This window comes from Sphingobium subterraneum, assembly GCF_014199435.1.
Classification (GTDB): domain Bacteria; phylum Pseudomonadota; class Alphaproteobacteria; order Sphingomonadales; family Sphingomonadaceae; genus Sphingobium; species Sphingobium subterraneum.
On the sequence record NZ_JACIJP010000002.1, the window covers coordinates 285,826 to 340,510 of the forward strand.

56 protein-coding genes, 1 other RNA gene and 1 pseudogene (2 of these 58 running past the window's edge) are annotated in these 54,685 nt (G+C 65.1%); 31 read left to right on the forward strand and 27 right to left on the reverse strand.

The features are described from left to right. Nucleotides 1-872: the 3' portion of a dicarboxylate/amino acid:cation symporter gene (locus FHS92_RS08045; RefSeq protein ID WP_184079370.1), read on the forward strand. 460 nt of this gene lie to the left of the window's left edge; only the last 872 of its 1,332 coding nucleotides appear in the window; the start codon falls outside the window, past its left edge; its stop codon occupies nt 870-872. Between the two features lie 94 nt (nt 873-966). On the opposite strand, the gene FHS92_RS08050 is transcribed toward FHS92_RS08045, so the two are convergent. Together FHS92_RS08050 and ygfZ are read right to left on the reverse strand one after the other, a co-directional pair. Further along, entirely contained in the window at nt 967-1,716 is a 750-nt protein-coding gene (locus FHS92_RS08050) for a glutaminyl-peptide cyclotransferase (RefSeq protein WP_184079372.1), read from the reverse strand. Beyond that, complete coding sequence (ygfZ, locus tag FHS92_RS08055; protein WP_184080251.1) at nt 1,713-2,453, reverse strand: CAF17-like 4Fe-4S cluster assembly/insertion protein YgfZ; 741 nt, start codon at nt 2,451-2,453, stop codon at nt 1,713-1,715. The genes FHS92_RS08050 and ygfZ overlap by 4 nt, the downstream gene beginning before the upstream one ends. 49 nt (nt 2,454-2,502) lie before the next feature. Here ygfZ and FHS92_RS08060 point away from each other — a divergent pair, with 49 nt between their 5' ends. Continuing rightward, the gene (locus FHS92_RS08060; RefSeq protein WP_184079373.1) at nt 2,503-3,837 is read left to right on the forward strand and encodes a dihydroorotase; all 1,335 of its coding nucleotides are present in this window, start codon (nt 2,503-2,505) and stop codon (nt 3,835-3,837) included. On the opposite strand, the gene rarD is transcribed toward FHS92_RS08060, so the two are convergent. Beyond that, entirely contained in the window at nt 3,832-4,746 is a 915-nt protein-coding gene (rarD, locus tag FHS92_RS08065) for an EamA family transporter RarD (protein WP_184079375.1), read from the reverse strand. The genes FHS92_RS08060 and rarD overlap by 6 nt on opposite strands. Before the next feature lie 172 nt (nt 4,747-4,918). Between rarD and FHS92_RS08070 the strand changes: the two genes are divergently transcribed. The 7 genes from FHS92_RS08070 (at nt 4,919) to FHS92_RS08100 (ending at nt 9,719) form a co-directional block, all read left to right on the forward strand. Then, nucleotides 4,919-5,674, forward strand: coding sequence for a hypothetical protein (locus FHS92_RS08070; protein ID WP_184079377.1), 756 nt, complete (start codon nt 4,919-4,921; stop codon nt 5,672-5,674). A gap of 119 nt (nt 5,675-5,793) precedes the next feature. Next, the gene (crcB, locus tag FHS92_RS08075) at nt 5,794-6,171 is read left to right on the forward strand and encodes a fluoride efflux transporter CrcB (RefSeq protein ID WP_246351867.1); all 378 of its coding nucleotides are present in this window, start codon (nt 5,794-5,796) and stop codon (nt 6,169-6,171) included. Beyond that, nucleotides 6,168-7,484, forward strand: coding sequence for an RluA family pseudouridine synthase (locus FHS92_RS08080; protein ID WP_184079379.1), 1,317 nt, complete (start codon nt 6,168-6,170; stop codon nt 7,482-7,484). The genes crcB and FHS92_RS08080 overlap by 4 nt, the downstream gene beginning before the upstream one ends. 3 nt (nt 7,485-7,487) lie before the next feature. Further along, nucleotides 7,488-8,099, forward strand: coding sequence for an FMN-binding negative transcriptional regulator (locus FHS92_RS08085; protein ID WP_184079381.1), 612 nt, complete (start codon nt 7,488-7,490; stop codon nt 8,097-8,099). Beyond that, the gene (locus FHS92_RS08090; RefSeq protein ID WP_184080255.1) at nt 8,099-8,758 is read left to right on the forward strand and encodes an HAD-IA family hydrolase; all 660 of its coding nucleotides are present in this window, start codon (nt 8,099-8,101) and stop codon (nt 8,756-8,758) included. The genes FHS92_RS08085 and FHS92_RS08090 overlap by 1 nt, the downstream gene beginning before the upstream one ends. Next, nucleotides 8,755-9,027, forward strand: a complete 273-nt coding sequence (locus FHS92_RS08095; RefSeq protein ID WP_184079383.1) for a hypothetical protein — start codon at nt 8,755-8,757, stop codon at nt 9,025-9,027. The genes FHS92_RS08090 and FHS92_RS08095 overlap by 4 nt, the downstream gene beginning before the upstream one ends. Continuing rightward, nucleotides 9,024-9,719, forward strand: coding sequence for an ATP12 family protein (locus FHS92_RS08100; protein ID WP_184079385.1), 696 nt, complete (start codon nt 9,024-9,026; stop codon nt 9,717-9,719). Before FHS92_RS08095 ends, FHS92_RS08100 begins: the two co-directional genes overlap by 4 nt. A 120-nt stretch (nt 9,720-9,839) precedes the next feature. Here the strand turns inward: FHS92_RS08100 and gmk are convergent, their stop codons facing one another. Further along, nucleotides 9,840-10,502, reverse strand: a complete 663-nt coding sequence (gmk, locus tag FHS92_RS08105; protein WP_184079387.1) for a guanylate kinase — start codon at nt 10,500-10,502, stop codon at nt 9,840-9,842. A gap of 66 nt (nt 10,503-10,568) precedes the next feature. On the opposite strand from gmk, the gene FHS92_RS08110 reads away from it, so the two are divergent. Further along, nucleotides 10,569-11,174 carry a DUF2585 domain-containing protein gene (locus FHS92_RS08110; protein ID WP_184079389.1) on the forward strand — a complete coding sequence of 202 codons (606 nt, stop codon included), beginning with the start codon at nt 10,569-10,571 and terminating at the stop codon, nt 11,172-11,174. Nucleotides 11,175-11,582: 408 nt separating this feature from the next. Then, nucleotides 11,583-11,717, forward strand: a pseudogene (locus FHS92_RS08115) (DUF2585 family protein); the annotation flags it as partial. Between the two features lie 103 nt (nt 11,718-11,820). Here the strand turns inward: FHS92_RS08115 and FHS92_RS18730 are convergent. The 3 genes from FHS92_RS18730 to FHS92_RS08130 form a co-directional block, all read right to left on the reverse strand. Continuing rightward, nucleotides 11,821-12,240, reverse strand: coding sequence for a SecDF P1 head subdomain-containing protein (locus tag FHS92_RS18730; protein WP_425506233.1), 420 nt, complete (start codon nt 12,238-12,240; stop codon nt 11,821-11,823). An 83-nt stretch (nt 12,241-12,323) separates the two neighbouring features. Beyond that, nucleotides 12,324-12,650, reverse strand: a complete 327-nt coding sequence (locus FHS92_RS08125) for a hypothetical protein (protein WP_184079393.1) — start codon at nt 12,648-12,650, stop codon at nt 12,324-12,326. Between the two features lie 84 nt (nt 12,651-12,734). After that, complete coding sequence (locus tag FHS92_RS08130; RefSeq protein WP_184079395.1) at nt 12,735-13,235, reverse strand: SspB family protein; 501 nt, start codon at nt 13,233-13,235, stop codon at nt 12,735-12,737. A 293-nt stretch (nt 13,236-13,528) separates the two neighbouring features. Between FHS92_RS08130 and hisB the strand changes: the two genes are divergently transcribed. The 7 genes from hisB (at nt 13,529) to FHS92_RS08170 (ending at nt 18,846) form a co-directional block, all read left to right on the forward strand. Beyond that, entirely contained in the window at nt 13,529-14,122 is a 594-nt protein-coding gene (gene hisB, locus FHS92_RS08135; RefSeq protein WP_184079397.1) for an imidazoleglycerol-phosphate dehydratase HisB, read from the forward strand. Further along, complete coding sequence (gene hisH / locus FHS92_RS08140) at nt 14,119-14,733, forward strand: imidazole glycerol phosphate synthase subunit HisH (RefSeq protein ID WP_184079399.1); 615 nt, start codon at nt 14,119-14,121, stop codon at nt 14,731-14,733. Before hisB ends, hisH begins: the two co-directional genes overlap by 4 nt. After that, a complete protein-coding gene (gene hisA, locus FHS92_RS08145; protein ID WP_184079401.1) occupies nt 14,730-15,464 on the forward strand; it encodes a 1-(5-phosphoribosyl)-5-[(5-phosphoribosylamino)methylideneamino]imidazole-4-carboxamide isomerase in 735 nt (244 codons plus the stop codon). Before hisH ends, hisA begins: the two co-directional genes overlap by 4 nt. 202 nt (nt 15,465-15,666) lie before the next feature. Continuing rightward, nucleotides 15,667-16,440 carry an imidazole glycerol phosphate synthase subunit HisF gene (hisF, locus tag FHS92_RS08155; RefSeq protein ID WP_184079405.1) on the forward strand — a complete coding sequence of 258 codons (774 nt, stop codon included), beginning with the start codon at nt 15,667-15,669 and terminating at the stop codon, nt 16,438-16,440. Nucleotides 16,441-16,482: 42 nt separating this feature from the next. After that, nucleotides 16,483-16,803 carry a phosphoribosyl-ATP diphosphatase gene (locus tag FHS92_RS08160; protein WP_184079407.1) on the forward strand — a complete coding sequence of 107 codons (321 nt, stop codon included), beginning with the start codon at nt 16,483-16,485 and terminating at the stop codon, nt 16,801-16,803. Between the two features lie 16 nt (nt 16,804-16,819). Next, nucleotides 16,820-17,197 (forward strand): histidine triad nucleotide-binding protein, encoded by a 378-nt coding sequence (locus FHS92_RS08165; protein WP_184079409.1) that lies wholly within the window; start codon nt 16,820-16,822, stop codon nt 17,195-17,197. Between the two features lie 95 nt (nt 17,198-17,292). Beyond that, nucleotides 17,293-18,846, forward strand: a complete 1,554-nt coding sequence (locus tag FHS92_RS08170) for an amino acid permease (RefSeq protein ID WP_184079411.1) — start codon at nt 17,293-17,295, stop codon at nt 18,844-18,846. 75 nt (nt 18,847-18,921) lie between these two features. Here the strand turns inward: FHS92_RS08170 and FHS92_RS08175 are convergent, their stop codons facing one another. Further along, nucleotides 18,922-20,208 (reverse strand): multidrug effflux MFS transporter, encoded by a 1,287-nt coding sequence (locus FHS92_RS08175; RefSeq protein ID WP_246351869.1) that lies wholly within the window; start codon nt 20,206-20,208, stop codon nt 18,922-18,924. 156 nt (nt 20,209-20,364) lie between these two features. On the opposite strand from FHS92_RS08175, the gene FHS92_RS08180 reads away from it, so the two are divergent. From FHS92_RS08180 to ssb, 3 genes are all read left to right on the forward strand, one after another. Beyond that, entirely contained in the window at nt 20,365-20,661 is a 297-nt protein-coding gene (locus tag FHS92_RS08180; RefSeq protein WP_184080261.1) for a FeoA family protein, read from the forward strand. Beyond that, nucleotides 20,658-22,517, forward strand: a complete 1,860-nt coding sequence (gene feoB / locus FHS92_RS08185; RefSeq protein ID WP_184079413.1) for a ferrous iron transporter B — start codon at nt 20,658-20,660, stop codon at nt 22,515-22,517. The genes FHS92_RS08180 and feoB overlap by 4 nt, the downstream gene beginning before the upstream one ends. A gap of 152 nt (nt 22,518-22,669) precedes the next feature. After that, a complete protein-coding gene (gene ssb, locus FHS92_RS08190; RefSeq protein ID WP_184079415.1) occupies nt 22,670-23,233 on the forward strand; it encodes a single-stranded DNA-binding protein in 564 nt (187 codons plus the stop codon). A 564-nt stretch (nt 23,234-23,797) separates the two neighbouring features. Here ssb and FHS92_RS08195 read toward each other — a convergent pair. Both FHS92_RS08195 and FHS92_RS08200 read right to left on the reverse strand, forming a co-directional pair. Then, entirely contained in the window at nt 23,798-24,667 is an 870-nt protein-coding gene (locus tag FHS92_RS08195; protein WP_184079417.1) for a UTP--glucose-1-phosphate uridylyltransferase, read from the reverse strand. A gap of 81 nt (nt 24,668-24,748) precedes the next feature. Further along, nucleotides 24,749-24,910 (reverse strand): DUF1674 domain-containing protein, encoded by a 162-nt coding sequence (locus FHS92_RS08200; RefSeq protein ID WP_184079419.1) that lies wholly within the window; start codon nt 24,908-24,910, stop codon nt 24,749-24,751. Nucleotides 24,911-25,055: 145 nt separating this feature from the next. Here FHS92_RS08200 and FHS92_RS08205 point away from each other — a divergent pair, with 145 nt between their 5' ends. Beyond that, nucleotides 25,056-26,384 (forward strand): RsmB/NOP family class I SAM-dependent RNA methyltransferase, encoded by a 1,329-nt coding sequence (locus FHS92_RS08205; protein WP_184079420.1) that lies wholly within the window; start codon nt 25,056-25,058, stop codon nt 26,382-26,384. A gap of 79 nt (nt 26,385-26,463) precedes the next feature. Here FHS92_RS08205 and FHS92_RS08210 read toward each other — a convergent pair whose 3' ends face one another. Further along, nucleotides 26,464-29,220, reverse strand: a complete 2,757-nt coding sequence (locus tag FHS92_RS08210; RefSeq protein WP_184079422.1) for a [protein-PII] uridylyltransferase — start codon at nt 29,218-29,220, stop codon at nt 26,464-26,466. 10 nt (nt 29,221-29,230) lie between these two features. Further along, complete coding sequence (mutS, locus tag FHS92_RS08215; protein ID WP_246351870.1) at nt 29,231-31,879, reverse strand: DNA mismatch repair protein MutS; 2,649 nt, start codon at nt 31,877-31,879, stop codon at nt 29,231-29,233. Nucleotides 31,880-32,182: 303 nt separating this feature from the next. Here mutS and FHS92_RS08220 point away from each other — a divergent pair, with 303 nt between their 5' ends. Continuing rightward, the gene (locus FHS92_RS08220) at nt 32,183-34,444 is read left to right on the forward strand and encodes an NADP-dependent malic enzyme (protein WP_184079424.1); all 2,262 of its coding nucleotides are present in this window, start codon (nt 32,183-32,185) and stop codon (nt 34,442-34,444) included. Nucleotides 34,445-34,547: 103 nt separating this feature from the next. Here the strand turns inward: FHS92_RS08220 and FHS92_RS18650 are convergent, their stop codons facing one another. Continuing rightward, on the reverse strand, nt 34,548-36,599 hold the full coding sequence (locus FHS92_RS18650; RefSeq protein ID WP_343056698.1) for an acyltransferase family protein: 2,052 nt from the start codon (nt 36,597-36,599) through the stop codon (nt 34,548-34,550). 223 nt (nt 36,600-36,822) lie between these two features. Between FHS92_RS18650 and rnpB the strand changes: the two genes are divergently transcribed. After that, an RNA gene (gene rnpB, locus FHS92_RS08235) (RNase P RNA component class A) lies at nt 36,823-37,224 on the forward strand. Between the two features lie 63 nt (nt 37,225-37,287). Then, a complete protein-coding gene (locus FHS92_RS08240; RefSeq protein WP_184079426.1) occupies nt 37,288-37,821 on the forward strand; it encodes a J domain-containing protein in 534 nt (177 codons plus the stop codon). Nucleotides 37,822-37,922: 101 nt separating this feature from the next. On the opposite strand, the gene FHS92_RS08245 is transcribed toward FHS92_RS08240, so the two are convergent. From FHS92_RS08245 to gluQRS, 10 genes are all read right to left on the reverse strand, one after another. After that, nucleotides 37,923-38,210, reverse strand: coding sequence for a GIY-YIG nuclease family protein (locus FHS92_RS08245; protein ID WP_184080267.1), 288 nt, complete (start codon nt 38,208-38,210; stop codon nt 37,923-37,925). A gap of 400 nt (nt 38,211-38,610) precedes the next feature. Continuing rightward, nucleotides 38,611-39,507, reverse strand: a complete 897-nt coding sequence (folD, locus tag FHS92_RS08250) for a bifunctional methylenetetrahydrofolate dehydrogenase/methenyltetrahydrofolate cyclohydrolase FolD (protein WP_184079428.1) — start codon at nt 39,505-39,507, stop codon at nt 38,611-38,613. Next, entirely contained in the window at nt 39,504-39,785 is a 282-nt protein-coding gene (locus FHS92_RS08255) for a DUF167 family protein (RefSeq protein ID WP_343056699.1), read from the reverse strand. Before FHS92_RS08255 ends, folD begins: the two co-directional genes overlap by 4 nt. A gap of 41 nt (nt 39,786-39,826) precedes the next feature. After that, nucleotides 39,827-40,120: a YggT family protein gene (locus tag FHS92_RS08260; protein ID WP_184079430.1), complete on the reverse strand. Its 294-nt coding sequence runs from the start codon at nt 40,118-40,120 to the stop codon at nt 39,827-39,829. A gap of 91 nt (nt 40,121-40,211) precedes the next feature. After that, nucleotides 40,212-41,117: an acetylglutamate kinase gene (gene argB / locus FHS92_RS08265; protein ID WP_184079432.1), complete on the reverse strand. Its 906-nt coding sequence runs from the start codon at nt 41,115-41,117 to the stop codon at nt 40,212-40,214. Nucleotides 41,118-41,179: 62 nt separating this feature from the next. Continuing rightward, entirely contained in the window at nt 41,180-41,611 is a 432-nt protein-coding gene (locus FHS92_RS08270) for a DUF4870 family protein (protein WP_246351872.1), read from the reverse strand. Nucleotides 41,612-41,791: 180 nt separating this feature from the next. Further along, on the reverse strand, nt 41,792-42,661 hold the full coding sequence (locus FHS92_RS08275; protein WP_184079434.1) for a 3-hydroxyacyl-CoA dehydrogenase family protein: 870 nt from the start codon (nt 42,659-42,661) through the stop codon (nt 41,792-41,794). Nucleotides 42,662-42,742: 81 nt separating this feature from the next. Beyond that, nucleotides 42,743-43,309: a cob(I)yrinic acid a,c-diamide adenosyltransferase gene (locus FHS92_RS08280; protein ID WP_184079436.1), complete on the reverse strand. Its 567-nt coding sequence runs from the start codon at nt 43,307-43,309 to the stop codon at nt 42,743-42,745. Nucleotides 43,310-43,319: 10 nt separating this feature from the next. Beyond that, on the reverse strand, nt 43,320-43,559 hold the full coding sequence (locus FHS92_RS08285) for a twin transmembrane helix small protein (RefSeq protein WP_184079438.1): 240 nt from the start codon (nt 43,557-43,559) through the stop codon (nt 43,320-43,322). Nucleotides 43,560-43,568: 9 nt separating this feature from the next. Then, on the reverse strand, nt 43,569-44,462 hold the full coding sequence (gene gluQRS / locus FHS92_RS08290; RefSeq protein ID WP_246351873.1) for a tRNA glutamyl-Q(34) synthetase GluQRS: 894 nt from the start codon (nt 44,460-44,462) through the stop codon (nt 43,569-43,571). Between the two features lie 95 nt (nt 44,463-44,557). On the opposite strand from gluQRS, the gene FHS92_RS08295 reads away from it, so the two are divergent. Next, on the forward strand, nt 44,558-45,124 hold the full coding sequence (locus FHS92_RS08295) for an HNH endonuclease (RefSeq protein ID WP_184079440.1): 567 nt from the start codon (nt 44,558-44,560) through the stop codon (nt 45,122-45,124). A 151-nt stretch (nt 45,125-45,275) separates the two neighbouring features. Beyond that, complete coding sequence (gene mtgA, locus FHS92_RS08300; RefSeq protein WP_184079442.1) at nt 45,276-45,971, forward strand: monofunctional biosynthetic peptidoglycan transglycosylase; 696 nt, start codon at nt 45,276-45,278, stop codon at nt 45,969-45,971. Nucleotides 45,972-46,016: 45 nt separating this feature from the next. Here mtgA and FHS92_RS08305 read toward each other — a convergent pair whose 3' ends face one another. Further along, a complete protein-coding gene (locus FHS92_RS08305) occupies nt 46,017-47,180 on the reverse strand; it encodes an MBL fold metallo-hydrolase (protein WP_184079444.1) in 1,164 nt (387 codons plus the stop codon). Nucleotides 47,181-47,211: 31 nt separating this feature from the next. Between FHS92_RS08305 and FHS92_RS08310 the strand changes: the two genes are divergently transcribed. Continuing rightward, entirely contained in the window at nt 47,212-47,427 is a 216-nt protein-coding gene (locus FHS92_RS08310) for a hypothetical protein (RefSeq protein ID WP_184079446.1), read from the forward strand. 144 nt (nt 47,428-47,571) lie between these two features. Further along, the gene (locus FHS92_RS08315; protein ID WP_184079448.1) at nt 47,572-48,165 is read left to right on the forward strand and encodes a hypothetical protein; all 594 of its coding nucleotides are present in this window, start codon (nt 47,572-47,574) and stop codon (nt 48,163-48,165) included. Nucleotides 48,166-48,283: 118 nt separating this feature from the next. Here the strand turns inward: FHS92_RS08315 and FHS92_RS18735 are convergent, their stop codons facing one another. Continuing rightward, a complete protein-coding gene (locus FHS92_RS18735; protein WP_425506234.1) occupies nt 48,284-48,766 on the reverse strand; it encodes a tetratricopeptide repeat protein in 483 nt (160 codons plus the stop codon). 96 nt (nt 48,767-48,862) lie between these two features. Here FHS92_RS18735 and FHS92_RS08325 point away from each other — a divergent pair, with 96 nt between their 5' ends. Then, nucleotides 48,863-49,186, forward strand: coding sequence for a hypothetical protein (locus FHS92_RS08325; RefSeq protein WP_184079452.1), 324 nt, complete (start codon nt 48,863-48,865; stop codon nt 49,184-49,186). 151 nt (nt 49,187-49,337) lie between these two features. Here FHS92_RS08325 and FHS92_RS08330 read toward each other — a convergent pair whose 3' ends face one another. Continuing rightward, nucleotides 49,338-50,855 carry a fumarate hydratase gene (locus FHS92_RS08330; RefSeq protein ID WP_184080275.1) on the reverse strand — a complete coding sequence of 506 codons (1,518 nt, stop codon included), beginning with the start codon at nt 50,853-50,855 and terminating at the stop codon, nt 49,338-49,340. An 86-nt stretch (nt 50,856-50,941) separates the two neighbouring features. Continuing rightward, on the reverse strand, nt 50,942-52,570 hold the full coding sequence (locus FHS92_RS08335; RefSeq protein ID WP_184079454.1) for a glycosyltransferase family 39 protein: 1,629 nt from the start codon (nt 52,568-52,570) through the stop codon (nt 50,942-50,944). A gap of 507 nt (nt 52,571-53,077) precedes the next feature. On the opposite strand from FHS92_RS08335, the gene FHS92_RS08340 reads away from it, so the two are divergent. Then, nucleotides 53,078-54,685, forward strand: partial view of a ribonucleoside-diphosphate reductase subunit alpha gene (locus FHS92_RS08340; protein WP_184079456.1) — the 5' portion only. 351 nt of this gene lie beyond the right edge of the window; the window shows 1,608 of its 1,959 coding nt (coding positions 1-1,608); it begins with the start codon at nt 53,078-53,080; its stop codon lies beyond the right edge, outside the window.

Sequence of the window (54,685 nt, forward strand, 5' to 3'; positions counted from 1 at the left end):
CCATTCTGCAGATCGTGGTGTTTGCGGTGTTCGCCGGGGTGGCGTTGACCGCCATTGGCGAGCGCGGCAAGCCGCTGGTGACGGCGACCGAGGCGCTGGTCGAGCTGATGCTGCAGATCACCGCCTATGTGATGCGCTTTGCGCCGGTGGCGGTGTTCGGGGCAATCGCGGCGGTGATTACCAAGCAGGGGCTCGGCGTCCTCAAGACCTTTGGCGCGCTGGTGGGCGAATTCTACCTCGCGCTGTCGACGTTGTGGCTGCTGCTTGGGATCGCCGGATTTCTGGTTCTGGGGCGGCGCATCTTCCGCCTTGCGCGCTATATCCGCGAGCCGTTGCTGATCGCCTTTTCGACCGCGTCTTCGGAAAGCGCCTATCCCAAGATGCTCGAACAGCTCGACCGTTTCGGCGTGCCGCGCCGGATTTCGAGCTTCGTGCTGCCGCTGGGGTATAGTTTCAACCTCGACGGGTCGATGATGTCGGCGGCGTTCGCGACGATCTTCATTGCGCAGGCCTATGGCATCGACGTGCCGATCGGCACGCAGATCACCATCCTGCTTGTCCTGATGGTGACGAGCAAGGGCATTGCGGCGGTGCCGCGCGCGTCCCTGGTGGTGGTCGCGGCGACACTGGCGCAGTTCAATCTGCCGGTCGAAGGCGTGGCGCTGGTGCTGGCGGTCGATCATTTCATGGATATGGGCCGTACCGCGACCAATGTGCTGGGCAACGCGATCGCGACCAGTGTCATCACCAAATGGGAAGGCATGCTGGAAGTCGAGGAGCCGGACACTATCGAACCGCCCCGTGCGCCCGCCCATACGGCGGCCGGGGGCCTTGCCGGGCTGGAACTGGACGAGGATATGCTGCGGAAATAGGGTGAGGCTCTCCCGCGGCGCCGTTGGCCCCGAGTGGGAACTGAGCGAAGTCGAAATAGCTCCTCAGCACGAACGGAGCGTGGATAAGCGATCCTTATTTCCGCTTTAGCCGGATCTCGTACAGCTTCGGCCAGTATTTCCCGGTGACGAACAGCCGGTCGGCCGCCTTGTCATAGGCGATGCCGTTGAGCACGGCGTCGAAGTTGCTGAGTTTCAGCGTGCGGGTGAGCGGACCAAGGTCGATCCAGTCGATGACTTTGCCCGTCGCCGGGTCGATGCGCGCGATGCGGTCGGTCATCCAGACATTCGCCAGCACCTCGCCCTTCACATATTCCAGCTCGTTGAGCATCGGCACGGGCTTGCCGTTCCATGTGACCGTCACCGCGCCCGCCGGTGCGAAGGTGACCGGGTCGAAGAAGCGCAGCTGGGCGGTGCCGTCGCTCATGATGAGGCGTTTGCCGTCCTGCGTCAGGCCCCAGCCTTCGCCCTCGTAATGAAAGGTCGTGGTGGGGCGGAAGGTCGCGCGGTCCCAGCGGAAGCCGGTGCGGTGCCGCCAGGTGAGCGAGATCAGCTCGCCGTTCCAGTCGGTCAGTCCTTCCCCGAAATAACGCGCATCAATGGGCGCGCGGCGGAGCACCTGCCCGTCCTTTAGACGCACTTCGCGAATCTGCGACACGCCGAACTGGCCGACGCTTTCGTAGAGCGACCCGTCGAGGAAGATCAGCCCTTCGGTGAAGGCGTCGGTAGCGTGGGGAAAAGCACGCACGACTTTCCATGCCGTGTCGGCGAAAGCAGGCGGCGCGACGAGGCACAGAAGCGCGAGAAGCAGTCGAACGCGCTTCATGCCGAGGCATTCTCCGCGACGGCGTGCGCCAGCCAGGGGGCCAGCGGCAGATCGCCCAGATCCTCTACCCGCCGATGGTCGATCGCAAGGCCGAGATCCGGCAGGGCAAGGCGTTGCCGTGCGGGATCGGACGCCCCGAGCGGCACGACGATGAGCCGTCGGTTGACCTTCGCGCGGTAATGCATGCGGGCGGTGTTTTCCTGCCCGACATAGCAGCCCTTGGCGTAATCGACGCCGTTCAGTTCCCCGGCATTGGCTTCGAGCCAGAGCGTCTGGTCGCTGCCGAGTTCGGCGATACCCTCGGTCACGCCGAGCGAGAGGCGGTGGGCGCGAAAAGCCGGCGCTGCGTCACCGTCCCCGGCGGGCGCAAGCCAGCGGACGCCGAGTTCGGCAAGGCGCGGGTCGGGTGCCCTGCCCTCGCCGCTTTCGGGCGACCAGTGGACCGCAAGGCTGTCGTCGCGGGCGATGTCGACCTTGCGCCGCAGCCGGTAGAGCGTGAGGCGGCGGGCGAGCGCGTCGGCCTGCGCGGCTTCACAGTCGATCAGCACAGCGTCGCCATCGGCCCAGAGCAGGAAGTCGAACAGCGCCTTGCCCTGCGGCGTGAGCAGACCGCCCCAGCGCGGCGCGCCGTCGGCCAGCCCCAGGACATCCTGCGTGATCAGCCCCTGAAGGAAGGGGCGGGCTTCCTCGCCGGAAATTCGGATGAGCGCGCGGTCTTTGAGGGTGGTGCTGGCCATGCGCATTAGGTAGGACGAGTCCCATCCCCCGCCAAGGACCAATAGCGCCATGCCCCAGACTTTCGACATGATCCTCGCCCACGGCAATGTGCATACGCCGAGTGGCCCGGTGAGCGCCGACATCGGTGTGCGGGGCGGACGGATTGCGGCGATCGGCACCGGCGCGGCGGATGCGGGCGAGCGGATCGACTGCACCGGCCTCGACATCCTGCCCGGCGTCATCGACAGCCAGGTGCATTTCCGCGAGCCGGGGCTGGAGCACAAGGAGGACCTCGAATCGGGCAGCCGCGCGGCGGTGCTCGGCGGGGTGACGGCGGTGTTCGAAATGCCCAACACGTCGCCCAACACCGACAGCGCGGATCGCGTGACCGACAAGCTCGCCCGCGCGCATCACCGCATGTGGTGCGACCATGCGTTTTATGTCGGCGCGACGGCGGACAACGCCGAGCAACTGGGCGAGCTGGAACGGATGCCAGGGACGGCGGGCGTCAAGATCTTCATGGGCGCATCGACCGGAAGCCTGCTGGTGGATGATGACAATGCCCTCGCCCGCGTGCTGGCGCATGGCAACCGGCGCGTCGCGATCCATGCCGAGGACGAGACGCGGATGAACGCGCGCAAGGATTATCGGGTCGAGGGCGATCCCGCTTCGCACCCGGTCTGGCGCGACGATGAAAGCGCGATGATCGCCACCCGGCGGATTATCGGGCTGGCGCGGGCGGCCAAGCGGGGCATCCACATCCTCCACATCACCACGCCCGCCGAACTGGACGTCATCGGCCAGAACAAGGATATCGCGACCTGCGAGGTGACGCCGCAGCACCTGACCTTGGGCGGGGAAGACGCCTATGCGCGGCTGGGCACCTATGCGCAGATGAACCCGCCGATCCGCAGCGCCGCGCACCGCGACGGGCTGTGGCACTGGCTCAACCAGGGCGTGCCCGACGTGCTCGGGTCCGACCATGCGCCGCACACGATCGAGGAAAAGGCCAAGACCTATCCCGCAAGCCCAAGCGGTATGCCGGGGGTGCAGACGCTGGTGCCGTTGCTGCTCAACCATGTGGCGGAAGGGCGTTTGACGCTGCAACGCTTCATTGACCTGACGAGCGCCGGGCCGCAGCGGGTGTTCGGGCTGGTCGGCAAGGGACGGATCGCGGTCGGCTATGACGCGGATTTTACGGTCGTCGACCTCAAGAAGCAGTGGACGGTCGGCGCGGACTGGCTCGCCTCACGCTGCGGCTGGTCGCCGTTCGAGGGCGATCAACTCACCGGCAAGGCGATCGGCACGATCATCCGCGGCCACCGCGTGATGTGGGACGACACGCTCGCCAACGACGCGATCGGCGAACCGGTGCGGTTCGAGAGCACGACGTTCCGATCATAAGGGAGCGGGAATATCCTCTGCGCTTTTCTGCCGGGCGGCGCGCACCGTATCCAGCGTGTAGAGCGCCAGTGCGCTCCAGATGATGCCGAAACTTGCCAGTTGCTGCGCGCTGAGCGTCTCGTCGAACAGGGTGATGCCCAGGATGAACACCAGCGTGGGCGCGATGTACTGGATCAGCCCCAGCGTCGCGAGCGGGAGCGAACGCGCTGCGACCGAGAAGAGCAGCAGCGGAATCGTCGTCATGATACCAAGCGCGCATGTCGCAAGGCTTGGCACCAGTGCCTGCCCGAACTGTTCGGTGCCGTGGATGACGAGGCTGATCATAGAGACCACGGCCACCGGGGCCAGCAGCAGCGTTTCCAGCGTCAGGCCATCGAGCGGCCCGACCGGCGCGGTCTTGCGGATGAGACCGTAGAGCGCGAAGCTCGCCCCCAGCAGCAGGCTGATCCACAAGGTGGTGACTGCCGCGACCGCCATCACCGCCACGCCGACGCAGGCCAGACCGACCGCCGCCTTCTGCGCCGGGCGCAGGCGTTCGCCTAGCACAACTATGCCCAGCGCGACGTTCATCAGCGGGTTGAGGAAATAGCCGAGGCTGCCCGCGAGCACATGCCCGTTCAGCACCGCCCAGGTGTAAAGCAGCCAGTTCGACAGGATCAGGCCGCCGCTCATCATCAACGCGCGCAGGATGCGCTGGTCGCGCAACAGGAGCAGCGTACGCCCCCAGTCGCGTCGTATGCCCACGATGATGGCGAGCAGCGCCATCGACCAGAGGATCCGCAGCGTTATGATCTCCAGCGCGGAAAATCCGCGCGCGAACCAGAAGAACACCGGCATGGTGCCCCAGAGGCTATAGGCGCAGACGGCGGCGGTGACGGCGCGACGGGCGGGAAGCGGGGCGGAGGCCATCGCGCTCCCTTGCGCCATGCTGCGCTGCAGCGCAAGCGCGTAACGCCTAAACATGCGCCGAATGGAGACAGGGGGCGGTTAACAAATTCTTACTGTTTAACCGTCTTTCCTAACAGATTATTAACGATCATCCCGCTAGTGCGGGACCAACGCTCCACTGGGGAAAGCCGTCATGAACCGTGCCCGCCTGTCCTGCCTGACCGCGACCGCCATGCTGTCCCTGCTGCTGGCCGGATGCGGGAAGAAGAGCAACGAGAACAATCTCGCGACGCTCGACGCGCAGCTGACCAACAATACATCCGACCCGGCGCTGCGCGAGGCGCTGGAATCGCCGGTGACGGTGGACCCGGACCTGACCAGCCAGTCCAACCGGCACAGCGTCCGCCCGTCCGACACGCCGCTCGACGGCGCGGTGCCGGTCGAGCTGGGTGCGCGGCCGACGGTGGCGCAACTGGAGAAGGCTGCCGGAGGCAAGCTGATGTCGGCTCCCGCCGCCACCAAGGCAGACAGCGAGGAGCTGGTGCCGGTCACGCTTGGCGCGCTCGCCAAGCAGCAGCGGAGCGGCAGCCAGACCAAGCGCGACTGCCCTGCCTCGCGCCTCAGCTATGCAATGGAATGGGCGCAGCGGCTTCCCGCCGCCTTCCCGATCTATCCCGGCGGGCAGCTTCAGGAAGCGGCGGGCGCGGACAACGGCCCGTGCGGCATCCGCGCGGTGAGCTTCACGACGAAGGCGCCGGTGCAGGATGTCCTCGATTTCTATTATACCACCGCGACCCGCGCGCGTTTCAACGCCGAACGGCAGATCCGCGACGGTCAGGATGTGCTGGGCGGCACGCGAACAAGCGACGACGGCGCGTATCTGGTGATGGTCCAGCCGGTGCGCGGCGGGGGAGCTTCGGTCGATATCATTGTGAACGGCGGGTTGTAACGGCGGGATGACATTAAGAAGCCCCTCCCGCTGAACTCAGCTCAGCGGGAGGGGTGAGATAGGAGCTCCTGCAACAACACACGTTCCCTTTCGGCCCGAATCCCTCTAGGGCTTCCCCTATGAACAGCCTGCTCGTCATGCTGGGCGGCGCGGTGGGGGCGCTGGCCCGTTACCAGTTCGGTCGCCTGGCGCTGGCGGGCTTCGGACCCGGCTTCCCGTGGGGGACACTGGGCGTCAACCTGATCGGCGGGCTGGCGATGGGTTTGCTGGCCGGGTCGCTGGCGCGCTTTTCCACCGGAAGTGGGGAAAGCCTGCGCCTGCTCCTGGGCGTCGGGGTGCTCGGCGGGTTCACGACCTTTTCTGCCTTCAGCCTCGACACGATGCTGATGCTGGAGCGTGGCGAAATCGCGTCCGCTCTGTTCTATGTCGCCGTTTCGGTCGGGGGGTCGGTCCTCGCCCTGTTCTGCGGTCTCTTCCTGATAAGGACAATCGCATGAGCAAGCCCCCTTCCTCCAAGAACTCCGGCCCGCCCTCGCGGTCGCGCAATCCGGGCAAGTTTGAAGCGCCCAAGAAGCGCGGCGCGAAGCATGGCAAGGGCAGCAAGGTCGCGCCCAAGCCGCCCCGCCCGCCGGTGGCGAAGAAGCCGCCCAAGGCCGCCAGTGCGCCGGTCGAAGCCACGCCCAAGCCCGCCAAGGCGCTGAAACCGGCGAGCACGGCCGTGCTGACCTTTCCGGTGGCGGGGGATGATGATGGCATCCGCCTCGACCGCTGGTTCAAGCGGCATATGCCGGAGGTGAGCTTTGCGCTGGTGTCGCGCTGGGCGCGTACCGGGCAGTTGCGCGTCGATGGCGCGCGGGCGACGCCGGGTGACCGGCTGGCCGAGGGGCAAGTCATCCGCGTTCCCCCCGCCGACACGCGCGCGATGGCGGAAGCTGCGCCCAAGGCGAAGGCCAAGGCGCCCCGCCCCGTCCTCTCCGACGAGGAGACCGACTTCGCGCAGGACATGGTGATCCATCGCGACGAGCAGGCGATCGTGCTCAACAAGCCGCCCGGCCTTGCGACGCAGGGTGGGACCAAGACGATCGAGCATGTCGACGGGCTGCTCGATGCGCTGCGCTTCGAGCGGGACGACCGGCCCAAGCTGGTCCACCGGCTCGACAAGGATACGTCGGGCGCGCTGCTGGTGGCGCGGTCGGCACGATCGGCGGGTTTCTTCGCTAAGGCGTTTTCGAGCCGCACCGCACGCAAGGTCTATTGGGCGATCGTCGTCGGCGTTCCCTCCATCAACGACGGGTTCATCGACCTGCCGCTCGCCAAGCAGCCGGGGACGGGCGGCGAGAAGATGCATGTCGACGAGGCGGAGGGCCTGCCCGCGCGCACCCGCTACCGCGTGATCGAGCGGGCGGGCAACCGCGCGGCGTGGGTCGAGCTGCAACCCTATACCGGGCGTACCCACCAGTTGCGCGTGCACCTCGCCGCGATCGGCTTTCCGATTGTGGGCGACGGCAAATATGGCGGCAAGGACGCGTTCCTGACCGGCACGATCAGCCGCAAGATGCACCTGCACGCGCGGCGCATCCGCATTGATCATCCCGACGGCGGCAAGGTCGACGTGATGGCGGAACTGCCCCCGCATTTTGCCGAGAGCCTTGTCGATCTGGGCTTTGACCTCTCACTGGGCGACATGCCGCTCGACGAGGAAATCGACACCGGGCCGACGAAGGAAGACCAGAAGAAATTCGCGCGCCAGCACGCCAAGACGGTGCGCAAGGAGCGGCGGGGCGAACGGCGCGGGCGGGGCGCGCATTAGCCTATGCATCCGGATGCGGCCTTTCGCTGGGACGACTTGGCATCCCTGACGGATTTCGTCAGCGTCCATTCGTTCGGCATGCTGTTCGCATCGACGCCCGAGGGACCGAGGGTTGCGCACGTGCCCGTGACGTGGCTGGACGAGAGACGGGACGAAATGCGGCTCGGCTTTCACCTGTCCCGCAACAATGGTCTCGTCCGGCATCTGGAGGGATCAAGAGCGCTGTTCGTCGCCAATGGTCCCCATGGCTATGTGAGTCCCGACTGGTACAATGCCGCCGATCAGGTGCCGACATGGAACTATGTGTCGGTCGAGCTGGAGGGATCGGTTTCGACGCTGCCGCCGGATGATCTGCCGCTGCTGCTCGATCGCCTGTCCGGGGAGAACGAAGCCCGTCTGGCTCCCAAGCCGTCCTGGACGCGCGCCAGGATGGATACCGAAAAATTCACGCGGATGCTGGGCGGGATCGTCGGCTATGAACTGCGGGTGGACCAATGGAGGGGCACCCGAAAGCTTGGCCAGAACAAGCCCGTTGCCCTGCGGACATCCGTCGCCGACGCTCTGGAAGCCGTGGGCAACGATGCACTGGCGGCGCTGATGCGAGAGGGCCCATGATGAGCAACCGCCTCGCGTTGTTCGATTGCGACGGCACTCTGGTCGACAGCCAGCATGATATCGTCGAGGCGATGAACCGCGCGTTTGCCGCCGTGAAGCTGGCGCCACCGCCACGGCCGGAGATCCTCTCGGTCATCGGCCTGTCGCTGCCGCTCGCCATGGCGCGGCTGGTGCCCGATGCGGAGGAGCGGTTCCACGATCATCTGGCCGAGCAGTACAAGGCGGCGTTCCGCGCGATGCGGCACGCGGACGGCGTGTCGGAGCCGCTCTATCCCGGTATCGCCGAGCTGGTGGTGAAGCTTGCCGAAGACGGATGGATGCTGGGCGTGGCGACGGGCAAGTCCGACCGGGGCCTGCAGATCTGCCTCACCACCCATGGCATCATCGACCATTTCGTGACGTTGCAGACCGCCGACCGGCATCCGTCCAAGCCGCATCCGTCGATGGCGCATCTGGCGATGAGCGAGGCGGGCGCGCGGCCCGAAACGACGGTGATGATCGGCGATACGAGCTATGACATGGAGATGGCGGTCAACGCGGGCGTGCGCGGGATTGGCGTCAACTGGGGCTATCACAGCCCGCAGGAGCTGATGGCGGCGGGCGCGCACGCCGTGGCGGTGGACATGGACGATCTGGCGCGCCATATCGCCGACCTATGACCGATCCTGACTTTCCCCCGGCACCGGAACCGACCGCTGCCCAACGCGAAGCCGCCGCGAAGCAGCGTTTCATTGCGCTCAACCTCTTCCGCCTGTCGGGCGTAGCGATCGTGATGTTCGGCTTTCTCATCATGATGGAGCGTTTCGGCTTCGTGGCCGGGCAGAAAGCGAAGATCATGGGCGCGATCATCGCGACGGTTGGCCTGTTCCAGACGATCGTGGTGCCGCGCATCCTCGTGCGGGCGTGGCGTACGCCGAGGGAAGAGTGAAGCGGTTCTACAAGGAGGTTGCGCTCGCGCCCGGCGCGGATGGCTATGGCATCGCGCTGGACGGCCGTCCCGTGCGTACCCCGGCGCGGGCGTTGCTCGCTTTGCCGACGCAGGCGCTTGGCCATGCGGTGGCGGAGGAATGGCGCGCGCAGGTGGAGGAGATCGACCCGGCGTCGATGGTGATGACCGGCCTTGCCAACGCCGCGATCGACCAGATCGCGCCCAACCACGCATCCTTTGCCGCCGGTGTCGCCGCCTATGGCGAGACCGACCTGCTCTGTTATCGCGCGGAGGCCCCCGCCCCGCTGGTGGCGCGGCAGGCGGGCGAGTGGCAGCCGTTGCTCGACTGGGCCGGGCAGCGCTACGACGTGGCCTTTGCCGTCACGCAGGGGATCGTCCATGTCGCGCAGCCACAAGCGACGGTGAAGCGGCTCAGTCAGGCGGTGGCGGCGTGCGATGCGTTCACGCTCGCGGGCCTGTCGACGCTGGTGAGCATCAGCGGATCGCTGGTGATCGGGCTGGCGGCGATCGAGGATGCGTTCGCGCCCGATGCGCTGTGGCTGGCGTCCGAACTGGACGAGCGCTGGCAGGCGGAACTGTGGGGCGAGGATGCCGAGGCGCTCGGCCGGCGGGAGCGGCGCGGCGCGGAATTCACGCGCGCGGCGGCGTTTTGCGCGCTGGTGCGGGGGTAATCCTGTTCCGTTCGCCCTGAGTAGGGGCTGAGTGTATCGAAGTCCTGTATCGAAGGGTGCTTCGATACGTCGTTTCGACAGGCTCAACGACACTCAGCACGAACGGGTCTAGAGCCGTTCCTACGCCTCCGCCGCCCGTTCCAGCTTGCGGATAAAGCCGATGATGCCGGTCTGGCGGCTGCGCTTCAGGCGCTCGGCCTCTAGGATGGTCTGCACCTTGGCGAAGCAGGCGTCGGCATCGTCATTGACGAGCACATAGTCATAGCCGTCCCAGTGGGCGATTTCGTTGGCGGCACGGGCCATGCGGCCGGTGATGACGTCCTCGCTGTCCGTCCCGCGTCCGCGCAGGCGGCGTTCCAGCTCGTCCATCGAGGGCGGCAGGATGAAGACGCGCACGACATCGCCCCCGGCGATCTGGTGCAATTGCTGCGCGCCCTGCCAGTCGATATCGAACAGCACGTCACGCCCAGCGGCGAGCATCGCCTCCACCGGTGCGCGCGGCGTGCCGTAGCGGTTGCCGAAGACGTGCGCCCATTCGAGAAATTCGTGGTTCGCGACCATCGCCCGGAAGCGTTCCAGATCGACGAAATGATAATCCTTGCCGTCGACCTCGCCGGGGCGGATCGGGCGGGTGGTGGCGGACACCGACATCTGCAACCCGTTATCGGCGGCGAGCAATTTGCGCGCGATGGTCGATTTCCCCGCGCCGGAGGGGGACGAAAGAACGAACAGGACGCCGCGACGCTTGAAGCCATGCGGGTCGGTCTGGTTGCTGTGGGCCATGCCTGCTAGTGACGGGAAGCGCGCGGCTCGTCAATATCGCGATGAACCGAGCGGGGGGAGAGAGGCATGATCGAGGTGGCGGGGGTGAAGGTGCGGCGGCGCACGGCGATGACGATCCTGATACTGATCGCGGGCGCGGCGGCGCTGCTGCTCGCGATGGGACGGCCGGCGATCTGCACCTGCGGCACGGTGAAGCTGTGGGAGGGCGCGGTCAATTCCGCCGGGAACAGCCAGCATATCGCCGACTGGTACAGCTTCAGCCATATCATCCACGGCTTTCTATTCTACGCGGGGACGTGGTGGCTGCTCGGGCGCAAGCGGCGGGATGGCACGCCGCCGCTGCTGCGCCGGGACGCACGGCTGGCCGTGGCGGTGGCGATCGAGGCGGGGTGGGAGCTGCTGGAAAACTCGCCGATCATCATCGACCGCTACCGCACCGCCACGATCGCGCTCGGCTATACCGGCGATTCGGTGCTCAACAGCCTGAGCGACATCGGCATGATGATGGCGGGCTTCCTGTTCGCCGCGCGCATGCCGGTACGGGTGACGGTGCTGGTCGCAGTGGGGTTCGAGCTGCTAACGCTCTGGACGATCCGCGACAACCTGACGCTCAATGTGCTGATGCTGACCTGGCCGGTGGAGGCGGTGAAGCTATGGCAGGCTGGGGGGTAGGGAACTTTCGGATGCTGTAGTAACAACCCAAGTCGCAAATTTTGAGTCGCCAGCTAGGTCCTTCTGTTCTAGAATTTCGCTATGCATCATACAGGCGCTGATGGAGAATATTACAGGAGACAACGGGCAAAACTTGACCCTGATGATGGAAATCGTTGGTATCTTCTTATCAAAGAATTACGTGCCGAGCACGGCTGCACCCTTGACGAAGCCCACCGCATTGCTCTCGCGGACCCGACATGGCGGCGCTGGTTGGAAAGCCGGATCAATCACCACCCAAAATGCCGTAAGTCCGCGTTATGGCATATACGCAATTATGGCGACGCATCGTTAATTCGCCAGGTGGGAAATAGGCTTAAAATCCGCTAAACCAAACAGCCGTCCGCTACCCTGCGCGACCGAGTTCAGTGGCTCCGCCTCAACGTGGTTGTGCTCGACATCGAGCTGCTAACGCTCTGGACGATCCGCGACAATTTGTCGCTCAATGTGCTGATGCTGACCTGGCCGGTTGAGGCGGTGCGGGTGTGGCAGGCTGGGGGGTAGGAGGTGGTTCTGAACCGACTGACACCACCGTTCGTGCTGAGTAGCCATTGAGCCTGTCGAAATGGCATATCGAAGCACCCTTCGATACGGGCCTTCGCCAAGCTCAGTCCCTACTCAGGGCGAACGGAAGTTGGGATGGCAGGGGACAGGAAATCCGCACCGCCGCCAGGATTCTTTTTGAATAGTTCGGTGATAGGCCAGCGATCTGGAAAGAGCCGCCTGTAATGGGTTCGTGGACGCGCACGTTCATGATTACCTGACCGCCGAGCCGTAACGCGAGATCTTTACCAACATGCTTGGCCGTTTCGATTGCGACAACCTGACGCCCTGCGTCTGTCAGCAACAGGGACAAAGCATCACCAGACGACGAGACTTTCGCCACTTTGCCCCTACAGAGAACAACGTCTCCTAATTGCAAATATTGATTGGCGAAGAATAGCTTAGGCTCCGCCAACAGTACTGACGGGAAAGTCAACATCGCTATAAAGCACAAAGGTACCGCTCGGAATAATGTTCGTCTCATAAACACAATGTGTCATTAAATTCCGATGCTCGCAAATAGTGAGGTCCTAACGGCCATACATGACCAGACAGCACATCAAAACATTACAACCGCGTCCCGCCCTGCGCCACCGAGTTCAGCGGGTCCGCGTCGAAGGTCGTGGTACTCGGCTGCACCGCCGCTTCCGTAACGGCCGGGCCGACGGGCTTGGCGTTCAGGGCGGCGAGGGTTTCGCGGCGTTCGTCGCGTTCTTTCTTGCGCTGCCACAGCTTGTGGGCGACCCACACGCCGCCGATGGTGGCTGCGCCCAGCGGCGAGCGGGTGATGACGCGGGATGCGATGACGCCGACGGCGGCACCGAGCACGCCCGAGCGGCCGACTTCATCCGCGACGCGCGCGCCCACAAAGCCCGAAATGAATTTACCCAGCATGTTGACGGCGCTCCCTGAAGACTGTGTGTCCTCAACCCCTTTGCGCCCGCGCCGGTTCCTCATGCTGTGGCTTAAACCCCGCCGCTATTTCTTTTTGCCGAAATCGACGGTGACGACGTTCGATCCGTCCTCGGCCGCCGTGGCGGAGCCGCCCTGCGAGCTGCCGACGCCGTCATTCTCGGCCGCTTCGTGGGGTTCCGGGCCATCGTCGTTCGCTTCGACCTGGAATTGCAGGGCGAAGTTGACCGCCGGATCGACGAAGGCGGTGATCGCGGCATAGGGAATGATGAGCTGCGCCGGGATCTGGTTAAAGGTCAGGCTGACGCGAAAGAGATCGTCCTCCACCTTCAGGTCCCAGAACTTGTTCTGGAGCACGACGGTCATTTCATCGGGGAAGCGCTCGGCCAGGTGCGTCGGGATGGAGACACCGGGCGCGCGGGTCTTGAAGGTAATGTAGAAATGATGCTCGCCGGGGAGCAGGCCGTTATGCTCGATCTGCCCCAGCACGCGGCCGACCACGGCCCGCAGCGCTTCCTGCACGATTTCATCATAGGGAATCAGGCTGTCGGGCAAATTTTCGCTCATGCGCCCTTCCTAGCGCAGGGCCGGGGCCGGTCAAGCCTTCCCGGGCGGATCATATTGCCCTTCGGTCGTCTTCGACTCCAGCCCTGATGGCCTGCAAATGGCGATCTTTCGCGCTTCCGGTGCTCACGTACCTTAAGCACGCTGCGCTCCGGGTCACGAAAGACCAGCATTTTGCCCTACGGTCGTCTGCGACTCCGTCACATCATCATCTGAATGTGACCCGCCCGGGGGGCAAGCTACAGCGAATCGCCCGCAACCGTTGCACCGCTGCAAATCCGCGCTATAGGGGCGGCATGCGCCAAGCGGAAATCCAGCGGACCACCGGCGAAACGTCGGTTTTTGTCTCCCTCACCCTCGACGGGACGGGGCGGTACGAGGTGTCGACCGGGATCGGCTTCCTCGATCACATGCTGGAGCAGCTCTCGCGCCACTCGCTGATCGACCTGAAAGTCGAGGCCAAGGGCGATCTGCACATCGACCAGCACCACACGACCGAGGACACCGGCATCGCGATCGGCGAGGCGCTGGCCAAGGCGCTGGGCGACAAGCGCGGCATCACGCGCTTCGGCAGCGCCTATTCGCCGATGGACGAGACCCTCTCGCGCGTGGCGATGGACATTTCGGGTCGTCCTTTCCTCGTCTGGAAGGCGGAATTTTCCATGCCCCGGCTGGGCGAAATGGACACCGAGCTGTTCCAGCACTGGTTCCACAGCTTTGCCGATGCGGCGGGGATCACGCTGCACGTCGAGAATCTCTACGGACAGAACAACCACCACATCATCGAGAGCATCTTCAAGGGGCTGGCGCGCGCGTTGCGGCAGGCGGTCGAAATCGACCCGCGCAAGGCGGACAGCATCCCCTCCACAAAGGGTACGCTGGGAGGATGACCGTCGCGCTGATCGACTATGGCGCGGGCAATCTTCATTCGGTTCACAACGCACTGGTGAAGGCGGGGGCGACCGACGTCGTCATTACCGCCGACGCGGATGTGGTGGCGAAGGCGGACCGGATCGTGCTGCCGGGCGTCGGCGCGTTCCGCGCGTGCCGCGATGCGCTCGCCGCCGTGCCGGGGATGATCGACGCGATGCGCGACGCCGCGCTGGTGCGGGGCGCACCCTTCCTCGGTGTGTGCGTGGGCATGCAGTTGCTCGCCGACGCGGGTGAGGAATTCGGGCGGCATGCGGGGCTGGGCTGGATCGGCGGGACGGTGCGGCTGATCGAGCCGGCGAGCGATGATATCAAGGTGCCGCATATGGGCTGGAACGATGTGCGCCCGACGCGCGACCATCCGCTGATCGTGCCGGGCGAGGCCTATTTTCTGCACAGCTATCATTTCGACGCCGCTGACCCTGAAGACGTGCTGGCGGTGAGCACCCATGGCGCGCATTTGGTCGCGGCGGTGGGGCGCGGCAACATCGTCGGCGTGCAGTTTCACCCGGAAAAGAGCCAGAGCTACGGCCTTTCCTTCCTCTCCCGCTTTCTGGAATGGCAGCCATGAGCCTGATCGTTTTTCCCGCCATCGACCTCAAAGGGGGGCAGGTCGTGCGCCTCGCCGAAGGGGATATGGGCCGCGCGACCGTCTATGGCGACGATCCGGCGGCGCAGGCGTCCCTGTTCGCGCAGGCGGGCGCGCAGCATCTGCATGTGGTCGATCTCGATGGCAGCTTTGCAGGCCATGCGGTCAACGCAGAGGCGGTCGAGGGGATCGTGCGCACCTTCCCCGGCCATGTGCAACTGGGTGGCGGGATCCGCAACCGCGAGGCGGTGGAGCGCTGGTTTGACCTGGGCGTATCGCGCATCGTCATCGGCACGGCGGCGCTGAAAGACCCGGAGTTCGTCAAGGAAGTGGCGCGCGACTTTCCCGGCGGGATCGTCGTCGCGGTCGATGCGCGCGACGGCTTTGTCGCGACCGACGGCTGGGCGGAAAAATCCGACATGGAGGTCATTGACCTCGCCCGCCGGTTCGAGGACGCCGGGGTCGCCGCCCTGCTCTTCACCGATGTGGGTCGCGACGGGATGCTCAAGGGCTGCAACATCGACGCGACCGTCGATCTGGCACTCGCGGTCGACATTCCGGTGATCGCGAGCGGCGGTGTCGCGGGCATTTCCGACATCCGCGTGCTGAGCCTGCATGTGAACGACGGGATCGAGGGCGTGATTACGGGGCGCGCGCTGTACGACGGGCGGCTGGATCTGGCGACCGCGCTGGCGCTGGCGGCGGCGGGGTAATGGCGCTACTTTGGATAATGGGCATCACCATGTCGGGCTGGTTCATCATCAACGGACTTAAAACGGGACAAGTGTCAGGCATAGGTCAGGTGTACGCTCAAGCCCAACGAGATAAGCAGCCAGTACGATTTTGGCTCTTTACGGGTTTCAACGTTCTCATTTTGGCGGCTGGTGTTTTGCTTCTTTGGAGTGAGTTACACAAATGACCGTCCGCACCCGCGTCATTCCCTGTCTCGATGTCGCCAATGGCCGGGTGGTCAAGGGCGTGAACTTTGTCGATCTGGCCGACGCGGGCGATCCGGTCGAGCAGGCGCGGCTCTATGATGCGGCCGGGGCGGACGAGCTGTGTTTCCTCGACATTACGGCGAGCCATGAGGCGCGCGGGACGTTGCTCGACATCGTGCGGCGGACGGCGGAGGTGTGCTTCATGCCGCTGACCGTGGGCGGCGGGGTGCGATCGCCCGAGGATGCGCGCGCGCTGCTGCTCGCCGGGGCGGACAAGGTGGCGGTCAACAGCGCGGCGGTGGCGCGGCCCGAGCTGGTCGCGGACATCGCCGATCGTTTCGGCAGCCAGTGCGTCGTCGCGAGCGTCGATGCGCGGCGGGTCGGTGACGGGCAGTGGGAGATCTTCACCCATGGCGGGCGGCGCGCGACGGGGATCGACGCGGTGGCCCATGCGCAGCGGCTTGCCGAGCTGGGCGCGGGCGAACTGCTCGTCACGTCGATGGACGGCGACGGGACGAAGGCGGGCTACGATCTGGCGCTGACCCGCACGATCGCGGACCGGGTGTCCGTGCCGGTGATCGCGAGCGGGGGCGTCGGTACGCTGGAGCATCTGGTCGAGGGCGTGACCAAGGGCCATGCCAGCGCGGTGCTCGCCGCATCGATCTTCCACTTTGGCCAGCATACGATTGGCGAGGCCCATGCGGCGCTGGCCGCTGCGGGAATAGCCGTGCGCGCGCCGGTCGCGGCGTAATCCCCCTTGACGGGACGGCGTCGCTGCCCCCAAGGATCAGCGATGCGCGAAGCCCTGGAACAACTGGAAGCCACCATCGCCCGGCGCCGCAGCGCGGACCCGGAAACATCCTATGTCGCCCGGCTGCTGGGCAAAGGGCGGCCCAAGATCGCGCAGAAGGTCGGCGAGGAAGCGGTCGAGATCGTCATCGCGGCGATATCCGGCGACAAAAAGGGCGTGGTGATGGAGGGCGCGGACCTGCTCTTTCACCTGGGCGTGCTGCTCGCCGAAATGGGCCTGAGCTTCGACGACATCGGCGCGGAGCTGGAACGGCGCGACGGGATTTCCGGCATCGCGGAAAAGGCCGCGCGGTCCAAAGGCTGAAAACGAAGGACAGACCATGCCGATCGATGCCACCCTGCCCTATGACGACAGCAATATTTTCGCGAAAATCCTGCGCGGCGAGATTCCGTGCAACCGGGTGTATGAGGACGACTTCGCCCTCGCCTTTCACGACATCGCCCCACAGGCGCCGACGCATATCCTGGTGATCCCCAAGGGCCGCTATGTGAGCTGGGACGATTTTTCCGCTACGGCGCCGGATGTGGAGATCGCGGGTTTCGTGCGCGCGGTCGGCATTGTGGCGCGGGACGCGGGGCATGTCGAGCCGGGATACCGCTTGCTCGCCAACATCGGCGCGCATGGCGGACAGGAAGTCCCGCACCTGCACGTGCATCTGTTCGCGGGCAAGTCCATGGGGCCGATGCTGGGGCGCTGACGGGCGGGCGGACATGCGCTTCGTCCCGCGGGGCTTGCGCGGGGCGAATTAGCCGATAGGTTGCTGACCATTCGTTTTGAGAGGACAGCCTCCCCATGATCTTTGGTCGCATTAAATCGCTGGACGCCATTCTGGCGACAGCGGAAAAGAAATCGCTGCATCGTTCACTCGGCGCGTTTCAGCTGACGATGCTCGGCATCGGCGCGGTGATCGGCACCGGCATTTTCGTCCTGACCGCCGAAGCGGCGCAAAAAGCCGGTCCGGGCATGATGCTCGCATTCGTCATCGCGGGCTTTGTCTGCGCGGTGGCGGCGCTGTGCTACGCGGAAATGGCGGCGATGGTGCCGGTGTCCGGATCGGCCTACACCTATAGCTATGCCGTGATGGGCGAGCTGATCGCGTGGATGGTCGGCTGGGCCCTGATCCTCGAATATGCGGTTGCGGCCGGGGCGGTGTCGGTCGGCTGGTCGGGCTATGTCGTGGGCTTGATCGAAAATGCGTTCCATATCGATATTCCCGATCTGCTGGTGCGCGGCCCCTATGATGGCGGCGTGGTCAATCTGCCCGCAATGCTGATCGCAGGGCTTGTGACATGGTTGCTGGTGATCGGCACGAAAGAGAGCGCGGCGGTCAACGCCGTTCTGGTCGGCATCAAGGTGACGGCGCTCACCCTCTTCATCATCCTGGCGCTGCCGGTGATGCAGATGGAGAATTTCACGCCCTTCTCGCCGCTCGGTTTTGCGGGCGTATCGGCCGCCGCGGCGTCGATCTTCTTCGCCTATGTGGGGTTCGACGCGGTGTCGACCGCTGCCGAGGAAACCAAGAACCCGCAACGCAACATGCCGATCGGCCTGATCGGCTCGCTCGCCATCTGCACCATTTTCTATCTGCTCGTGGCGGCGGGCGTGATCGGCAGCGTCGGGGCGCAGCCGGTGTCCGGCCCATCGGGCCAAGCGCTCGCTCCGGGCAGCGTCGAACTGGCGAAGCAGTGCGCGGCACTCGGCGATCAGGCGGTGGTGTGCTCGAAGGAAGCGCTGGCGTGGACGTTGCGCGAAATCGGCTGGCCGCAGATCGGCAACCTGATCGGCCTCGCAGCCGGGCTGGCCTTGCCGTCGGTCATCCTGATGATGATGTTCGGCCAGACGCGCATCTTCTTCGTCATGAGCCGTGACGGACTGTTGCCCGCGGTGTTCTCCAAGATCCACCCGCGTTTCCACACGCCCTATGTCGTCACCATCCTGACCGGCATTTTCGTTGCGCTGTTTGCGGCCTTCTTCCCGGTCGGCAAGCTCGCCGACATTTCCAACAGCGGGACATTGTTCGCGTTTGCGGCGGTTTCGATTGCCGTTATCATGCTGCGCAAGACCGACCCGTCCCGCCGCCGTCCGTTTCGCACGCCCGCCATCGCGATCACGGCGCCGCTGGCCATTGCGGGCTGCGTCTACCTGTTCTGGAGCCTTGGCGTGGAGACCAAGATGATGTTCGTGGGATGGGCGACCATCGGGCTGTTCGTCTATTTCCTCTACAGCCGGAGACACAGCCATGTCGGCCGGGGGCTTAACGAAACGCATGAGGACGACAGCGATACGCCGCCGCTGCCCGTGCCGCCCCTGCCAGGTATCCACACGCCGGGCGGCAAGGACGCCTGAGCGCGGTCCCTGCGGCACCGACACAGAAAAGGCCGCCGGGGCGATCCGGCGGCCTTTCTCTTATCCGGGTGAGCGTCAGCGCGGTGGCGGGGCAGGATTGTCGCAGCGCAAGCCGTGGAGGCCCGGGCGGGTGAACAATCGGCCCCGTTCCGCCCACCAGACGATGATGAGCGAGCACAGGCCGAACACCATGAAGCCCAGTGCGAGCGGCAAGGTAGTGCCGTTGAAGGCCTGACCCACGATGCTGCCCAGGACGGTCGAGATCAGCGTGGTCAGCGACGCCTGGATCGATGAAGCCAGCCCCGCCCCCTGCGCGAAGGGTTCGAGCGCGATCGAGCTGAAATTGGACCCGGCGAAGGCGAAGCACAGCATCGTCATGGCCTGGAAGACGATGAAGCTCGGCAGGGTTTCCCAGTGCATCAGCGCGAAGACCGAATGGACCATGGCGAACAGGATCATGATGATCAATGCGCTCTGGCTGAGGCGGCGCGCGCCCAGGCGCTCGACCAACCGGCTGTTGAAGAAGCTGCCGACCGCCATCCACACCGCCATCCCCGCAAAGGCCAGCGGAAAGACGTCCGGCGCGTGGAAGATATCGTAGAAGATCTGTTGCACCGAGGTGATGAAGCCGACCAGCCCGCCCATCACGACGCCGCTGGCGGTCATATAGCCCATCGAGCTGCGGTTGGTGACGATCCGCAGGAATGTCACCCACAGATCGGCGGGTCGGATGTTCGAGCGATTTTCCGGCGCAAGGGTCTCGGGCAGCCGCGCAATGATCCAGACGATCAGCCCGGCGTTGAGGACAACCAGCGCGCCGAAGATCCAGCGCCACTCGGCAAAGAGCAGGATCAGCTGCCCGAAGCTGGGCGCGAGGATCGGCACCACCATGAAGATGATGAAGATCAGCGACATGACTTTCGCCATCTGATCGCCGCGAAAGCAGTCGCGTACGGTGCTGACCGCGATGACGCGGCACGCCGCCGCACAAAAGCCCGCACAGGCGCGACCGATGAGCAGCACCGTGAAACTGGGCGCGAGCGCGCACACCAGCGTCGACACCAGCATCATGCTAAGCGCGCCGAGCATTACGGCCTTGCGCCCGAACCGGTCGGACAGGGGACCGTAGATCAGCGATCCCACGGCAATCCCAATAAAGAACACGGAAATAACAAGCTGGCGGTCGTTCGCGACGAGCACGCCGAGATCCGCGCCGATGCTCGGCAAGGCGGGCAGCATCGGGTCGATCGACAGCGCGTTGATGCCCATGATCGACGCCATCAGCGCGACAAATTCCGCAAAACGCACGCGCGCGTGGGCGGGAAGGCTGGAAAGCGAGAGGGAAGGCATTTTATCGTGCATGGGCGGTCCTATGGCCCGTAACGCACCATGACGCCACCCAGACGCCGCAAAAACTTTCCCTTTTTGGCTCTCACACGCGAATCCGTGGCGAAAGGGCTGGCGCGGCTCGAATGTTATTGATAATCACTCGCAGAACTCTAGGCGGGAATCATGCCGTTGCAGCTTAACCAGCTTCCCTTGCGCCAGCCAGCGTGGGTCGACCGGATCGACTGGGATGCCCTGTCTCTGGCAGAGGGGCAGCGGCTGCGCGAATTCGGTCTGTGCGAAGGCGCAAGCGTGGAAGCCCTGCACCGTGCCGGGTTTTTGAGCGGCGGCGCGCTGGCGTGCCGGGTGGGCCGCATGACCATCGCCATGCGGCGGAGCCACGCCTGCGCCATCATGGTCCGCACCGAGGACCGGGCGATCGACGAGCCGGCGGTGCCGGATTCCGGCGGACAGAGCGCCGCAGCATGACCGTGTCGCCGCTGATCGCCCTGGTGGGCAACCCCAATGCGGGCAAGAGCGCGCTGTTCAACGCGCTGACCGGCGCGCGGCAAAAGCTTGGCAATTATCCGGGTGTGACGGTCGAACGGAAATCCGGGCGGCTGATGCTGAACGACGGACGGCCGGTGGAACTGGTCGACCTGCCCGGCACCTACAGCCTGACGCCGACCAGCCCGGACGAGCAGGTGACCCGCGATGTGGTGCTGGGCAAGCAGGCGGGCGAGCGCCTGCCCGACGCGCTGGTCATCGTGATCGACGCGTCGAACCTCGAAAATCATCTGCGCTTCGTGCTGGAGCTGCTCGACCTGGGCCTGCCGACGGTGGTGGCGCTCAACATGGTCGACCTGGCGACGCGCGACGGGCTGGAACTGGACGCGGGCGTGCTGTCGACCAAGCTCGGCGTGCCGGTGATCCCGACCGTCGCCGTGCGCAAGCGCGGCCTCGACCATCTGATCCAGGCGATCGAGCCGCTGATCGGCGACGGCGCGGTGCCGCTGCGCGAGAAACAGCCGGAGCGCGACTTCGCGGCGCGGCAGGTGCGCGCGCGGGAACTGGCGCGGGCGGCGATCGTCTCCGAAACGCCCTCGCGCCGCCTGACGCAGGCAGTCGACAGCGTCGCGCTGCACCCGGTGGCCGGGCCGCTGCTGCTGCTTGCGCTGCTGTTCCTGATGTTTCAGGCGGTCTATGCCTGGTCCGAAGCGCCCATCGCGATGATCGAGGGATGGGCGGCGGCGCTGGGCGATTTCGCGACCAGCCAGACGCCGCCGGGCCTGCTGCGCTCCTTCCTTGTTGACGGGGTGATCAACGGGGTAGGATCGGTGGTCGTGTTCCTGCCGCAGATCCTGATCCTGTTCTTCTTCATCCTGATGCTGGAAGCGACGGGCTATATGACGCGTGCGGCATTCCTGATGGACGGGCTGATGGCGCGGGTCGGCCTGTCGGGCCGGGCGTTCATTCCGCTGCTGTCCTCCTTCGCCTGCGCGGTGCCGGGCATCATGGCGACGCGGTCAATCAGCGATCCCAAGGACCGGCTGACGACGATCCTGATCGCGCCGATGATGACCTGTTCCGCGCGCCTGCCCGTTTATGCGGTGATCATCGGGGCGTTCATTCCGGCGCGCGATGTGGGCGGCGGCGTGGGGTTGCAGGGGCTGGTGCTGTTCTCGCTCTATCTGGGCGGGATCGTCGGCGCGATGGTCGTCGCGCTGGTGCTGCGCCGCACGGTCGCCAAGGGGACAAGCAGCGGGTTCCTGATGGAAATGCCGAAATATCAGTGGCCGCAGCCGCAGGACATCCTGCTTGGCCTGTGGCAGCGCGCGGTGATTTTCCTCAAGCGCGCCGGGACGATCATCTTTGCCTCGACCGTCATCCTGTGGCTGCTGCTCAGCTTCCCGAAGCCACCCGCCGGATCGGACATCTCGCCGGTCAGTTACAGCGCGGCGGGGCGGATCGCGGGCGTGCTCAACGTCGTGATGGAGCCGATCGGCTTCAACCGCGACATTTCGCTCGCGCTCATCCCGGCGATGGCGGCGCGCGAGGTGGCCGTGTCGGCGCTCGCCACCACCTACAGCATCGATGCGGGGGACGACGAGGCGGCGCTCGACCGCTCGCTGGGCGAACGGCTGAGCCATGCGTGGAGCCTGCCGACCGCCCTCGCCTTCCTCGCCTGGTTCGTGTTCGCGCCGCAATGCATATCGACCATTGCCGTCACCCGGCGGGAAACCAACGGCTGGCGCTGGCCCGCGTTCATGGTCGCCTATTTGTTTGCGCTGGCCTATGTCGCGGCGGGCGTCACATACTGGACGGCGGTCGCGGCCGGACTCTGATATTCCACAGCCGCCGTTCGTGTCGAGCGCAGTCGAGACACACGCACTGCCTCTCGACTGCGCTCGAGGCGAACGGAGGTTGGGTAGGCGCGCTGTAGACGAATGGCGCAACCCGGCTATAAGAACCGCCAGATCGTTTTTTGGAGATTCCCATGGCAGGCAGCGTCAACAAGGTCATCATCGTCGGCAATCTGGGCGCCGACCCGGAAGTGAAGAGCTTCCAGAATGGCGGCAAGGTCTGCAACCTGCGCATCGCGACGTCGGAAAGCTGGAAAGACCGCACATCGGGCGAGAAGAAAGAGCGCACCGAATGGCACAGCGTGTCGATCTTCTCCGAAGGACTGGCCGGGGTGGCCGAGCGGTTCCTGCGCAAGGGATCGAAAGTCTATATCGAGGGCCAATTGCGCACCCGCAAATGGCAGGACCAGCAGGGCAATGACCGCTACACCACCGAAGTGGTGCTGCAGGGGCCGGGCGCGGTGCTGACCATGCTCGATGGCGCGCCGGGCGCGGGCGGTGGCCAGGGTGGCGGTTCGGGCGGCGGCTATGGCGGCGGGCGCTCATCCGGCGGCGGTGGAGGCAACGACTGGGGGTCGTCGGGCGGCTATGACGACGACTTCGGCGGCGGTGGTGCAGCGCGCGGAGGCGGCAGCAGCAACGTCCGCTCCCCCGCGCCGAGCTTCGACAATGATCTGGATGACGAAGTGCCGTTTTGAATAAGGCGGCGCACGGTCAATCCATCCGAGCCGTCATGCCAGCGCAGGCTGGCACCTCGGGCGGCTGTACCGTTTAATCGAACAGATTGTCGGCCTGCTTTTGCATTGGAGGGTCTTTGTGCTGCGGTTTTCACACAAATCCTTCATTGCGTTGATGTGTTTGATTTTAGCATATCTTACCTACGGCCTACTTGACCATTACCAGGTGCCGCGCGTCATTGGCCTCTATTGGGGACATGACACTTTGGAACGATGTATCGCAAAGAATGCATTAAGGCAGGTTAATGGAAGCCCGTTTGCGATCTGTCGATCATGGTCGGACGGAGATGGAGAGTTCGTACATGCGCTCGTCTATGACGGAACCGATAGAATCGGACGAGGGTCCATTTCGTTTCAACATAATTGGCAAGCCGAAATCGGTGCTTGTACGGCCCAGTCAAAAGTTGCTTTGTTTTGCCGTTCAAAGTTTATTGCCCGGCCCCTGATGAACCATCTCTTCGTAGTCGACTTTATGCGTTCCTAGTCGTGCGACTTATTACGCGCAACTACTGGGTCCGCAGCCCCCTACCCCACCAGCTTCCTTGCAAATTCGCGGATGTGCGCGCCGATGTCGTTGCGCTGGAGGGCGAGGGCGAGGTTCGCCTCGATATAGCCCGCTTTTGATCCGCAGTCGTAACGATCACCCGCAAAGGTGACGCCGTGGAAGGGCTGGGTGCCGATCATCGCGGCCATGGCGTCGGTCAATTGGATTTCGCCGCCCGCGCCCTTTTCCTGCGTTTCGAGGATTTTCATCACCTGCGGCTGGAGGATGTAGCGCCCGGCGATGATGAGGTTGGACGGAGCGGTGCCCGCAGCGGGCTTTTCGACCAAACCCTTCACCTCGGTCAGCGCCCCATCGCGCGCGCCGGGATCGAGCACGCCGTAGCTCGGCGTCTGTTCCATCGGCACTTCCAACGCGCAGATCAGGTTGCCGCCGGTCTGTTCATAGGCGTCGACCATCTGCTTGAGACAGCCGGGTTTGCCGTGCATGAATTCGTCGGGAAGCAGGATGGCGAAGGGTTCGTCGCCGACGATGTCGCGCGCGCACCAGATGGCGTGGCCGAGGCCCAAAGGTTCCTGCTGGCGCACGAACACGGCGTTGCCGGGTTTGAGGCGCGTGCCTTCGAGTGCGGAGAGATCCTTGCCGCGTGCGGCCTGAGTCGATTCGAGTTCGAACGCGATGTCGAAATGATCCTCGATCGCGCCCTTGCCGCGCCCGGTGACGAAGATCATCTGCTCGATCCCGGCTTCCAGCGCTTCATCGACGGCGTACTGGATCAGCGGGCGATCGACGACGGGCAGCAGTTCCTTCGCCACCGCCTTGGTCGCGGGGAGGAAACGGGTGCCCAGACCTGCGACGGGGAAGACGGCCTTGCGGATGCGGGTGTTCGGCATGAGTGACTTTCGAAAAGGGACGCACGAAAGGCGCGAAGGTAGCGGATGGACGTTGCAACTCGATTAAGGCGGTCGCGCGAATCAGAAATCGACGGCGATGCCCTTGTACTCCCAGTCGCCATAGCGGGTCGGGCTGCGTTCTTCCGTGATCTTCGGCACAGCGTCGATCGGATCGGGCTGGGGCACCGGCGGGCTCTTGCTGAGATAGGCGGGCGGCTTCACATGATCGGGGCGCTTGCCCATGGGGACTCCTTCAACGGATTTCCGACTGCATAATCCGGATCGCACAGGGCGACAATCGCTCATGCCGCAGTTGCAGCAAAAGTGCGACGGACAGAAGACGGACTCGGCGCTAGGATCGTTCCACCAAATCGTCTAGGGGCAGGCCATGTCCCGCTATCCCGCCCGTCCCGCCGGCTCCGCCCGCCCCGCCCGTCGCCCCAACCGGGGCGAGGATGCGCCGGGCGTGGCTGCGCGCCGCGCGGCGCTCCGCCTGCTCGATGCGGTGCTGCGGCGGGGCGATCCGCTGGAAACGGCGCTGCACGCCGCGACGCAGGGGTTGAGCGACCGGGCCGACCGGGCGCTCGCCCACGCGATTGCCGCCGACGTGCTGCGGCGCATGGGCGATCTCGACACATTGATCGACAGCGCTACGAGCGAGCCGTTGCCGGAGGACGCGAAGGCGCGGATGGTGCTGCGCATCGCGCTGGTGCAGTTGCTCATCCTCGGTACGCCGCCGCATGCCGCCATCGCGACGGCGCTTCCCCTGCTCGACGGCGGACCGCGCCGACTGGTCCACGGCATATTGGGCACGCTGATCCGCAACGAGGCGCGCCTGCCCGACGTGCCGAGCCTGCCGGAAGCCGTGGCGGCGCGGTGGGCGGCGCAATGGGACGAAGCGACCGTGGATGCGGCGGCGCGCTCGCTGGGCGGACGCGCGCCGATCGACATCACGCTCGCCGATCCGGCGCAGACCGCGCATTTCGCAGAGGTTCTGGGGGGCGAGAGCCTCGCGTCCGGGCATGTGCGGGTCGACCATGCGGTGTCGGTGCCGACGCTGGCGGGTTTCGACGAGGGGCAATGGTGGGTGCAGGATCTCGCCGCGAGCCTGCCCGCACGGCTGGCGGGTGCGGGCGAAGGGCGCCGAGCGATCGACCTGTGCGCCGCGCCCGGCGGCAAGACGATGCAGCTTGCCACACAGGGCTGGCGCGTGACGGCGCTCGACAAGTCGGCCAAGCGGCTGGAGCGGATGACGCAGAATATGGCGCGCAGCGGCCTCGACGCCGATGTCGTGCAGAGCGATGCGCTGGGCTGGGCGCCGGATGAGCCCGCCGACCTCATCCTGCTCGACGCGCCGTGCAGCGCGACCGGGATTTTCCGGCGGCACCCCGATGTGCTGTACCGCGCCGGACCGAGACAGATTGCCGAGCTGGCCGAACAGCAGGCGGCGATGCTCGACCGCGCAGCAGACTGGGTCGTGCCGGGGGGTATGCTGATCTACGCGACCTGCTCGCTCGAACGGGCGGAGGGCGAGGACCAGATTACGGCGTTCCTGGGACGGCGACCGTATTTCCGCGTGGCGGCCGTGCGTGACGACGAACTGCCCACAGGAGTCGTGCCGACGGTGGAAGGCTTTGTGCGGACCCTGCCGGGAATGCTGGCGGACAAGGGCGGGATCGACGGCTTCTTCGTGGCGCGGCTGGTGCGGGGCGCTTGATTCCATCGCCGTCAACCCGTTCAACCTGAGTACGGGCTGAGCTACTCAGCACGAACGGAGAGGTCTGTCCGGGACAGCCTTACGCCGCGACCTGATCGACCACGCCCCCCGCCGCGTCGAGCAACCGTCGTTCGAGTGTCTGGAGGCGGGCCTTGCTCTCGATCTTTCCGCCGAGCAGGTCGGTCAGGTAGAAAGTGTCGACCGCGCGCTCGCCATAGGTCGAAATATGGGCGCTGTGCACCGTGACCTTCGACTGGAACAGCGCATAGGCGAGGTTGAACAGCAAGGCGGGCCGATCGCGGGCGTGGATCTCGATCACCGTGAAGCGGTTGGATGCCTTGTTGTCGATCAGGATATTGGGCACGATCGCAAAGGCTTCCGCGCGGGTTCGCGGCAGCGGGCGCGCTTCGAGCCGGGGCAGGAGCTTCTGCTTGTTGGCGAGCGCGTCCTCGATCGCGCGACGGATGCGGTCCAGCTGGTCGGGGCTGTCGAAGCGTCCGCCCAGCGGGTCCTGCACCAGGAAATTGTCGATCGCCATGCCGTCGCGCATGGTGTGGATGCGCGCATCGATGATGCTGCCCCCCGCAAGGTGGATCGCGCCCGCGATGCGGTAGAACAGGCCGGGATGGTCGGCGGCATAGACCGTGACGAGCGTCGCCCCGCGATCGGGGTAGACCTCCGCCGCGATCGACAGCGAGGCCTTGCCCGCCGCGAGAATATGGCGGGCGTTGTGGGCCAGGATATCGTCCGGCTCCGCGATCCAGTAGGATTCGGGGAAGCGTTTGGCGAGCCGGGCGAATTCTTTCTCACCCAGGGCAAGGGTATCGCGCAGGGCTTCCTGCTTGCCGACGACCCGTTCCTTGCGCCCGTTCTGCTTGTGGCCCAGACGCAGCACCTCTTCCGCGGACGAGTAGAGATCGGTGAGGAGCTGTCGTTTCCAGCTGTTCCACACGCCCGGGCCCACGGCGCGAATATCGACCACGGTCAGCATCAGCAGCAGGCGCAGACGCTCCGGGCTTTGCACGACATCGGTAAAGTCCATGATCGTCTTGTAGTCGGACAGGTCGCGCTTGAAGGCGGTCGATGACATCAGCAGATGGTGGAGCACCAGCCAGGCGACGGTTTCCGTCTCCGCCGCGCTGAGACCCAGACGCGGGCAGAGATTGCGGGCAACCTCCGCGCCGAGCACGCTGTGGTCCCCGCCCCGTCCCTTGGCGATGTCGTGCAGAAGCACCGCGACGTAGAGCACCCGGCGGGAAATCAGCTTGCCCATCAGGTCGGTCGAGAGCGGATGGTCGCCGATCAGATCGCCCCGCTCGATCCGTGCCAGCAGGCCGACCGCACGGATGGTGTGCTCGTCGACCGTATAATGGTGGTACATGTCGAATTGCATTTGCGCCACGACGCGCCCGAAATCGGGAATGAAGCGGCCGAACACGCTGGCCTCGTTCATCCAGCGCAGGACCGTTTCCGGCGCACGGGGACTGGTTAGCACATCGAGGAAGAAGGCGTTGGCGCGCGCGTCCTTGCGCACCGCCAGATCGATGAGGTGGGCGTCGCGGCTGGCAGCGCGGATGGCACTGGGGTGGATGGCAAGACCATGCTTGTCCGCAAGTGCAAAGATTTCCAGCAGGCGCACCGGGTCTTCCACGAAGAAATCGTCGGACGGCAGGGAGATGCGACCGCGTTCCAGCACGAAGCCATCCAGCTTGCGCGGGCGTTGGAAGAGCGAGGGTACGAAGCGGCGGCCCCGCGCGGCGAGCTTGTCATCGAGATGGGCGAGGAACATCGCCGTCAGGTCGCCGACCATTTTCGCGTTGAGGAAATAATAGCGCATGAACCGCTCCACCCCGGATCGGCCCGCGCGCGCGGTGAAGTTCATCCGCGTGGCGATTTCGAGCTGCAGGTCGAAGGTGAGCCGGTCCTCGGCGCGGTTGGTGATCATGTGGAGGTGGCAGCGTACCGCCCAGAGGAAATCCTCCGCCTTCTGGAACTGGCGCAGTTCCTGGCGGGAGAGCAGACCGGCATCCACCAGCTCTGTCACGGACCGCACGCGGTTCACATATTTGCCGATCCAGAACAGGGTGTGGAGATCGCGCAGGCCCCCCTTCCCTTCCTTGATATTGGGTTCGACGACGTAGCGGCTGTCGCCCATGCGCTTGTGCCGGGCTTCGCGCTCCTCGAGCTTTTCCGCGACGAAATTGCGGCCGCTGTCCTTCACCACATCATTGTCGAAGCGCGCGAGCACCGCATCATAGGTCGTGCGGTCGCCCCAGATATAGCGCGCTTCCAGCAGTGCCGTGCGAATCGTCAGGTCGGACTTCGCCATGCGGATCGTCTCATCGATCGACCGGCTGCTGTGACCGACCTTCAGCCCCAGATCCCACATCGAATAGAGCATGGATTCGATGACCTGCTCGGTCCAACCGGTCGGCTTGTAGGGGGTGACGAAGGCAATATCGACGTCGCTGTGCGGCGCCATCTCGCCCCGGCCATAACCGCCGACGGCGAGCAGGGCGATCTGTTCCGAGGTGCTGCGATTGCCCGGTCGGTAGAGGAATTGCGTGGTGGCGTCGTAGAGCAGGCGGATGATCTGATCGGTAAGGAACGCGAGCGCGGTCACGGTCTGCCGCCCACGCGTGGGATGGGCAGCGAGGCGCGCAGCCGCGTCCGCCCGGCCCGTAGCGAGCGCCTCGGCAAGGAGGGTGACGATCTGCGGCCGCAACAGGGCAACGTCGCCCTCATGCCCACTCGCGATCTCCGCGATCCGGTCGGACAGGGCACGCCGGTCGATGATGGCGCGGCGATTGGGCAAGGCGGCGAAGAGATCGGTCATGCGATGCTATCTAGGGACGATCGGTCGCATCGGCCAGCGCCTTGAGCGCATAAAGCCGGTCGAGCGCGTCGCGCGGGGACAGTGCATCGACATCGAGCGCGGCAAGCGCGTCGCGCAGGGCGTCGGACGGGAGCGCCTGTTCCTGCGCCACGGCGGCGAACAGGGGCAGATCGTCCAGCCCCGCCGCGATACCGCCGGTCTTGGCCTTGCCCGCTTCCAGCTTGCCGAGCACCTGTTTCGCGCGGGCAAGAACGGCGGGGGGAAGTCCCGCGAGCCGGGCCACTGCGATGCCGTAGCTGCGGTCCGCCGGACCTTCGGCCACTTCGTGCAGCAGGACGAGATCGCCCTTCCACTCCCGCGCGCGGACATGGTGCAGCGAGAGCGCGGGCAGCGTTTCGGCGAGGCGGGTCAGTTCGTGATAATGGGTGGCGAAGAGGCAGCGGCACTGGTTCACTTCATGCACCGCCTCGACCACCGCCCAGGCAAGCGCCAGCCCGTCATAGGTCGATGTGCCGCGGCCGACTTCATCGAGGATGACGAAGCTGCGTTCGCTCGCCTGCGCGAGGATGGCGGCGGTCTCGACCATCTCGACCATGAAGGTCGAGCGCCCGCGTGCGAGATTGTCGGACGCGCCGACGCGGCTGAACAGGCGATCGACCAGGCTCAGGCGCGCGGAAGTGGCGGGCACGAAGCTGCCCGCCTGGGCGAGCAGGACGATGAGCGCGTTCTGGCGCAGGAAAGTCGACTTGCCGCCCATATTGGGGCCGGTGACGAGCCACAGCCGGTCGGCATCCGTCAGGCAGCAGTCGTTGGCGACGAACGGCTGGCCGTCACGGGATAGCGCGTCCTCCACCACCGGATGGCGGCCGCCAACGATGTCCAGCGTCTGCCCTTCGACAAACGCGGGGCGGGTCCAGCCCGCTTCGGCGGCGCGTTCCGCCAATGCAGCCGCGACATCCAGCCGGGCGAGCGCCTGGGCGGCGAGCGAGATTGCGTCCTTGCGGGCCAATGCGGCGTCGATCAGTTCCTCCAGATGCGCGGCTTCGGCGGCAAGGGCGTGGCCACCCGCCTGCGTGACCTCCGCGGCCTTCTCGTGCAGGTCGATCGAGTTGAAGCGCACCACGCCCGCGAGCGTCTGGCGATGGGCGAAGCCGCTGCCCTCGCGCATCAGGGCGTCGGCGTGACGGGCGGGCACCTCGACATGGTAGCCGAGCACGGAATTGTGCCGGATCTTGAGGGCCGACAGACCCGTGCTCTCGCGGTAGGAGGCTTCGAGCAGGGCGATGGCGCGGCGCCCGTCTCCGGCCATGCGGCGCAGGGCATCGAGTGCGGCGTCATAGCCATCAGCGATATAGCCCCCCGCGCTGGCCTCGGTCGGAGGACTGGGAACGAGCGCGCGGGTCAGTTGATCGACGAGCGCGCCATGGCCGTCGAGCGCAGGGAGCAACCGGTCGAGCAGCGCGGGCCGCACGGCGACACGGCCGAGCCGTTCACGCAGCAGCCGTGCTTCGGTGAGGCCGTCGCGCAACTGCCCCAGATCGCGCGGGCTTCCCCGCCCCAGCGCGATGCGGCCCAGAGCGCGGCCGATATCGGGAAGCGCGCGCAGGGCGACGCGCAGCGCATCCCGCTGGCCGGGCGTGTCGTGCAGCCACTGCACCAGTTCCAGCCGTGCCTCGATCGCGCTTTGATCGAGGAGCGGCGAGGCGAGGTCACTGCCCAGCAGGCGCGCGCCCGCGCCCGTCACCGTGCGGTCGATGGCGTGGAGCAGGCTGCCGGTGCGCTGACCTGCCATGGTCTGGACGATTTCGAGGCTTTCGCGCGTGGCGGCGTCGATCGCCATGTGGCTGCCAGCCACGCGGCGCTGGGGTGGGGCGAGGTGCGGCAGCGCGCCGCGCCCGGCGTGATCGAGATAGGCGAGCAGGCCGCCGACGGCCGCCAGTTCCGCGCGGGTGAACGCGCCGAAGCCGTCGAGGCTTGCGACGCCGAACAGGGATTTAAGGCGCGCTTCGGCCTTGCTGCTGGAAAAGCCGGATGTGTCGAAGAAGTGCGCGCCATCCAGGGCGAGCGTGCAGCTTTCGGCGACGACGATCTCGCTGGGGCTGAGGCGGGCAAGCTCTGCGGCGAGCGCTTCCGGCCCCAGCACCACGGTTTCGAAGCGGCCGGTCGAGATGTCGGCGGCGGCGAGGCCGATTTCACCCGCGCCCGATTGCGTGACGGCGACGAGGATATTGTCGGCACGCGCGTCGAGCAGGCTGTCCTCAGTGAGCGTGCCCGCCGTAACATAGCGCACGATGCCGCGCGCGACGAGCGCCTTGCCGCCGCGCGCCTTGGCCTGCGCCGGGGTTTCGGTCTGTTCCGCGATGGCGACGCGATGCCCGGCGCGGATCAGGCGGGCGAGGTAGTTTTCTGCGCTGTGGACCGGCACGCCGCACATCGGGATCGGCTTGCCATCATGTTCCCCGCGCGAGGTGAGCGCGATATCGAGCGTCGCGGCAGCGGCCTTCGCATCGTCGAAGAACAGTTCGAAGAAATCGCCCATGCGGTAGAACAGCAGGCAATCGGCCGCCTGCGCCTTGAGCGCGAAATATTGCGCCATCATCGGCGTTGCCGGAGCGGCGGGAGGCGCAGCGGGTTCGGCAGGGAGAGATGCGGAAGCCATCGGGCAAGGCGATAGCGTGTCGGCGGCGGGGAAGAAAGGGGATGGTGGGTGCCAGGGTGAATTACCTGTCTGTTCCCTGACATCCGTTCGTCCTGAGTAGGGACTGAGCGAAGGCGAAGGCCCGTATCGAAGGATGCTTCGATACGCCATTTCGACAAGCTCAATGGCTACTCAGCACGAACGGATGTTGGTGGGTGGGGATGGCGCAAAGCAATCACCCATTTTTTACCGCCCTTCCCCTTGTTCCGCCGGACGAAATGACGCTAGGGGGGTGGTGACATCGGAACGAGAGCGGGGAATAGCATGACGGAAAAATCCAACGTGGAGTTTTCGGAGCGGGAAGCGCTTTTCTTCCACTCGACCGGGCGGCCGGGCAAGATCGAAATTATCGCGTCCAAGCCGATGGCGACGCAGCGCGACCTGAGCCTTGCCTATTCGCCCGGCGTCGCGGTTCCGGTCCGCGCGATCGCAGAGGATCCGGCCACTGCCTATGACTATACGGCCAAGGGCAATCTCGTCGCGGTCATCTCCAACGGCACGGCCATCCTGGGCCTGGGCAATCTGGGCGCACTGGCGTCCAAGCCGGTGATGGAGGGCAAGGCGGTGCTGTTCAAGCGCTTCGCCGACGTCGATTCCATCGACCTCGAAATCGACACGGAAGACCCGCAGGCGTTCATCGATGCGGTGGCGCTGCTGGAACCGAGCTTCGGCGGCATCAACCTGGAAGACATCAAGGCGCCGGAATGCTTCATCATCGAGCAGGCGCTCAAGGAAAAGATGAACATCCCGGTGATGCATGACGACCAGCATGGCACCGCGATCATCTGCGCCGCCGGCCTCATCAACGCGCTGTACCTGACCGGACGCGACATCAAGGACATCAAGATCGTCGTCAACGGCGCGGGCGCGGCGGCGATCGCCTGCACCGAGCTGATCAAGGCGATGGGCACGCCGCACGACAATGTCATCATGTGCGACCGGTCCGGCGTGATCTATCAGGGCCGCACCACCGGCATGGACCAGTGGAAGTCCGCCCATGCGGCCAAGACCGACACCCGCACGCTGGAAGAGGCGCTGAAGGGCGCGGACGTGTTCATCGGCCTGTCGGCGGCGGGCGCTCTGTCGCCGCACATGGTGAAGGACATGGCGGCCCGGCCGATCATCTTCGCCATGGCCAATCCCGATCCGGAAATTACCCCGCCCGATGCGAAGGCGGTGCGCCCCGATGCGGTGGTCGCCACCGGGCGGTCCGACTATCCCAACCAGGTCAACAATGTGCTGGGCTTCCCGTTCATTTTCCGCGGCGCGCTCGACGTGCGCGCGACGGCGATCAACGAGGCGATGAAGATCGCGGCGGCGCAGGCGATCGCCGAACTGGCCCGCCAGCAGGTGCCCGAGGAAGTGGCGCGCGCCTATGGCACATCGCACAGCTTTGGGGAGGATTACATCATCCCCGCCCCGTTCGACCCGCGCCTGATGGAAGTGGTGCCCGCCGCCGTCGCGCAGGCGGCGATGGACAGTGGCGTCGCACGCATCCGCATCGAGGACATGGACGCCTATCGCCAGTCCCTGAAGGCGCGGCTCAACCCGACGACATCGGTGCTGACGCTCGCCTATGAAGGCGCGAAGGCGCACCCCAAGCGCGTCGTCTTTGCCGAGGCGGAAGAGGAAGTGGTGCTGCGCGCGGCGATCCAGTTCCGCGATGGCGGCTACGGCATTCCGGTGCTCGTCGGGCGGCAGGACGTCTATGACCGGCTGCGCGCCATGGGCGTTGCCGACCCGCACAGCTTCGAGGTGCACAACAGCGTCAATTCGCCGCTGGTGCCGCGCATGGTCGATCTGCTCTACGGGCGGCTGCACCGGCGCGGCTATCTGCGCCGCGATTGCGAGCGGATGGTGAACCGCGACCGCAACATCTTCGGTTCGCTGCTGCTGCAACTGGGCGAGGCGGACGCGATGATCACCGGCGTGACGCGCACCTACAGCCAAACGATGCGCGAAGTGCGCCGCGTGATCGACCCGGTCGCGGGGCGCACGCCGTTCGGCATCCATGTGCTCGTCGGCCGGTCGCACACCGTGTTCATGGCCGACACCACGGTCAACGAGCGGCCGACTGCATCGGAACTGGCGGACATCGCGGAAGGCACGGCGGCGGTCGCGCGGCGCATGGGCCATGACCCGCGCGTGGCGTTCCTGTCCTTCTCGACGTTCGGCAATCCGTGGGGCAACTGGCTCGAAAATCTGCGCGAGGCGGTTGCGATCCTCGACCAGCGCGGCGTCGATTTTGAGTATGAGGGCGAGATGGCGCCCGACGTGGCGCTCAACCCGGCGGTGATGAAGAATTATCCGTTCAGCCGCCTGTCCGGCCCGGCCAACGTACTGGTGATGCCCGGTCTGCAATCGGCCAACCTGTCGGCCAAGCTGCTGCGCGAGCTGGGCGGCGATTCGGTGATCGGGCCAATGCTCGTCGGGCTGGAAAAGCCGGTGCAGGTGGCAACCATGGCGTCGACCGCGAGCGAACTGGTGACGTTGGCGGTGCTGGCGGCAGGCGGCATCGCCGTCTAGCCATTCCGCTCATGCGGGGCTGCGAAGCGCGATCAAACTCCGTTCGCGCCGAGTAGTCCTTGAGCCTGTCGAAGTCCCTGCTCGGGACGAACGGCTGGCAAATCTATGCTGCCCGCAGCTTGGGCGCCCCACTTTGCCGCTCCTTCCACCGCGCCAGGACCCAGCGGGCGGCGGGCTTTTCGATCGTGCGGTTGATCAGCGCCCCGAGCGCGAAAGCGGTGGCCACGGCCACGACGTAGCTGATCCACGGGTCGATCCCGAGCCGGTCGCCATTCAGCATGATGATGAAGCCGATATGCTGATGGACAAGGTAGAGCGAATAGCTGATCCCGCCGACCCACAGTAGTGGCCGCCAGCACAGCCAGCGGAGTGCACCGCCGATCATTAGACGGAAGCAGAAGATCAGCAGCGCCGCCGCGATCAGCAGATCCGGCGTGTCGGTGAGGGCGACGGTGGCGAGCACGGCGGCGAGATAGGGTGCCTGCTGGAGCCATGTCCGCTGCCCCTTCCACGCGCGGTAGCTCAACATTCCGATCGCGAAGAACGGGATGTAGCGCAGCACCAGCAGCATGATGGCCCGTTCGGGCATGTCGGGCCAGACGAACATCAGCACCTTGAGCGCAAGCCAGACCAGCAGCGTGCGCTCGATATGACGCAGGCGGTTCAGCCGCCACAGCGTGATCATGCTGGCGTAGAAGCCCAGCTCGACCGCCAGCGTCCAGTAGGCGCCATCGACGGCGGGCAGAAAGAAGAACGCCTGCAGCATCGTCACGTTGACAGCGAGCGCGAGCGGCGAGATGTCGAGCGCGGGGACATGGCCATAATATTCGGCGATCAGCGTCAGGGTCATCGCCGCCCAATAGGCGGGAAACAGGCGCGCGAAGCGGCCGACGACGAAATCCCAGGCGCTTTTCAGGCCGTCCATCGTGAAGAAGATCGCGAAGCCGGAAATCGCGAAGAACAGCAGCACGCGGTAATTGCCCCCGAAAATGTGGAAAGGCACATGGCCTGCCTGCGGGAACATCTCGTGGAAGCGCGTGGAATAATGGAAGTTCACGACCAGGATCGCGCCGAGGCCGCGCAGGGCGTCGAGTTCGGTCAGACGGCCGCGTGCAGGGGGCGGTGTCGAGGGCTTGGCGGCGCGGGTGGCGGTCCAGACCCGCCAGCGGGCAAGGATCGCGTCACCCGCCGGGCGCTCGATGACGCGATGGATGCCTTGGGCGATAGCGAGGGCGGTCGCCGTTGCCAGCGCGAAGCCGATCCATGGATTCCACCCCGCCTCCCCCGCGCGCAGCATGATCGTCATGCCGACATGCTGGTGGACGAGGTAGAGCGGGTAGCTCATCGCCCCGAGCCAAAGCAGCGGTCGCACGCACAGCCAGCGCATCCGCCCGGCGACGACCTGCTGAAAGACGAGCAGCAACAAGGCGGCGACCACGAATACGTCGGTTGTCTCGACCCGTGCGATGGTCACGAAGGTCGCGACAATCAGCGGCAGTTGCTGCGTCCATGTGCGGTGCCCGGCGGACACGCGGTAGGCGATGAGGCCGATGGCGAAGAAGTGGATGTAGCGCAGGTCGAGCAGCATCACGGCGGCTTCCGGCATGCCCGGCCACACCCACAGCAGCCATTTGAGTGCAAGCCAGACGAGCAGCACCCGCTCGATCCGGTGCAGCCAGCCCAGCCGCCAGACGAGCGCCATGCAGGCGTAGAAGGCCAGCTCCACCGCCAGCGTCCAATAGGCGCCGTCGACGGAGGGCAGCCGGAAAAAGGGCTGGAGCATGGTCGGGTTGACGAGCAGCGCCGTTGTCGAAACGGCAAACAACGGCACCTGCGCCACGGCCTGCACCGCCAGCGTCACGGCCATCGCCGCCCAATAAGCCGGGAACAGCCGGGCAAAGCGGGCGGCGGCGAAATCCGAAATATGGTTCAGCTTTTCGAGCGAGAAGAAAATCGCGAAGCCCGACAGCGCAAAGAACAGCAGCACGCTGTAATGCCCGCCCGCGATGTGGATGCCGACATGCGATGCGCCGGGAAACATTTCGGGAAAGCGGGTGGTGTAGTGGAACAGCAATACCGCGAGCGCCCCGATGCCGCGCAGGGCGTCGAGTTCCCGAAGCCGAGGTCTGGGCCGGGGGGGAGAGGGCGCTGTCATGCAATCGCTTTAACCGTGCGCCGTTAAAACCGGCCTAACGATGGGAACCCGGTTCAGGTGCCGTGCGTGCTGAGTAGTCCTTGATCGTGTCGAAAGGACGTATCGCAGCACCCCGCGGTGGGGCTTCGACTTCGCCAAGCCCCACCGCAGGGCGAACGGCGTGACGCCCGTTCGGCCATTCCCCCCCTATCCTCCCCCGCCCCGTTGCGCTATGACGGCTGCGCCAGAGGATCGGGCGACCGCGGCGTGTTTCGGCACGGCGAGGAAAGTCCGGGCTCCACGAAATAACGGTGCCAGCTAACGGCTGGCGGGGGCGACCCCAGGGACAGTGCAACAGAGAGCAGGTCGCCCAGAGGCAACTCTAAGGCTTCGGCCAGGCGAAGGTGAAAGGGTGCGGTAAGAGCGCACCGCGTCCCCGGCAACGGCGGACGGCACGGTAAACCCCACCGGGAGCAAGACCGAATAGGGGCGGCGCGCTCCGCGCAAGCGGGGCAGGCAGTTTTCGACCGGGACCGCCCGGGTTGGTTGCTGGAGGCCGGGAGCGATCCCGGTCCTAGAGGAATGGTCGCCCATCCGTGCCGCAGGGCGCGGTGGACAGAACCCGGCTTACAGATCCTCTGGCATTTTTATCGACGGCAAGGCTTTGCGGCTTTCCATGGGCGGCGGTCGTCCCTACAGTTGAGAGTGTATGGCACGCGCAGGACGCAAGAATGACTGGGGCTTTCCCCGCTGGGGCGGCTATGGCGCGGACCGTGCTGCGCAGCAGGTGCGCATGTGCGACCGGCATGGCTGCGACCAGCCGGGTGACTGCCCCGCGCCCAAATCGCCCAACAGCCCGGAACGCTGGTATTTCTGCCAGCAGCATGCGGGCGAATATAACCGCGGCTGGGACTATTTTCAGGGACTGGACGAGGAAGAGCGGGCGACGCGCGAGCATAATGAGCGGCGCGACGCGGGCGGCTTCAGCGGTGGCACCTTCTACGGGTGGGGGGCGCCCGGTGACGGCACCCGGTCCCGCGACGAGATGCGCGCGCTCGAACTGCTGGAGCTGGACAGCGACGCCGATTTCGAGGCGATCAAGAAAAGCTGGCGGCGGCTGGCAAAGGAAAACCACCCGGACGTGAAGCCCGGCGACGCGGCGGCCGCGCAGAAATTCCAGGCGATCCAGGCGGCTTACGATGTGCTGAAAAGCGCCGAAGAACGGCGGATGTGGAAGGGGTAGGCTAACGGCCGGATGGGGTCAGCGGGCTTTGTCAGCTTTGTTGTGGGGAGCTACCTATCCTCACCGTCACCCCGGACTTGATCCGGGGTCCCGCTGTTTTTTCAGGCAAGTCGCTCGAAGAGATCGTGCCAATCAGGGTTGCCGCGCTCGATCAGGTCGAACTTCCACTGCCGCCGCCAGCGCTTGATGCGTTTCTCGTGCGCGATGCAACTTGCAATATCTTCACCCCGCTCCGCCCAGACGAGGCGAGATAGGCCATATTTCGCGCAGAAATCAGAACCCGTGCCGGCGCGATGCTGATGAATGCGTGCAGGCAGATGAGACGTCACACCCACATACATCGTGCCGCGATAGCAGTCTGCCATGATGTAGACCCATCCCCCCTGCATGAGCTCAGCATCAAAGAAGCGGGACCCCGGGTCAAGCCCGGGGTGACGAACCCAGAAACTCAATTCGATGCCTGCCCAATGTCCGCAATGTTGTCGTTAGCCGAACACCAGCCAAAGCAATAGCCCGCCAATAATAAACGGCCCTAGCAAAGCCGCTGCGCCGCCAATCCACCCCCATTTTCGGTAGCATAGCTCGACTACTCCTTCCCAAAACCCTTGGATTAAAATTTCGGCAAGCCATGTCATTCCCACGTGATGCAATACGGCGAGCGCGTCTGCAACTGAGAATGACTTTAAGCACCACCATGTCCGAAACGTTGTGGTATCCGGAACGTCCACTCCCACTTTAACCGCTCGCTTACGTCACCAAGGGCGCGGCCATTCGCCCCGCCCCCCCGACCTACAACCCCACCGGCGCCGCGATTCCGGCCCGGGCGCAGGCGGCGACGAGGGTGTTGCGGAGCAGCACCGCGATGGTCATCGGGCCGACGCCGCCGGGCACGGGCGTGATCGCGCGGACATGCGGGATGGCTTCGGCGGTGGCGACATCGCCGACGATGCGGGTGGAGCCTTCCTCGTCGCCGGGCACGCGGTTGATGCCGACGTCGATGACGGTCGCGCCGGGCTTGATCCAGTCGCCCTTGATCATCTCCGGTCGGCCCACGGCGGCGACCACGATATCCGCGCGATGGACAACGCTGGCGAGGTCGCGGGTGCGGCTGTGCGCGATGGTGACGGTGCAGCTTTCGCCCAAGAGCAGCGCGGCCATCGGCTTGCCGACGATGTTGGAACGACCGACGACGACCGCTTCCAGCCCGGACAGGTCGCCCAGTTCGTCCTTCAGCAGCATCAGGCAGCCGAGCGGGGTGCACGGCACCAGCGCGGGCAGGCCGACAGCAAGGCGACCGCTGTTGACGACGTGGAAGCCGTCGACATCCTTGGCCGGATCGATCTTCGCGATGACCGCCTGCTCGTCGATATGCTTCGGCAAGGGCAGCTGGACGAGGATGCCGTCGACGCGATCATCGCCGTTCAGTTCCTCGATCAGTTCGAGCAGCTCGTCCTCACTGATGGTGGCGGGGCGGCGGAACTCGAAGCTTTCCATCCCAGCCGCGACCGTCATCTTGCCCTTGTTGCGGACATAGACGGCGCTGGCCGCGTCTTCGCCGACCAGTACGACGGCGAGGCCGGGCTTGCGCCCCTGCGACGCGACGAAGGTGGCGACACCCTGCGCAACCTCGACGCGCAGCCCGGCGGCGAACGCCTTGCCATCGATCAGTTTGCCCACGCTCGTCATTGGTCCAGTCCCTTCTTCAAATGCGCTGCGATGGCGGCGGCGTCCCCGGTGATCCGCAATCGCTTCAGCCGGCTGGCATCGCCCGCCTCCAGCTGTATGCAGCGATGCGGCAAGCCGACCGCCTTCGCCATGAGCTGGATCAATGCGGCGTTGGCCTTTCCCTGCTCCGGCACCGCCCGCACCTGCGCGCGCAGCCACAGCGCGCCCTTCTCATCCGTCCATGTGCCGCCCCAGCCGTCCTTCGCGCTGCGCGGCGTCAGGCGAACCTGCACCAGCACAGCATCGCGGTCGATCCGCCAGGGGAGGGTCGTCGGTTCGTCTATAACATCGCCCCGAACAGCGGCGGCAGGATCGCCTGCCGGATGATGACGATGGCGAGCAGCACGACCATCGGCGACAGGTCGAGCGCGCCGAGATCCGGCAGGATCCGCCGGATCGGGCGATAGATCGGCGCGGTCAGCCGATCGAGCGCGATCATGATCGAGCGGACGAAATCGTTGTGCATGTTGATGACGTTGAAGGCGATCAGCCAGCTCATGATCGCCTGAACGATGATGATCCACCACAGCACGTTCAGCAGGATGGTGATGATCTGGTACAAAGCGTAGGCCATGAACACTCCGCGTGAAACAGGCGGGAAATGCCTGCGTTGTGCCCCGTCGCTCTAGCGCAGGGGGCGGGGATAAGACAAGTGTTCCCCGTCGTTACGCCCGCACCAACGTCCCCGCGCCACGCCGGGTGAAGATTTCCAGCAGCATCGCGTGCGGCACGCGTCCGTCGAGGATGACGGCGGCGTCCACCCCGCCCTGCACCGCGTTGAGGCAGGTTTCGAGCTTCGGGATCATGCCGCCGGAAATCGTGCCATCGCCCTGCAACGCGCGGATGTCGTCCGGCCGCAGGTCGGTCAGCAGCTCGCCCTGCTTGTCGAGCACGCCCGCAACGTCGGTGAGCAGGAAGAAGCGCGACGCGCCGAGCGCGGAGGCAATCGCGCCCGCCATCGTGTCCGCGTTGACGTTGTAGGTGTGGCCGTCCGCGCCGATGCCCACCGGCGCGACCACCGGGATGATCCCGTCGCGGGTCAGGCTGTCGAGGATGCGGCGATCGACCTGCACCGGCTCGCCCACGAAGCCGAGGTCAACATGCCGTTCGATGCCGCTGTTGGGGTCGGCCTCGCGCTTGCCCGCGACCTTTTCGCACAGCACCAGCCCGCCATCCTTGCCGGAGATGCCGACGGCGCGGCCGCCCGCCTGGCTGATCCAGCCGACGATTTCCTTGTTGATGCTGCCCGCGAGCACCATTTCGGCGATCTGCGCGGTTTCCGCGTCGGTCACTCGCAGGCCGCCGACGAACTTCGATTCGACGCCGAGGCGCTTCAACATCGCGCCGATCTGCGGCCCGCCGCCGTGCACGACGACGACGTTGATGCCGACCGCCTTCATCAGCACCACGTCTTCGGCAAAATCCTTCGCCAGTTCTGGGTCGCCCATGGCGTGGCCGCCATATTTCACGACGAAGGTCTGCCCCGCATAGCGCTGCATATAGGGCAGCGCTTCGGTGAGGACTTCGGCCTTGGCGAGCAGGGCGGGATCGGGAGCGTGTTTGTCGGTCATGCGCGCGCGTCTAGACGCTTTTCACGCGAGGGGAAAGAGTGGAGGATTTTCCCTCCAGGCGATCACACCAGCCAGGTCTGCGGATTGGGCATCGGCGCGCGCTTCTGCGCATTCACCAGTGACAGCACGATCCGCACCAGCGTCCAGATGCACAGCCCCGCGAGGATGAGGAAACCGATACCAACGATGAGCGTCAGCACGCCGAGAAACACGCCCAGCAGGCCGATCCAGAAGGTGCGAATGAGATAGGTGTAGTGGGTGGCTTCCCACGGTTCGTGCGGTTCGCCCTTCCACACATAAGCGAGCACCAGCCCGATGATGCCGCTGATCCCGGTGATATAGGCGCCCACATAGAGCAGCCCGATGATGGTCGGCCGGTTGAACTCAAACCCCGGGGCCGGTGTGGCCGCGGGATGTTCGGCCAATGGCGGCGGCGTAGCGTCCACGGGCCGGGGGTCGGTGGGATCGGGTTGGGTCGGTGTTTCTTCGGTCATGGCACACCCCACATCGCTGTGCGATCAATGTGCCGTGTTTTCCACGCCGTGGCAATGTGGTTGGTGCTCTTGAGCACTCTGCCTCCGTTCGTCCTGAGCTTGTCGAAGGACCGTTCTTCTATCTCAAGAAATACGGGGCTTCGACAGGCTCAGCCTGAACGGATGTGGGGCGAAGTGGCCTCAAAAGCTCGGGACGGGTTCCGGCCCGGAATAATCGTAGAAGCCCTTGCCCGTCTTGCGGCCGTACCAGCCGGCTTCGACCAGTTTCAGCAGGATCGGGGCAGGACGGTATTTCGAGTCGCCGGTGTCGCCCTGAAACACTTTCAGGATATCGAGGCAGGTGTCGAGGCCGATCATGTCGGCCAGCGTCAGCGGCCCCATGGGGTGCCCAAGACCAAGCTTGATGCCCAGATCGATGTCAGGGATCGAGGCGAGGCGCTCACCCACGGCGAAGAAGGCTTCGTTGAGGAGCGGGAGCAGAATGCGGTTGACGACGAAGCCGGGGCTGTCGGTGGCGAGAATGGTCTGCTTGCCAATCTTGGCGCCGAAATCCTGTGCCGCCTGCGCGGTCGCGTCGCTGGTGCCCAAGCCCCGGATGATTTCCAGCAGTGGCATTAGCGCGGGCGGATTGAAGAAATGCAGGCCGATGAAGCGCGCGGCATCCGGCGCGGACCGGGCGAGCCGCGTGATCGAGATCGACGAGGTGTTGGAGGCAAGAATGGCGTCCTTGCCCAGCACTTTGCCGACCGTGGCGAAGATCGTGTGCTTGATGTCTTCCCGCTCGGTCGCGGCTTCGATGACGAGGCTGGCGTCCGCCATCGGGGCGTAATCGGCGACCGGGACGATCAGCGCGAGCGCGGCGTCGGCGGCGGACTGTTCGAGCTTGCCCTTTTCGACGAGCCGCGCAAACTGCTTGGCGATCCCGGCCTTGCCCGCTTCGGCGCGCGCGATATCGATATCCGACAGCAGCACCTTATAGCCCGCCTGCGCCGAAATCTGTGCGATGCCCGCGCCCATTTGGCCCGCGCCGATGACCGCCATAGTCTGCATGAGATCCCTTTCCGTGAACGTAAATCGCGGCCCGCTTAGCGCAGGCCAGGCGGATGATCCACCCTTTTGCGCGCTACGGCGTCAGCGGGAAGCGCCCGGCACCCATTTGACGTCGCCCGCGCCCTGCGCGTTAACGTGCCGCGCCATGACGAACAGCAGATCGGATAGCCGGTTGAGATAGGCCAGGGCATGGGGATTGAGCGCCACATCGCGCGCGGCCGCGACGGCGCTGCGTTCGGCCCGGCGCGTGATGGCACGGGCGAGGTGGAGGGCGGCGGCGGCAGGCGATCCGCCGGGCAGGATGAAGCTGTCAAGCGGAGCAAGGGCGTCGTTCATGCCGTCGATTTCCCGTTCCAGACGCTCGACCTGCGACGCGATGATGCGCAGCGCCCAGCTGGGTTCGGGATCGGCAATCGGCGTGGCGAGATCCGCGCCGAGATCGAACAGGTCGTTCTGAATGCGCGTCAGGAGCGTGGCGCTTTCGCCCTCGCCCACCGCAACGATGGCCAGGCCGATCGCGCTGTTCGCTTCGTCGACATCGCCCACGGCGACCATGCGTGGCGCATCCTTTGCGACGCGCGATCCGTCGACCAGCCCGGTCGTCCCATCGTCACCGGTGCGGGTGTAGATCTTGTTGAGCTTGACCATGAGGCTGGGCTTACGACCCGTGGCCCTTCAGGAGAAGGAGCACCGCGACGATCAGCACGGCGATGCCCTGAAACATGATGCGGCCGAACATCGCCTTGTTCTGTTTGAGGGCGGACGCGCTGGGGCCCTGTTCCTTCGAATTGAGTTCCTGTTCGGTCGTTTTCAGGAAAGCGACGACGCCGCGCACCAGCATGAAAACGGTCGCGCCCATGGCGGCGACGAGGAGGATCGTGAGAAGGACATTGCTCATGCCCGCAATCTAGGCGTGCTGGAGGGAGATTCCAACCGGAAACACGCCGGAGCGAAGATCGGCGGCAAGACAGGCGGGATCCGCGCCGCTTTCGCGCAGTTCGGCCAGCGTGATGCCACCCGTGCGCTTGGCGAGGCGCCTGCCGCTGGCGTCGACGAGCAACGGGTGATGGCGATAGACCGGGCCGGGCAGGCCGAGCAGCGTCTGGAGCAGCGCATGAATATCGGTCGCGGTGCGCAGGTCCTCGCCGCGCAGCACATGGGTCACGCCCATCGCGGCGTCGTCGGTCGTCGCGGCGAGGTGATAGCTGGTCGGCGCATCCTTGCGGGCGAGGACGACATCGCCCGCCTGTTCAGGATGCGCGTCGATCCAGCCCTGCTCCGCATCACGCCAGCGGATGGGGCCGCTGCGCGCGAGGGCGGCGGCCATATCGAGGCGCCAGCAATGCGGTTCTTGCGCGGCCCGTTCGGCACGCTGCGCAGGCGAAAGCGCGCGGCAGGTGCCAGGATACAGCGCACCCTCCGGCCCATGGGGGGCGGACGCGCTGGCGGCGATCTCGGCGGCGATTTCCGCGCGGGTGCAGAAGCAGGGATAGACCAGCCCCTCCCCCTTCAGCCGGTCAAGGGCGGCGGCATAGACATCCAGCCGCTGCGACTGGTGCATCACCGCATCCCCGTCCCAGTCGATGCCGAGCCAGCGCAGATCCTCGAGGATGCCCGCGACATGCTCGGGTCGGCTGCGCGTGCCGTCGATATCCTCGATCCGCAGGCGGAACGCGCCACCCGCCGCGCGCGCCATGTCGTGCGCCATCAGCGCGGACCAGCCATGACCGATGTGCAGACGCCCGGTCGGGCTCGGCGCGAAGCGGGTCACCATATTCTGTAGTTCGTCGCTCGGGCTCATACAGGCTCTTGACGGGAGAAGGTGGTTAATGCTGTCATGCGCCTGTCACGCTTGTCGGCGATGAGCGGGCGCACAATTGGGGTCACGGTCGATTTATGTATCATCCCGACGTCATACGACACCCGGAAAGTTGTCCGGCACTGGTGCTCAACGCCGATTATACGCCCTTGAGCTATTATCCGCTGAGCCTGTGGCCCTGGCAGACGGCGATCAAGGCGGTGTTCCTCGACCGCGTGGACATCGTATCGACCTATGAGCGGGAAGTGCATTCGCCCAGCTTCCAGATGAAGATCCCCTCGGTGATCGCATTGAAGCAATATGTGCGGCCGTCCGCCTATCCGGCGTTCACGCGGTTCAACCTGTTCCTGCGCGACCGGTTCACCTGCCAATATTGCGGCAGCCCGCACGACCTGACGTTCGACCATGTCGTGCCGCGTCGCGCGGGCGGGCGCACGACGTGGGAGAATGTCGCGACCGCCTGTTCGCCGTGCAACCTGCGCAAGGGCGGGCGGACGCCCAAGGAAGCGCATATGAAGCTGACCGTGCCGCCGATCCGCCCGACGACCTGGCAGTTGCAGGAACATGGCCGCGCCTTTCCACCCAACCATCTGCACGACAGCTGGCACGACTGGCTCTACTGGGATGTGGAATTGTTGGCTTAATCCATTCCGCACCGGCGGGCTGCGAAGCGCGATTTCCTGCGCTTTTCGCTCCGGCCTGAGCCAAATCGTCGGCGCTCGTTTCTTCCCTTGAGGAGACGGGCTTCATCCAGCCCCCCTTCCCCGCGCGGGCATCCGTGATTACAACGTCCCCATGGCTCGCAAACCCGCCGCGAAATCGCGCCGTTCTCCGTGGATCCTCTGGCCGTTGCGCATCGTCGGCGGCTTCATCGCGCTGTCGGTGCTGATGGTGGTGCTCTATCGCTTCGTGCCGCCGCCGGTGACGCTCACCATGTTGTTCGATCGAAACGGCATCACCAAGGACTGGATGAGCCTGGACGACATGTCCCCCAATATGGCGCGCGCCGCGATTGCCGGGGAGGACGGCAAGTTCTGCCTGCACCACGGCTTTGACGGCGTCGCGATCGCGCAGGCGATGCGGCACAACGCGTCCGGGGGGCGTATCCGCGGTGGATCCACGATCAGCCAGCAAACCGCCAAGAACGTGTTCCTGTGGCAGAATGGCGGGCTGCTGCGCAAAGGGCTGGAGGCGTATTTCACGCTGCTGATCGAGGCGGTGTGGGGCAAGAGGCGGATCATGGAAGTGTATCTCAACGTCGCGGAGACGGGGATCGGCACCTATGGCGCGAACGCCGGGGCGATGCGCTATTTCCATCACGATGCCAGCCGCCTGAGCCGGACCGAAGCGGCGCGGATTGCCGCCGTTCTGCCGCTTCCCAAGAAGCGCGGCGCGGTGGCGCCGGTCGGCTTTACCCGGCACTATGGCAACGCGATCGCGCGGCGTATTCCGATCGTGCAGCGGGAGGGGCTGGACGACTGCCTGCGGTGATCGCCGGGAATAATGCCGCGATGATCCCCGGGCAAAATCCGGGGCCTAGCGCAGCCGCATCATCTCGGGCGAACGATCCGCACAGGCCGCCGCATCCTGCTTGCCCGGCCGGACGAAGCTGTAGGGCGGGACGTTCATCGCCGCGCCGATCGCCAGCGGCGCGAAGCGGTTTGGCGCGATCCCCGCGCAGCGCAGGTGAAGCCGCAGCATCTCCGGGGGCGTATCGCGCGCTTCGTAGGTCTGGCGAAAGGTGCCCCAGTGAATCGGGAGGGCGGTGGACGCGCCGAGCGCTTCAAACACCTGCACCGCGTGCCGGGGACCGATGTGCGCCTCGCTGTCCATCTGCCCCGGATAGAAGCGGAACGCGCCGATCGGGATGATCGCCAGACGGATCGGGCCGAAGCGCCGCGCCTCGAGCGGCCAGCGCATGTCGCCTGCGCCGGTATCGCCCGCGAAGTAGACATTCCCCGCGCCGGTTTCGATCAGGAAGCTCGACCAGAGGGCGCGGTTGCGATCCTTGCCCCAGCGGCTCGACCAGTGGTGGTTGCGCAGGATATGGACCTTTGCACCGGGCCGGTCGACCTGCGCGCCCCAATCGCCTTCGCGCGCTCCTATCCCCGCATCGCGGAGAAGCTTGCCGTTCCCCAGCGCGGTGACGATCAACGGTCGATCACGATCCCACAGGCGTTTGAGCGTCGGGATGTCCAGATGGTCATAATGGTTGTGGCTGACGACAACGATGTCGATCTTGGGCAGGGCTGCGAATGCGATCCCCGGCTGTGCGACGCGTTTGGGTCCGACACCCGGAAGGGGGCTGGCGTAATCGGACCAGATCGGGTCGGTCAGAATGTTGAGCCCGCCCGCCTGCACCAGCACGGTGGCATGCCCGACCCAGGTCGCGCGCATCGCCGAGCCGGTGACCCGCGCGGGCGGCTTCGTGGGACGGACATCGACATGATCGGGCCAGGGGGGCCGGTCGAGATTGACCCACAGCCAGCGGGTCAGCATGTTTCCGCGCGGCGCACCGGGCGGAACGGGAAAGCCGATGTCCCCATCGGGATTCGCGAAGCGCGCGCCGTCGAAGTGACCGGAGTGCGGCCCCTCGTAATAAATGCGATCAAGGAATGCGGGGACAAGTGTGGCCGCGAGCGCCAATGCGATCACGATCCACAGGATCGCCGCGCCCAGCCAGCCTGCGGCCCTCAGCATGAAAGGACGAGGTGATTAGGGATGACGAACAATGCGCGGCGGGCCTGCGTGCGCCCACCGATCGACCGTTGCGGGCGGATCGGCACATCCGGTCGACCGGTTCGGCCGCTTGTGCACACTGGGGTTGGGCATCCGCCCGGGTCCATTTCTGCCCTCAATCGTCGTCACCCTGGGGAGGTTGCACTTCGGGCGTGCGATCCTGCCGATCGCCAGCCCCGTCGTCCGTGTCGATGGCGACGAGCGGTAGAGGAGGATCAGGCCGAGCAAAAGCCCTTAATCTCCTTCGCACTCTGGCACTACGCCCGGGCGGACGGTTGGTTGCGGGCGGACCGTGCACAGATTTTGTTAACCATGTTCCGGCAGGACGGGCGCGCGAGGAAAAGGAGGATTTATGTCCTTATGGTCGATACTTAACAGCAGCCAGGGCCTTTCGAGCGGAACCTATGGCACGGCGCAGACGACCGCCGCGATGCAGCGGCTGATCGCCGAGCAGCGCGCGAACGCCGAGGCGACCGACACCAGCAGCGGCCCGAGCAACACGGGATCGTCGATCTCCATTTCGGCGAACGCCGAGCTGGCGGCGACGGAAAACGCCGACAACGCGAAATCGATCGACACGCTCGCGGCGCAGGTGCGCCAGGCGCTCGACCAGTGGAAGAAGGACGGCAAGGGCACGCCCGACCTCTCGCACCTGAGCGCGCGGGCGCTTTCGGCGATGGCGCTCGACCATGGCAAGCAGTTCACGCCGACGGAGATGGCCGAGGCGAAGGCGGAGCTGCACAGCCGCAGCATCGCGGCCTATACGCGCGCGACATCGGGCAAATCCGGCATCGCGGCGATGAGCGCGTACAACAGCTGGCTGATCGCGCGCTACGACGCGGCAAGCAGCGAGGAGCGCAGCGCGATGGGATGGACCGACCAGACCCGCGCGGGCGCGCAGAATTTCCTTACCCGTGCGTCAGCGGCGGATCCGTTTGGGGAGTAGGCGGAGTGGGTTGTATGTGGGGTGAGGTCTGGATTTAGCGGGTATATTCGACGGGGTGAATGGTGGGAATGTTGTGGGAAGTGGTCGTTGCTCAGGGGCAACTGATCAGCCATGACACTTAGACCCGGCGCAAGCGAAGCTTACGCAACAGCCGCCGCGCTAAGTCTCGCTCGTATTCACTGATGTAATTTGAAGCCTCGGCGGCGGCGAGGCAGCGGAGTGCTGCTTGTGGGTCGCGCTTCACGCCACGACCTCTTAGATAGCACTTCGCCATTTCGAGTTGGGCACTTCCATCACCAGCGGCCGCTACCCGCTGATACCAGCGAAACATCAACCTGATCTTGCCCCGCTCACGGTATAAAATAGCGATGTTAGTCCCCGACGCGTGGCTCCCAAGGCGCCATGCTCTACGATATATTTTCATTGCCAAAGTTTTGTCTTCGGGCATGCCCTCACCGATATCATACATGTAGCCGAGAGCATGAAGGCATAAGAAGTCGCCTAGGGCTGCACCCTGTTCATAGCAACGCCGAGCAAGGTCAAAATCGCCTTGCTCTGCTGCGGTGTAAGCTATCCGAAGTAGGGCGTTGGTATTAGGCACTGGCAGCTTATAGGACAGGTAAAGGCAATCTCAAATGACCGAGATGTTGTGGGTAGCGGACATTGCACGGATAACCCTTGCTTGTAGTATGACCCGATGGAACTGGACGAGCTACGCCGCCGCTTGAAAATTATTCTCGCTGCCGAAGAGCGAGAGCTTCCCGATTGGTCGGAGGTGGAGCGCCTGATAAGAGAACTTCAGCCGCAGTTACATATCGATGCCACGCCCGAGATTGTGTACCATTATCTCGACGACGCGGACATTCGCGTCCGAGACTACGCGTATGCCCTTCGGCAACGACGGAAAGTTCGCCGCTTTGTGGATCACGGCGATTACGACGTGGGAACGCCAATTCCTCGTTGGGGATGTGCACTCGCGATTCTGTTGGCCGTAGGATTTATCGTTTGGCTGACGATATAGCTACTATGTCCGCGAAGTTGTCGTGTCCGGACAGTCCGCTTCCGCGTGATAGCGGCTGTTCGACGCGGTAATCAGGGCGCTGACCTGCGAGGCACCACCCACCCCTGCCCCTCCGATAAAGGGGAGGGGTAAGGAGGCCGCCCCATCCGCATTACGCCCCGGCGAGCAGGCCTTCCTTGGCGATCTTGTCGCGCCAGACGAGGGGGGCGAGGTGGTGGACATTGTTGCCTTCGCTGTCGACGGCGACGGTGACGGGCATGTCCTCGACCGTGAATTCGTAGATCGCTTCCATGCCGAGATCCTCGAAGCCGACGACCTTCGCGCCCTTGATCGCGCGGGCGACGAGATAGGCCGCGCCGCCGACCGCCATCAGGTACGTCACCTTGTGCTTCTTGATCACCTCGACCGCGCCCATGCCGCGTTCGGCCTTGCCGATCATGGTCAGCAGGCCCAGGTCGAGCATCATGTCGGTGAACTTGTCCATGCGCGTCGCGGTGGTCGGGCCGGCCGGGCCGACGACTTCGCCCATGACCGGATCGACCGGGCCGACATAATAGATCGCGCGACCCTTGAAATCGACGGGCAGTGGCTCGCCCTTGGCCAACATATCCTGAATGCGCTTGTGCGCGGCATCGCGCCCGGTGAGCATCCTGCCGTTGAGGAGTAGGCGGTCGCCCGCCTTCCAGCTCTGCACCACGTCCGGGGTCAGGGAGTCGAGATCGACGCGGATCGCGGCCTTGTCCGGCGCCCAATGGACATCGGGCCATTCGTCGAGCTTGGGCGGCTCCAGATAGGCGGGGCCGGAGCCATTGAGCGTGAAATGCGCGTGGCGGGTGGCCGCGCAGTTGGGGATCATCGCGATCGGCTTGCCCGCCGCGTGGCAGGGATAGTCAGTAATCTTGACGTCGAGGATGGTCGAGAGACCACCCAGCCCCTGCGCGCCGATGCCGAGCGCGTTGACCTTGTCATAGATTTCGATGCGCAGTTCCTCGATCTTGTTCTGCGGACCGCGCGCCTTCAGTTGCGCCATGTCGATCGGCTCCATCAGGCTCTGCTTGGCGAGCAGCACGGCCTTTTCCGCCGTGCCGCCGATGCCGATGCCGAGCATGCCGGGCGGACACCAGCCCGCGCCCATCTGGGGCACCATTTCGAGCACCCAGTCGACGATCGAGTCGCTGGGGTTCATCATCTTGAACTTCGACTTGTTTTCCGACCCGCCGCCCTTGGCCGCGACATCGACGCTGATGGTGTTGCCGGGCACCATCTCGACATTGAGCACGCAGGGCGTGTTGTCCTTGGTGTTGACGCGGCTGAACGCGGGATCGCGCAAAATCGAGGCGCGCAGGCGGTTTTCCGGGTGAAGATAGGCGCGGCGCACGCCTTCATCGACGACATCCTGCAGGCTCTTGTCCGACTCGAGGCGGCAATCCTGCCCCCATTTGATGAACACGTTTACGATGCCGGTGTCCTGGCAGATCGGACGATGCCCCTCCGCGCACATACGGCTGTTGGTGAGGATCTGCGCGATCGCGTCCTTTGCGGCCGGGCCCTGCTCCGCCTCATAGGCGACGCCCAGCGCGCGGATATAATCCATCGGGTGATAGTAACTGATGAACTGCAGCGCGTCGGCGACGCTCTCGATCAGGTCGGCTTCGCGGATGACGGTCATGGATTGGGCCATGGAATTTCCCCTAGGCAGTGGGAGCGAAAAGACTGCCCGGCCTATGGGATTTTTGGACCGGCATGTCCAGAGGATCAGATGGGCGGGGGTGCGCTTTGCGCTCGACCCGCCGGGCAGGGGGCGTCCGACACCTTACGGTGCAAAATCAGGCGGAAATCGAGCTTGTGCAAGGATTTGACGGGCAGGCCGACGCTGTTCGTCAGATGATAGAGCGTCGCTTTCCACCCGGTGCGATAGATATTCCGGACATCCGACCGCGCCCAGCATCCTTCCAGCGGAGGCGGAACCTTCGCATGCGTCTTGCGCGCGGCGATCCAGTCTTCGACGGTCAGTTCCTTATGGCCCACCGGTGTTTTCCCGACCCGGACGAAGCGGGCAAACGTGGCGCGCGGCACGGCCCAATAGACCGCCTCCGCCAGATCGGCGCGCATATAGACCGGCTCCCGCGTTTCCTTCACCAGATCGGCGGCGGCCCAAGGGAGCGTCATGCGGGAACTGCGCATGTCGAGGCTGACGAGCATGACGACGATCTGCACGGCCAGCAGCAGTTTAAGCAGCCAACGCACGCGCCCCTGCCGCCACAGTTCCGCGCCCAGGATCCCGCCGATAAGCGCGACGCAGCAGAGCGTCACCAGATAGTAACGCGGCCGCTGCGACACCATCAGCACATAGGTGGGGAAAACAAACGCAACGACCGCGACCACCACCAACGCCCACAGCAGGCCGCGATACTGCCGGGGAATGCCCCCGCTGCGCCACGCGACACACGCCACGATCGCGCTCCACCACCACAGCAGGCAATAGCGGATATCGAGAAAGAAATAGAGGATCGGATTGATTGCCCAGTGGACATAAATCGGTCCATCGACCGTCCAGCGCGCCGCGAGGTCGGGATTGAGGAGAACCTGCCCGCGATAGACGCCGCCGCGCAGATGCGCAGAGGGAATATCCGTGTGCGCCGTGATAACATGGAAGCGATAGAGAATGTCGCCGGTTTTGGCATAGAGGAACAGCCAGTCGGCAACCAGCAGCGGAGCGGCGCCCGCCGCGACCATCAGCACATCGCCGCGCGAAAACGGCCGACCGCGCAGCAGCAGCCAGCCATAGAGCAGCACCATCCATGCCGCTGTTTCGCGCGTCATGATGGCCAGCGCGGTGGCGAGACCCGAGGCGGCAAGTAGCCAGCGGCGCTGCCCCGCACGATGCCCGATGTCACGCAATTCCCACGCGCGATACAGCAGCATCAGCGCGGAGCCGACCCAGAACAGCTCGATGAAATCGGGATAGAACCGCCCGCCATAGTCGCGCACGATCGGCGTCGCGAGCAGCAGCGCCGCCGCAAGCAGACTTGCCCCCCATCCGATCCGTTTGGGGAAAAACGAAAAGAACAGCAGGAAGAAGCCGACAAAATAGACCGCCGGAAGGAGGAAAAACACCAGAGGGTCGTCGGGCCAGATGCGCATCAGCAACGCCAGCGGCAGGACGATGGCGTTGCGCAGTTCCCAGTGCGTCTTGCCGACATAGGGCGCGTGCTCGGCCCATTGCCGGGCGGCAAGCGCAAAATGCCGGTCATCGATGATGAAGCTGATGCCGATCGAATGAGAGATCGCCAGGCCGAGAACCAGCGCGAAAAGAGCCAGCGCGACCGCCCGCCACCGGATCCCGGGGGTGCCGACGCCAAAATTAGCAGATCTTCTGGTCATGGCCGAAAAAAGGAGCCTTCAGGCCGGATGGCATCCGTAATCACGTCTTCTCTTTCTTATCACAGTCTGCCGTGCGCGGGGTAGGTGCGTGTTATTTCGTGAACAATTCCTGAATCCTCCGACGGCGTGATACAGGCGCACCAATATATTTTCGTTCCCCTCCCGTTCTCTTGCGTTTGAAAAAGCCAAGGAAAGACCGCGCGTCGCGGGTGGTGGGTGCGACGAACGGAATCGCAGCAGCGACGAACCGAGCTGTTAACCGCGCATTTACCCTCTTGCATCATCCGGGCGCTGTGGCACTATCCCTAGTACAGGGGCATTAGAGTCAACCCAACAGCTTGTGTTGCGTATCGCCGGAGCTTTTCGGCGAAGGGGGCGTTTTGCGCTCTCAACCGGAGCGTGAAGGGCTGATTTTTCCACCCCCAGCCGATGCGGCATGTTATAGGGACGGGTAGCCTTCCCTGCACTTGACCAAATCGAACGGACAGTGAACATCAGGGTGCGCACATGGATTTCAGATCGACCGAGGAAGTAGGCAGCGACGTGGCGACAATGATTGAGGAACGGCCGGAAACGGCAACATCGACGCGCAGCGCGACAGGGCCGAAGGGCGTCGCGCGGACCGAGGCCACGCCCGCGCCGGCCCCCGCCGAATCGTCCAAGACGGTAGACGTGCGCCGCTTTCCGGTGGTGACGGACCCGTCGCGCGACGCGCTGCTGACCGATTTCGGCAAGGAAACGCTGAACGACCGCTATCTGCTGCCCGGTGAGAGCTATCAGGATCTGTTCGCGCGCGTCGCGGCGGCTTACGCCGACGATGCCGACCATGCCCAGCGCATCTATGATTATATCAGCCGCCTGTGGTTCATGCCCGCAACGCCGGTGCTGTCGAACGGCGGCACCGGGCGCGGCCTGCCGATCTCCTGCTACCTGAACAGCGTCGATGATAGCCTGGAGGGTATCGTCAACACCTGGAACGAGAATGTCTGGCTCGCCTCGCGCGGCGGCGGCATCGGCACCTATTGGGGCAGCGTGCGCGGCATTGGCGAGCCGGTCGGCCTCAACGGTAAGACCAGCGGCATCATCCCCTTCGTTCGCGTGATGGATTCGCTGACGCTGGCGATCAGCCAGGGGTCGCTGCGGCGCGGATCGGCGGCGTGCTATCTCGACATCTCCCACCCGGAGATTGAGGAGTTCCTCGAAATCCGCAAGCCGTCGGGCGATTTCAACCGCAAGGCGCTCAATCTGCACCATGGCGTGCTGCTCACCGACGAGTTCATGGAATGCGTGCGGGAGGGCAAGGAATTCAACCTACGCAGCCCGAAGGACAATTCGGTGCGCAGCACGGTGGACGCGCGGGCGCTGTTCCAGAAGCTGGTCGAGACGCGCCTCGCCACCGGTGAGCCCTATATCGTCTTCTCCGACACCGTGAACCGCATGATGCCCAAGCATCACCGCGATCTGGGCCTCAAGGTATCGACGTCCAACCTCTGTTCGGAAATCACCCTGCCCACGGGTCGCGACCATCTGGGCAACGACCGCACCGCGGTGTGCTGCCTGTCGTCGATGAACCTCGAAACCTGGGACGAGTGGCATGACCACCCGACCTTTGCCGAGGATATCATGCGCTTCCTCGACAATGTGCTGCAGGATTATATCGACCGCGCCCCGCCCGAAATGGCCCGCGCCAAGTACAGCGCGAGCCGCGAACGCTCCGTGGGTCTGGGCGTCATGGGCTTCCACAGCTTCCTGCAGGCGCGGCTGATCCCGTTCGAAAGCGCGATGGCGAAGTCGTGGAACCTCAAGATCTTCAAGCATATCAGCGCGAAGGTGAACGAGGCATCGATGATGCTGGCGCAGGAGCGCGGCCCCTGCCCCGACGCGGCCGATCAGGGCGTGATGGAGCGTTTCTCCTGCAAGATGGCGATCGCGCCGACCGCGTCGATCAGCATCATCTGCGGCGGCACTTCGGCCTGCATCGAACCGATCCCGGCGAACATCTACACCCACAAGACCCTGTCGGGCAGCTTCTCGATCAAGAACCCCTATCTCGAAAAGCTGCTGGTGGAGAAGGCGAAAGACAGCACCAATGTCTGGAACTCGATCCTCGAGAAG

What these genes read in the sequence shown, in the direction of transcription:
- FHS92_RS08050 (WP_184079372.1), bottom strand. Translation starts at nt 1,716, where the DNA reads ATGAAGCGCGTTCGACTGCTTCTCGCGCTTCTGTGCCTCGTCGCGCCG.
- ygfZ (WP_184080251.1), bottom strand. Translation starts at nt 2,453, where the DNA reads ATGGCCAGCACCACCCTCAAAGACCGCGCGCTCATCCGAATTTCCGGC.
- FHS92_RS08060 (WP_184079373.1), top strand. Translation starts at nt 2,503, where the DNA reads ATGCCCCAGACTTTCGACATGATCCTCGCCCACGGCAATGTGCATACG.
- rarD (WP_184079375.1), bottom strand. Translation starts at nt 4,746, where the DNA reads ATGGCCTCCGCCCCGCTTCCCGCCCGTCGCGCCGTCACCGCCGCCGTC.
- FHS92_RS08070 (WP_184079377.1), top strand. Translation starts at nt 4,919, where the DNA reads ATGAACCGTGCCCGCCTGTCCTGCCTGACCGCGACCGCCATGCTGTCC.
- crcB (WP_246351867.1), top strand. Translation starts at nt 5,794, where the DNA reads ATGAACAGCCTGCTCGTCATGCTGGGCGGCGCGGTGGGGGCGCTGGCC.
- FHS92_RS08080 (WP_184079379.1), top strand. Translation starts at nt 6,168, where the DNA reads ATGAGCAAGCCCCCTTCCTCCAAGAACTCCGGCCCGCCCTCGCGGTCG.
- FHS92_RS08085 (WP_184079381.1), top strand. Translation starts at nt 7,488, where the DNA reads ATGCATCCGGATGCGGCCTTTCGCTGGGACGACTTGGCATCCCTGACG.
- FHS92_RS08090 (WP_184080255.1), top strand. Translation starts at nt 8,099, where the DNA reads ATGAGCAACCGCCTCGCGTTGTTCGATTGCGACGGCACTCTGGTCGAC.
- FHS92_RS08095 (WP_184079383.1), top strand. Translation starts at nt 8,755, where the DNA reads ATGACCGATCCTGACTTTCCCCCGGCACCGGAACCGACCGCTGCCCAA.
- gmk (WP_184079387.1), bottom strand. Translation starts at nt 10,502, where the DNA reads ATGGCCCACAGCAACCAGACCGACCCGCATGGCTTCAAGCGTCGCGGC.
- FHS92_RS08110 (WP_184079389.1), top strand. Translation starts at nt 10,569, where the DNA reads ATGATCGAGGTGGCGGGGGTGAAGGTGCGGCGGCGCACGGCGATGACG.
- FHS92_RS18730 (WP_425506233.1), bottom strand. Translation starts at nt 12,240, where the DNA reads ATGAGACGAACATTATTCCGAGCGGTACCTTTGTGCTTTATAGCGATG.
- FHS92_RS08125 (WP_184079393.1), bottom strand. Translation starts at nt 12,650, where the DNA reads ATGCTGGGTAAATTCATTTCGGGCTTTGTGGGCGCGCGCGTCGCGGAT.
- FHS92_RS08130 (WP_184079395.1), bottom strand. Translation starts at nt 13,235, where the DNA reads ATGAGCGAAAATTTGCCCGACAGCCTGATTCCCTATGATGAAATCGTG.
- hisB (WP_184079397.1), top strand. Translation starts at nt 13,529, where the DNA reads ATGCGCCAAGCGGAAATCCAGCGGACCACCGGCGAAACGTCGGTTTTT.
- hisH (WP_184079399.1), top strand. Translation starts at nt 14,119, where the DNA reads ATGACCGTCGCGCTGATCGACTATGGCGCGGGCAATCTTCATTCGGTT.
- hisA (WP_184079401.1), top strand. Translation starts at nt 14,730, where the DNA reads ATGAGCCTGATCGTTTTTCCCGCCATCGACCTCAAAGGGGGGCAGGTC.
- hisF (WP_184079405.1), top strand. Translation starts at nt 15,667, where the DNA reads ATGACCGTCCGCACCCGCGTCATTCCCTGTCTCGATGTCGCCAATGGC.
- FHS92_RS08160 (WP_184079407.1), top strand. Translation starts at nt 16,483, where the DNA reads ATGCGCGAAGCCCTGGAACAACTGGAAGCCACCATCGCCCGGCGCCGC.
- FHS92_RS08165 (WP_184079409.1), top strand. Translation starts at nt 16,820, where the DNA reads ATGCCGATCGATGCCACCCTGCCCTATGACGACAGCAATATTTTCGCG.
- FHS92_RS08170 (WP_184079411.1), top strand. Translation starts at nt 17,293, where the DNA reads ATGATCTTTGGTCGCATTAAATCGCTGGACGCCATTCTGGCGACAGCG.
- FHS92_RS08175 (WP_246351869.1), bottom strand. Translation starts at nt 20,208, where the DNA reads ATGCACGATAAAATGCCTTCCCTCTCGCTTTCCAGCCTTCCCGCCCAC.
- feoB (WP_184079413.1), top strand. Translation starts at nt 20,658, where the DNA reads ATGACCGTGTCGCCGCTGATCGCCCTGGTGGGCAACCCCAATGCGGGC.
- ssb (WP_184079415.1), top strand. Translation starts at nt 22,670, where the DNA reads ATGGCAGGCAGCGTCAACAAGGTCATCATCGTCGGCAATCTGGGCGCC.
- FHS92_RS08195 (WP_184079417.1), bottom strand. Translation starts at nt 24,667, where the DNA reads ATGCCGAACACCCGCATCCGCAAGGCCGTCTTCCCCGTCGCAGGTCTG.
- FHS92_RS08200 (WP_184079419.1), bottom strand. Translation starts at nt 24,910, where the DNA reads ATGGGCAAGCGCCCCGATCATGTGAAGCCGCCCGCCTATCTCAGCAAG.
- FHS92_RS08205 (WP_184079420.1), top strand. Translation starts at nt 25,056, where the DNA reads ATGTCCCGCTATCCCGCCCGTCCCGCCGGCTCCGCCCGCCCCGCCCGT.
- FHS92_RS08210 (WP_184079422.1), bottom strand. Translation starts at nt 29,220, where the DNA reads ATGACCGATCTCTTCGCCGCCTTGCCCAATCGCCGCGCCATCATCGAC.
- mutS (WP_246351870.1), bottom strand. Translation starts at nt 31,879, where the DNA reads ATGGCTTCCGCATCTCTCCCTGCCGAACCCGCTGCGCCTCCCGCCGCT.
- FHS92_RS08220 (WP_184079424.1), top strand. Translation starts at nt 32,183, where the DNA reads ATGACGGAAAAATCCAACGTGGAGTTTTCGGAGCGGGAAGCGCTTTTC.
- FHS92_RS18650 (WP_343056698.1), bottom strand. Translation starts at nt 36,599, where the DNA reads ATGACAGCGCCCTCTCCCCCCCGGCCCAGACCTCGGCTTCGGGAACTC.
- FHS92_RS08240 (WP_184079426.1), top strand. Translation starts at nt 37,288, where the DNA reads ATGGCACGCGCAGGACGCAAGAATGACTGGGGCTTTCCCCGCTGGGGC.
- FHS92_RS08245 (WP_184080267.1), bottom strand. Translation starts at nt 38,210, where the DNA reads ATGCAGGGGGGATGGGTCTACATCATGGCAGACTGCTATCGCGGCACG.
- folD (WP_184079428.1), bottom strand. Translation starts at nt 39,507, where the DNA reads ATGACGAGCGTGGGCAAACTGATCGATGGCAAGGCGTTCGCCGCCGGG.
- FHS92_RS08260 (WP_184079430.1), bottom strand. Translation starts at nt 40,120, where the DNA reads ATGGCCTACGCTTTGTACCAGATCATCACCATCCTGCTGAACGTGCTG.
- argB (WP_184079432.1), bottom strand. Translation starts at nt 41,117, where the DNA reads ATGACCGACAAACACGCTCCCGATCCCGCCCTGCTCGCCAAGGCCGAA.
- FHS92_RS08270 (WP_246351872.1), bottom strand. Translation starts at nt 41,611, where the DNA reads ATGACCGAAGAAACACCGACCCAACCCGATCCCACCGACCCCCGGCCC.
- FHS92_RS08275 (WP_184079434.1), bottom strand. Translation starts at nt 42,661, where the DNA reads ATGCAGACTATGGCGGTCATCGGCGCGGGCCAAATGGGCGCGGGCATC.
- FHS92_RS08280 (WP_184079436.1), bottom strand. Translation starts at nt 43,309, where the DNA reads ATGGTCAAGCTCAACAAGATCTACACCCGCACCGGTGACGATGGGACG.
- FHS92_RS08285 (WP_184079438.1), bottom strand. Translation starts at nt 43,559, where the DNA reads ATGAGCAATGTCCTTCTCACGATCCTCCTCGTCGCCGCCATGGGCGCG.
- gluQRS (WP_246351873.1), bottom strand. Translation starts at nt 44,462, where the DNA reads ATGAGCCCGAGCGACGAACTACAGAATATGGTGACCCGCTTCGCGCCG.
- FHS92_RS08295 (WP_184079440.1), top strand. Translation starts at nt 44,558, where the DNA reads ATGTATCATCCCGACGTCATACGACACCCGGAAAGTTGTCCGGCACTG.
- mtgA (WP_184079442.1), top strand. Translation starts at nt 45,276, where the DNA reads ATGGCTCGCAAACCCGCCGCGAAATCGCGCCGTTCTCCGTGGATCCTC.
- FHS92_RS08305 (WP_184079444.1), bottom strand. Translation starts at nt 47,180, where the DNA reads ATGCTGAGGGCCGCAGGCTGGCTGGGCGCGGCGATCCTGTGGATCGTG.
- FHS92_RS08310 (WP_184079446.1), top strand. Translation starts at nt 47,212, where the DNA reads ATGCGCGGCGGGCCTGCGTGCGCCCACCGATCGACCGTTGCGGGCGGA.
- FHS92_RS08315 (WP_184079448.1), top strand. Translation starts at nt 47,572, where the DNA reads ATGTCCTTATGGTCGATACTTAACAGCAGCCAGGGCCTTTCGAGCGGA.
- FHS92_RS08325 (WP_184079452.1), top strand. Translation starts at nt 48,863, where the DNA reads ATGGAACTGGACGAGCTACGCCGCCGCTTGAAAATTATTCTCGCTGCC.
- FHS92_RS08330 (WP_184080275.1), bottom strand. Translation starts at nt 50,855, where the DNA reads ATGACCGTCATCCGCGAAGCCGACCTGATCGAGAGCGTCGCCGACGCG.
- FHS92_RS08335 (WP_184079454.1), bottom strand. Translation starts at nt 52,570, where the DNA reads ATGACCAGAAGATCTGCTAATTTTGGCGTCGGCACCCCCGGGATCCGG.